Source organism: Acidiphilium rubrum, from assembly GCF_900156265.1.
GTDB classification, from domain to species: domain Bacteria; phylum Pseudomonadota; class Alphaproteobacteria; order Acetobacterales; family Acetobacteraceae; genus Acidiphilium; species Acidiphilium rubrum.
Genome location: NZ_FTNE01000018.1, coordinates 1 through 55,254 on the forward strand (window position 1 = coordinate 1; position 55,254 = coordinate 55,254).

At 65.4% G+C, this 55,254-nt stretch carries 58 protein-coding genes and 2 pseudogenes (1 of these 60 only partly in view); 32 read left to right on the top strand and 28 right to left on the bottom strand.

Translation table 11 applies throughout. The features are described 5' to 3' along the window. Positions 1 to 455 (top strand): annotated as a pseudogene (locus BW994_RS19700) (hypothetical protein); the annotation flags it as partial. Between the two features lie 190 nt (positions 456 to 645). Here BW994_RS19700 and BW994_RS13055 read toward each other — a convergent pair. From BW994_RS13055 to BW994_RS13070, 4 genes are read right to left on the bottom strand one after another with little or no spacing between them, the layout of a single operon-like run. Then, positions 646 to 945 carry a 4a-hydroxytetrahydrobiopterin dehydratase gene (locus tag BW994_RS13055; RefSeq protein WP_029314103.1) on the bottom strand — a complete coding sequence of 100 codons (300 nt, stop codon included), beginning with the start codon at positions 943 to 945 and terminating at the stop codon, positions 646 to 648. Between the two features lie 12 nt (positions 946 to 957). Further along, complete coding sequence (locus BW994_RS13060) at positions 958 to 1,416, bottom strand: copper chaperone PCu(A)C (protein ID WP_217696462.1); 459 nt, start codon at positions 1,414 to 1,416, stop codon at positions 958 to 960. A gap of 14 nt (positions 1,417 to 1,430) precedes the next feature. Then, complete coding sequence (locus tag BW994_RS13065) at positions 1,431 to 2,096, bottom strand: glutathione S-transferase family protein (protein ID WP_029314105.1); 666 nt, start codon at positions 2,094 to 2,096, stop codon at positions 1,431 to 1,433. Positions 2,097 to 2,105: 9 nt separating this feature from the next. Further along, a complete protein-coding gene (locus BW994_RS13070; RefSeq protein ID WP_051657648.1) occupies positions 2,106 to 2,975 on the bottom strand; it encodes an alpha/beta hydrolase in 870 nt (289 codons plus the stop codon). A gap of 174 nt (positions 2,976 to 3,149) precedes the next feature. On the opposite strand from BW994_RS13070, the gene BW994_RS13075 reads away from it, so the two are divergent. From BW994_RS13075 to BW994_RS13105, 7 genes are all read left to right on the top strand, one after another. Continuing rightward, positions 3,150 to 3,386, top strand: a complete 237-nt coding sequence (locus BW994_RS13075) for a hypothetical protein (protein WP_035231661.1) — start codon at positions 3,150 to 3,152, stop codon at positions 3,384 to 3,386. A 35-nt stretch (positions 3,387 to 3,421) separates the two neighbouring features. Further along, complete coding sequence (gene folP, locus BW994_RS13080) at positions 3,422 to 4,270, top strand: dihydropteroate synthase (protein WP_051657649.1); 849 nt, start codon at positions 3,422 to 3,424, stop codon at positions 4,268 to 4,270. A 31-nt stretch (positions 4,271 to 4,301) separates the two neighbouring features. Further along, positions 4,302 to 5,684, top strand: coding sequence for a phosphoglucosamine mutase (glmM, locus tag BW994_RS13085; RefSeq protein ID WP_029314108.1), 1,383 nt, complete (start codon positions 4,302 to 4,304; stop codon positions 5,682 to 5,684). Next, the gene (gene thiD / locus BW994_RS13090) at positions 5,685 to 6,494 is read left to right on the top strand and encodes a bifunctional hydroxymethylpyrimidine kinase/phosphomethylpyrimidine kinase (protein ID WP_029314109.1); all 810 of its coding nucleotides are present in this window, start codon (positions 5,685 to 5,687) and stop codon (positions 6,492 to 6,494) included. Between the two features lie 52 nt (positions 6,495 to 6,546). Further along, positions 6,547 to 6,969 carry an organic hydroperoxide resistance protein gene (locus BW994_RS13095; protein ID WP_029314110.1) on the top strand — a complete coding sequence of 141 codons (423 nt, stop codon included), beginning with the start codon at positions 6,547 to 6,549 and terminating at the stop codon, positions 6,967 to 6,969. Positions 6,970 to 7,090: 121 nt separating this feature from the next. Next, positions 7,091 to 7,615, top strand: coding sequence for an A24 family peptidase (locus BW994_RS13100; RefSeq protein ID WP_051657650.1), 525 nt, complete (start codon positions 7,091 to 7,093; stop codon positions 7,613 to 7,615). A 24-nt stretch (positions 7,616 to 7,639) separates the two neighbouring features. After that, a complete protein-coding gene (locus tag BW994_RS13105) occupies positions 7,640 to 8,854 on the top strand; it encodes an AAA family ATPase (protein ID WP_029314113.1) in 1,215 nt (404 codons plus the stop codon). Positions 8,855 to 9,122: 268 nt separating this feature from the next. Here the strand turns inward: BW994_RS13105 and BW994_RS13110 are convergent, their stop codons facing one another. From BW994_RS13110 to BW994_RS13125, 4 genes are read right to left on the bottom strand one after another with little or no spacing between them, the layout of a single operon-like run. Then, on the bottom strand, positions 9,123 to 9,716 hold the full coding sequence (locus BW994_RS13110; RefSeq protein WP_029314723.1) for a GNAT family N-acetyltransferase: 594 nt from the start codon (positions 9,714 to 9,716) through the stop codon (positions 9,123 to 9,125). Positions 9,717 to 9,723: 7 nt separating this feature from the next. Next, on the bottom strand, positions 9,724 to 11,643 hold the full coding sequence (gene rpoD, locus BW994_RS13115; RefSeq protein WP_029314721.1) for an RNA polymerase sigma factor RpoD: 1,920 nt from the start codon (positions 11,641 to 11,643) through the stop codon (positions 9,724 to 9,726). Between the two features lie 46 nt (positions 11,644 to 11,689). Next, positions 11,690 to 13,501, bottom strand: a complete 1,812-nt coding sequence (gene dnaG, locus BW994_RS13120; protein WP_029314719.1) for a DNA primase — start codon at positions 13,499 to 13,501, stop codon at positions 11,690 to 11,692. Continuing rightward, on the bottom strand, positions 13,498 to 13,962 hold the full coding sequence (locus BW994_RS13125; protein ID WP_029314718.1) for a GatB/YqeY domain-containing protein: 465 nt from the start codon (positions 13,960 to 13,962) through the stop codon (positions 13,498 to 13,500). The genes dnaG and BW994_RS13125 overlap by 4 nt, the downstream gene beginning before the upstream one ends. Positions 13,963 to 14,071: 109 nt before the next feature. On the opposite strand from BW994_RS13125, the gene carA reads away from it, so the two are divergent. The 6 genes from carA (at position 14,072) to BW994_RS13155 (ending at position 22,530) form a co-directional block, all read left to right on the top strand. Beyond that, positions 14,072 to 15,421 carry a glutamine-hydrolyzing carbamoyl-phosphate synthase small subunit gene (gene carA, locus BW994_RS13130; protein ID WP_029314716.1) on the top strand — a complete coding sequence of 450 codons (1,350 nt, stop codon included), beginning with the start codon at positions 14,072 to 14,074 and terminating at the stop codon, positions 15,419 to 15,421. 61 nt (positions 15,422 to 15,482) lie between these two features. Next, positions 15,483 to 16,664, top strand: a complete 1,182-nt coding sequence (locus tag BW994_RS13135; RefSeq protein ID WP_029314715.1) for an ATP-binding protein — start codon at positions 15,483 to 15,485, stop codon at positions 16,662 to 16,664. A gap of 81 nt (positions 16,665 to 16,745) precedes the next feature. Further along, on the top strand, positions 16,746 to 19,988 hold the full coding sequence (gene carB / locus BW994_RS13140) for a carbamoyl-phosphate synthase large subunit (RefSeq protein ID WP_029314713.1): 3,243 nt from the start codon (positions 16,746 to 16,748) through the stop codon (positions 19,986 to 19,988). Positions 19,989 to 20,072: 84 nt separating this feature from the next. Beyond that, positions 20,073 to 20,546 (top strand): transcription elongation factor GreA, encoded by a 474-nt coding sequence (gene greA, locus BW994_RS13145; protein ID WP_029314711.1) that lies wholly within the window; start codon positions 20,073 to 20,075, stop codon positions 20,544 to 20,546. A gap of 4 nt (positions 20,547 to 20,550) precedes the next feature. Next, entirely contained in the window at positions 20,551 to 21,747 is a 1,197-nt protein-coding gene (locus BW994_RS13150) for a threonine ammonia-lyase (RefSeq protein ID WP_029314709.1), read from the top strand. A gap of 129 nt (positions 21,748 to 21,876) precedes the next feature. Then, on the top strand, positions 21,877 to 22,530 hold the full coding sequence (locus tag BW994_RS13155; RefSeq protein ID WP_029314708.1) for an RluA family pseudouridine synthase: 654 nt from the start codon (positions 21,877 to 21,879) through the stop codon (positions 22,528 to 22,530). Here BW994_RS13155 and BW994_RS13160 read toward each other — a convergent pair. The 3 genes from BW994_RS13160 to BW994_RS13170 all read right to left on the bottom strand — a co-directional run bounded on the left by BW994_RS13160 (position 22,495) and on the right by BW994_RS13170 (position 26,207). Next, the gene (locus BW994_RS13160; protein WP_029314707.1) at positions 22,495 to 23,874 is read right to left on the bottom strand and encodes an alpha,alpha-trehalose-phosphate synthase (UDP-forming); all 1,380 of its coding nucleotides are present in this window, start codon (positions 23,872 to 23,874) and stop codon (positions 22,495 to 22,497) included. The two genes, BW994_RS13155 and BW994_RS13160, sit on opposite strands and share 36 nt — an antisense overlap. Continuing rightward, positions 23,871 to 24,581: a trehalose-phosphatase gene (gene otsB, locus BW994_RS13165; protein WP_029314706.1), complete on the bottom strand. Its 711-nt coding sequence runs from the start codon at positions 24,579 to 24,581 to the stop codon at positions 23,871 to 23,873. The genes BW994_RS13160 and otsB overlap by 4 nt, the downstream gene beginning before the upstream one ends. Positions 24,582 to 24,686: 105 nt before the next feature. Continuing rightward, positions 24,687 to 26,207 (bottom strand): ArnT family glycosyltransferase, encoded by a 1,521-nt coding sequence (locus BW994_RS13170; protein ID WP_029314705.1) that lies wholly within the window; start codon positions 26,205 to 26,207, stop codon positions 24,687 to 24,689. Between the two features lie 180 nt (positions 26,208 to 26,387). Between BW994_RS13170 and BW994_RS13175 the strand changes: the two genes are divergently transcribed. Genes BW994_RS13175 through BW994_RS13185 form a run of 3 tightly spaced genes read left to right on the top strand, consistent with a single transcriptional unit; the run spans position 26,388 to position 27,810 of the window. Beyond that, positions 26,388 to 27,032, top strand: a complete 645-nt coding sequence (locus BW994_RS13175) for an SCO family protein (RefSeq protein ID WP_029314703.1) — start codon at positions 26,388 to 26,390, stop codon at positions 27,030 to 27,032. Then, complete coding sequence (locus BW994_RS13180; protein ID WP_029314702.1) at positions 27,029 to 27,475, top strand: copper chaperone PCu(A)C; 447 nt, start codon at positions 27,029 to 27,031, stop codon at positions 27,473 to 27,475. The genes BW994_RS13175 and BW994_RS13180 overlap by 4 nt, the downstream gene beginning before the upstream one ends. After that, positions 27,472 to 27,810, top strand: a complete 339-nt coding sequence (locus BW994_RS13185) for a c-type cytochrome (RefSeq protein ID WP_051657702.1) — start codon at positions 27,472 to 27,474, stop codon at positions 27,808 to 27,810. Before BW994_RS13180 ends, BW994_RS13185 begins: the two co-directional genes overlap by 4 nt. Here BW994_RS13185 and BW994_RS13190 read toward each other — a convergent pair. Genes BW994_RS13190 through gatC form a run of 4 tightly spaced genes read right to left on the bottom strand, consistent with a single transcriptional unit; the run spans position 27,807 to position 31,688 of the window. Then, entirely contained in the window at positions 27,807 to 28,466 is a 660-nt protein-coding gene (locus tag BW994_RS13190) for an SCO family protein (protein WP_076454629.1), read from the bottom strand. The two genes, BW994_RS13185 and BW994_RS13190, sit on opposite strands and share 4 nt — an antisense overlap. Then, positions 28,463 to 29,926, bottom strand: a complete 1,464-nt coding sequence (gene gatB / locus BW994_RS13195; protein WP_029314696.1) for an Asp-tRNA(Asn)/Glu-tRNA(Gln) amidotransferase subunit GatB — start codon at positions 29,924 to 29,926, stop codon at positions 28,463 to 28,465. The genes BW994_RS13190 and gatB overlap by 4 nt, the downstream gene beginning before the upstream one ends. Then, entirely contained in the window at positions 29,923 to 31,398 is a 1,476-nt protein-coding gene (gatA, locus tag BW994_RS13200; RefSeq protein ID WP_029314694.1) for an Asp-tRNA(Asn)/Glu-tRNA(Gln) amidotransferase subunit GatA, read from the bottom strand. Before gatA ends, gatB begins: the two co-directional genes overlap by 4 nt. Positions 31,399 to 31,400: 2 nt before the next feature. After that, positions 31,401 to 31,688 carry an Asp-tRNA(Asn)/Glu-tRNA(Gln) amidotransferase subunit GatC gene (gatC, locus tag BW994_RS13205; RefSeq protein WP_029314692.1) on the bottom strand — a complete coding sequence of 96 codons (288 nt, stop codon included), beginning with the start codon at positions 31,686 to 31,688 and terminating at the stop codon, positions 31,401 to 31,403. 45 nt (positions 31,689 to 31,733) lie between these two features. On the opposite strand from gatC, the gene ruvX reads away from it, so the two are divergent. Continuing rightward, positions 31,734 to 32,201: a Holliday junction resolvase RuvX gene (gene ruvX, locus BW994_RS13210; RefSeq protein WP_029314691.1), complete on the top strand. Its 468-nt coding sequence runs from the start codon at positions 31,734 to 31,736 to the stop codon at positions 32,199 to 32,201. Continuing rightward, entirely contained in the window at positions 32,198 to 32,527 is a 330-nt protein-coding gene (locus tag BW994_RS13215; protein ID WP_029314690.1) for a YnfA family protein, read from the top strand. The genes ruvX and BW994_RS13215 overlap by 4 nt, the downstream gene beginning before the upstream one ends. Here BW994_RS13215 and BW994_RS13220 read toward each other — a convergent pair. Next, entirely contained in the window at positions 32,511 to 34,484 is a 1,974-nt protein-coding gene (locus BW994_RS13220) for a hypothetical protein (protein ID WP_139334109.1), read from the bottom strand. The genes BW994_RS13215 and BW994_RS13220 overlap by 17 nt on opposite strands. A gap of 82 nt (positions 34,485 to 34,566) precedes the next feature. Between BW994_RS13220 and BW994_RS13225 the strand changes: the two genes are divergently transcribed. Further along, entirely contained in the window at positions 34,567 to 35,061 is a 495-nt protein-coding gene (locus BW994_RS13225) for a lysozyme (RefSeq protein ID WP_029314688.1), read from the top strand. On the opposite strand, the gene BW994_RS13230 is transcribed toward BW994_RS13225, so the two are convergent. Together BW994_RS13230 and BW994_RS19705 are read right to left on the bottom strand one after the other, a co-directional pair. Further along, positions 35,026 to 36,111 carry a WcbI family polysaccharide biosynthesis putative acetyltransferase gene (locus tag BW994_RS13230; protein ID WP_029314686.1) on the bottom strand — a complete coding sequence of 362 codons (1,086 nt, stop codon included), beginning with the start codon at positions 36,109 to 36,111 and terminating at the stop codon, positions 35,026 to 35,028. The genes BW994_RS13225 and BW994_RS13230 overlap by 36 nt on opposite strands. A gap of 9 nt (positions 36,112 to 36,120) precedes the next feature. After that, entirely contained in the window at positions 36,121 to 36,378 is a 258-nt protein-coding gene (locus BW994_RS19705) for an acyl carrier protein (RefSeq protein ID WP_076454635.1), read from the bottom strand. A gap of 219 nt (positions 36,379 to 36,597) precedes the next feature. On the opposite strand from BW994_RS19705, the gene BW994_RS19710 reads away from it, so the two are divergent. After that, a complete protein-coding gene (locus BW994_RS19710) occupies positions 36,598 to 36,891 on the top strand; it encodes a putative periplasmic lipoprotein (RefSeq protein WP_029314682.1) in 294 nt (97 codons plus the stop codon). Between the two features lie 26 nt (positions 36,892 to 36,917). On the opposite strand, the gene topA is transcribed toward BW994_RS19710, so the two are convergent. From topA to BW994_RS13270, 6 genes are all read right to left on the bottom strand, one after another. After that, a complete protein-coding gene (topA, locus tag BW994_RS13245; protein WP_029314681.1) occupies positions 36,918 to 39,587 on the bottom strand; it encodes a type I DNA topoisomerase in 2,670 nt (889 codons plus the stop codon). Positions 39,588 to 39,626: 39 nt separating this feature from the next. Beyond that, the gene (dprA, locus tag BW994_RS13250) at positions 39,627 to 40,748 is read right to left on the bottom strand and encodes a DNA-processing protein DprA (protein ID WP_029314680.1); all 1,122 of its coding nucleotides are present in this window, start codon (positions 40,746 to 40,748) and stop codon (positions 39,627 to 39,629) included. Then, the gene (gene plsY / locus BW994_RS13255; protein ID WP_029314678.1) at positions 40,745 to 41,323 is read right to left on the bottom strand and encodes a glycerol-3-phosphate 1-O-acyltransferase PlsY; all 579 of its coding nucleotides are present in this window, start codon (positions 41,321 to 41,323) and stop codon (positions 40,745 to 40,747) included. Before plsY ends, dprA begins: the two co-directional genes overlap by 4 nt. Further along, positions 41,320 to 42,594 carry a dihydroorotase gene (locus BW994_RS13260; RefSeq protein ID WP_029314676.1) on the bottom strand — a complete coding sequence of 425 codons (1,275 nt, stop codon included), beginning with the start codon at positions 42,592 to 42,594 and terminating at the stop codon, positions 41,320 to 41,322. Before BW994_RS13260 ends, plsY begins: the two co-directional genes overlap by 4 nt. Beyond that, complete coding sequence (locus BW994_RS13265) at positions 42,587 to 43,522, bottom strand: aspartate carbamoyltransferase catalytic subunit (protein ID WP_029314675.1); 936 nt, start codon at positions 43,520 to 43,522, stop codon at positions 42,587 to 42,589. The genes BW994_RS13260 and BW994_RS13265 overlap by 8 nt, the downstream gene beginning before the upstream one ends. 65 nt (positions 43,523 to 43,587) lie before the next feature. Continuing rightward, a complete protein-coding gene (locus tag BW994_RS13270) occupies positions 43,588 to 44,244 on the bottom strand; it encodes a S24 family peptidase (protein WP_029314674.1) in 657 nt (218 codons plus the stop codon). A 125-nt stretch (positions 44,245 to 44,369) separates the two neighbouring features. Here BW994_RS13270 and BW994_RS13275 point away from each other — a divergent pair, with 125 nt between their 5' ends. The 9 genes from BW994_RS13275 to BW994_RS13315 all read left to right on the top strand — a co-directional run bounded on the left by BW994_RS13275 (position 44,370) and on the right by BW994_RS13315 (position 50,380). Then, entirely contained in the window at positions 44,370 to 44,837 is a 468-nt protein-coding gene (locus tag BW994_RS13275) for a hypothetical protein (RefSeq protein WP_175612119.1), read from the top strand. Between the two features lie 2 nt (positions 44,838 to 44,839). After that, the gene (locus BW994_RS13280; protein ID WP_029314671.1) at positions 44,840 to 45,070 is read left to right on the top strand and encodes a hypothetical protein; all 231 of its coding nucleotides are present in this window, start codon (positions 44,840 to 44,842) and stop codon (positions 45,068 to 45,070) included. 69 nt (positions 45,071 to 45,139) lie between these two features. Next, on the top strand, positions 45,140 to 45,940 hold the full coding sequence (locus BW994_RS13285; protein WP_029314669.1) for a carbon-nitrogen hydrolase family protein: 801 nt from the start codon (positions 45,140 to 45,142) through the stop codon (positions 45,938 to 45,940). Next, positions 45,937 to 47,589, top strand: coding sequence for a flavin monoamine oxidase family protein (locus BW994_RS13290; protein WP_029314667.1), 1,653 nt, complete (start codon positions 45,937 to 45,939; stop codon positions 47,587 to 47,589). Before BW994_RS13285 ends, BW994_RS13290 begins: the two co-directional genes overlap by 4 nt. A 62-nt stretch (positions 47,590 to 47,651) precedes the next feature. Then, on the top strand, positions 47,652 to 47,942 hold the full coding sequence (locus tag BW994_RS13295) for a BrnT family toxin (RefSeq protein WP_029314666.1): 291 nt from the start codon (positions 47,652 to 47,654) through the stop codon (positions 47,940 to 47,942). Next, the gene (locus BW994_RS13300) at positions 47,923 to 48,177 is read left to right on the top strand and encodes a CopG family antitoxin (protein ID WP_029314664.1); all 255 of its coding nucleotides are present in this window, start codon (positions 47,923 to 47,925) and stop codon (positions 48,175 to 48,177) included. The genes BW994_RS13295 and BW994_RS13300 overlap by 20 nt, the downstream gene beginning before the upstream one ends. 66 nt (positions 48,178 to 48,243) lie before the next feature. Continuing rightward, on the top strand, positions 48,244 to 49,191 hold the full coding sequence (locus BW994_RS13305; RefSeq protein ID WP_029314663.1) for an aldo/keto reductase: 948 nt from the start codon (positions 48,244 to 48,246) through the stop codon (positions 49,189 to 49,191). Between the two features lie 13 nt (positions 49,192 to 49,204). Next, entirely contained in the window at positions 49,205 to 49,510 is a 306-nt protein-coding gene (locus BW994_RS13310) for a putative quinol monooxygenase (protein WP_029314662.1), read from the top strand. Positions 49,511 to 49,567: 57 nt separating this feature from the next. Beyond that, entirely contained in the window at positions 49,568 to 50,380 is an 813-nt protein-coding gene (locus tag BW994_RS13315) for a TIGR00282 family metallophosphoesterase (RefSeq protein ID WP_029314660.1), read from the top strand. Here BW994_RS13315 and BW994_RS13320 read toward each other — a convergent pair. Further along, complete coding sequence (locus tag BW994_RS13320; RefSeq protein WP_029314658.1) at positions 50,372 to 50,908, bottom strand: cytochrome b; 537 nt, start codon at positions 50,906 to 50,908, stop codon at positions 50,372 to 50,374. The two genes, BW994_RS13315 and BW994_RS13320, sit on opposite strands and share 9 nt — an antisense overlap. A gap of 56 nt (positions 50,909 to 50,964) precedes the next feature. Here BW994_RS13320 and BW994_RS18905 point away from each other — a divergent pair, with 56 nt between their 5' ends. Then, positions 50,965 to 52,011: a hypothetical protein gene (locus BW994_RS18905; RefSeq protein ID WP_342667873.1), complete on the top strand. Its 1,047-nt coding sequence runs from the start codon at positions 50,965 to 50,967 to the stop codon at positions 52,009 to 52,011. A 31-nt stretch (positions 52,012 to 52,042) separates the two neighbouring features. Here the strand turns inward: BW994_RS18905 and BW994_RS13325 are convergent. After that, a pseudogene (locus BW994_RS13325) lies at positions 52,043 to 52,579 on the bottom strand (FMN-binding negative transcriptional regulator); the annotation flags it as partial. Beyond that, positions 52,539 to 54,209, bottom strand: a complete 1,671-nt coding sequence (gene aroB, locus BW994_RS13330) for a 3-dehydroquinate synthase (RefSeq protein ID WP_076454633.1) — start codon at positions 54,207 to 54,209, stop codon at positions 52,539 to 52,541. The pseudogene BW994_RS13325 and the gene aroB, both read right to left, overlap by 41 nt. Positions 54,210 to 54,237: 28 nt before the next feature. On the opposite strand from aroB, the gene BW994_RS13335 reads away from it, so the two are divergent. After that, the gene (locus BW994_RS13335; protein ID WP_029314653.1) at positions 54,238 to 55,134 is read left to right on the top strand and encodes a tyrosine recombinase; all 897 of its coding nucleotides are present in this window, start codon (positions 54,238 to 54,240) and stop codon (positions 55,132 to 55,134) included. Between the two features lie 22 nt (positions 55,135 to 55,156). Here BW994_RS13335 and BW994_RS13340 read toward each other — a convergent pair whose 3' ends face one another. Beyond that, positions 55,157 to 55,254 carry the 3' portion of a nucleotide-binding protein gene (locus tag BW994_RS13340; RefSeq protein WP_081849273.1) on the bottom strand. It continues 745 nt past the right edge of the window, so the window shows 98 of its 843 coding nt (coding positions 746–843); its start codon lies off the right edge, out of view; the stop codon is at positions 55,157 to 55,159.

Genomic DNA, 55,254 nt, shown 5'->3' on the forward strand with positions numbered 1-55,254 from the left:
GGCCCGCCGCCTATTTCCCCGGCCCGCCGCCCACCCTGCCGCGCAGCTTCGGCTGGGTCCGCCGCGTCGTGCCGCATTGCAACACCAACAGCTACATCAGCCAGATCGAGCACCTCCTCACCCTCGCGGAAACCACCGAACTCATCGCCACCCACCCCGCCACCGCCCGCGCCCTGCGCCCGCTCTGCCACATGCTCGGCATCCGCCTGCCCGACTATCTGAAACGCCCCCGAAAACACCCGAGCGCCACCAAGCCCCGGCCCAAGCGCCCCCGCAAACCCAAGCGCCAGCCCAGCTTCATGGACCAATACAAAATCAACCCGGACGGCAGCATCGACTTCACACCAGAACAACTCCGCGATATCCTCGGCCCACCCCCACCGCCCGTGCCACCCTGGCACCAGCCGTTCATCCCCTCCTTCAACGTCAAAAAACTCTGGCGGAAGGGGCCGTGATTTCGCACGTCCTATTCATTGCGATAGCGTAACAAAAAGCACAAAAAGGGAAGGCAAGGTCTTCTTTTTTGTGAACAAAAAAGAAGCAAAAAAAACTTTGTTAATTTGGGCCCGTGCCGATTCAAACGCCCGTGCCCCAGGGTCAGAAAGTTTTTTGCTTCTTTTTTCCAAAAAAGAAGCCTTCCTTCCGCTACCCAATCATATCAATCGCCTCAGCCAACTTGATATCCCGCTCCGACAACCCGCCCACCTCATGCGTCGACAGCCGGATCGACACCCGGTTATACACATTCGACCAATCCGGATGATGGTCATGCGCCTCCGCCAACAGCGCCACCCGCGTCATGAACGCAAACGCCGCCGCGAAATCCTTGAACACGAATTTCCGCTCGATCGCATCCAGCCCGCCCTCGGCCTGCTGCGCAAAACTCCACGCCGGCAGCAAATCCACCAGCGCCGCCCGCGCCGCATCCGTCAGTTTTTCGACCATGCTGGCTTCCCCTCAGTTCTTCACAATCGGCCGGCGCGCCTGCTCATACCCCTTGGCACCGTCCGGCTCGACATGCAGATACAAAATCACCTTGCCCGCATCGAGAAAATCGACGCTGCACGGAATCATCGCATGGGCATAAAACCGAAACCGGTTCTGCTGCAGCATCAAATGCGTCTGATCCGGCGCCAGCGTCAGCGTCTCACCCGGCTTGATCACCAACCCCCCCACTGGCTGCCCCGACCGATCGAGCAGCAGCGTATGATGCGCAATCGGGCAACTGGTCGAAACCAAAGTATCCGGCGCCGTCCCGGCATTATGGATCGTGAAATACGCCGGCGTCGTCTTGCCCGCCTCGGTCGTCTGCCGCGTCCAGCCGTGCTTGACCGTAATGCCCAGCGGCACCGTATCGTCACCCTGCGCCAAGGCCGGCATCACCGCCGCCCCGCACAACACCAGGCCCGCGGTCATCACACCACGAAATTTCATGTCACCGCCTCATATTTGTCGATCATCCAGGACGCCGGCTCACCCGCCGCACCATCATACCACGCAACCACCAGCGGATGCATCCGCACCGCCGCCATATAATCCACCGCCACCGCAGGCAGCACCGGCTCATACGTCAAAAACCGCGAAACCACCGGCGCGAACATGATATCCGCCCCGGTCAACGCCTCGCCGAACAAATACCGCCCCGCCCCACCAAACCGCGCCCGCGCCTCAGCCCAGATCGCGACGATCCGCTCGATATCCGCCGCACTCCCCGGCGTAATACCCAGGCCAGGATAACGCCGGCAGCAATTCATCGGCATCGCCATCCGCAATTCGCGAAACCCGCTGTGCATCTCCGCACTGATCGCCCGCGCATGGGCCCGCGCCACGCGCTCGCCCGGCCACAGCCCGGGCGCAATCTCCGCGCAATATTCCAATATCGCCAGACTGTCCCAAACCCGCGCGCCATCATGCTCCAGATACGGCACGAACCCGGACGGCGAAGCCGCCCGCACCGCCGCGGTATGCCCGCCGGACAGCGGAATCACCCGCTCCTCCACCGCAATCCCCGCACAGCGCACCGCAAGCCACCCCCGCAGCGACCACGAGGAATACCGCCGGCTCCCGATATATAAAACAGCGTTCGACTGACCCATGCGCAAATGTTAGCCCGGATTCGCCGGCCCGGCCATATCGCGCGGCCGCGCCACCGCCGCCGCGAGCCGCGCCCGCACCGTCTGCGCCACGAACGCGCGGATATCCGCAAGCACCGGTGTCGCCAGGTTCAGCGGCGGCAAGGTCGAAAGCAGCAACCGGATATGCCCGATCCCCGGATAGATCCTGGTATCCACGCTCGCCCCCGCCGCCCGTAGCTTCGCCGCCAGCGAGGCCGTATTGGCCGGCGCCACCAGCCGGTCCTGCGCCCCGGTCACCAACAGGCACGGCGGCGCCTCGGCATCGACATGCGCGATCGGCTGGGTATCCACCAGATCAGCCGCGTGCCCGAAAATCTTGCGATACACCGGCCCGGTGATCGGCAGAAAATCATACGGCCCCGCCAGCCCAATCGCCCCGGCCAGCAACCGCCGGTCCGATTTCGCCCCCGCCAGATACTCCGGCGCCAGTGCGAGCATCATCGCCAGATACGCCCCCGCCGAATGCCCCGCGACGAACACCGCCTCCGGATTGCCGCCATAGGCGCCAATCTCGCCAAACACCCACGCCGTCGCCTTGGCGGCATCATGAATGAAATCGGGATACCGCACATCCGGATACAGCCGATAGTCCGGCACCACCACGATCAACCCGAGCCGCGCCAGCGCCGCACCGACAAACCGATACTCCGCCCGCGCGCCGCTCTGCCACGACCCGCCATAAAAAAACACCACCACCGGCAGCGGCGCGCGCTGCCGCGCCGGCCGATAGATATCAAGCCGGTGATACGGGTTCGGCCCATATACCACATCGCGCGTCAGCGCCGTGCCGTAGCGCGGCGCAAGAGCGTTCAAAAGATCGATCTGACTCGGCAGTTTCATCCGGCTGTTTCAATGACTAGGCAGTTGCTGCCCGGCACATCATGCCGGGTGGGTCGTTTCGGCCGGGTGGCATCCAAGGCGAACCAAGGCGCACGGCCGCACCGACGCTGGCACGTTATCTGCAAAGCCCGTCCTTGCCTACCGAATTATCATTCATCTTAAGGAGAGCCCGCCATGATGCTTCCCGTCACCGCCGTCGCCGCGCAGCCGATCGCCTATGCCGGCGGCCAGGCTTCCACCGCCAAACCCGGCTTCGCCGCTGCCCTGCAGGCAACCCTCGCGCAACTCCAGGCCACCAATCACGGCCTGACCGCCAATTCATCGGCCAACCATCACCACCACGACACCTCGTTGTTCGGCACCTCCGCCAACAGCGGATCGGCCAGCAGCCTCACCATGCCGCCCCTCTGATTGGCGCGCCCGAAAAATCCGGTTATGCCCGCCCCATGCCGGATCATCCCACCCAATCTCCAATCCCGCACTGGGCCGGACTGCCGCTGACCGCCCCGCTCGTGATGGGCATCCTCAACCTCACGCCGGACAGTTTTTCGGATGGCGGTGCCCACCCCGATCCCGCCGCCGCCATCGCCCACGGCCTCGCCATGCGCGCGTCCGGCGCCGCCATCATCGACATCGGCGGTGAATCGACCCGCCCCGGCGCCACCCCGGTGCCGCCCGACATCGAAGCCGCGCGCATCATCCCGATCATCCGCGCGCTCGCCGAAGCCGGCGTGGTGGTCTCGGTCGATACCCGCAACGCCCCCACCATGGCCGCCGCCCTCGATGCCGGGGCCGCCATCATCAACGACGTCTCAGCCCTCCGCCACGACGAACGTTCCGCCAAGCTGCTCGCCGAGCGCGGCGGCCCGGTCATCCTGATGCACATGCGCGGCACCCCCGCGACCATGAACTGCCAGGCCCACTACGCCGATCTCCTGACCGAAGTGACCGACGAACTCGCCGCCCGCCGCGACGCCGCCATCGCCGCCGGCATCGCACCCGCCGCCATCGCGCTCGACCCCGGCTTCGGCTTCGCCAAAATCGCCCACCAGAACATCACCCTGCTGCGCGGGCTCGATCGGCTGTGTGCGCTCGGTCACCCCATCCTGGTCGGCGTCTCGCGTAAACGCTTCATCGGCGACATCGCCCAGGTGGCCGAACCCGCCGCGCGCGACCCTGCCTCGCTCGCGGCTGCCCTGTTCGCCGCCCGCCACGGTGCTGCCATTCTCCGCGTGCACGACGTCGCCGGTACAGTGCAGGCGCTGCGGGTATCCCAGGCGCTCGAACCGGCTTGATTATCGAACCGAAAAGGACTTCGCTCCGGCCATGAACCAGATCGCCCCCCAAACCCGCCCCCGCCGCCTGTTCGGCACCGATGGGATTCGCGGCCGCGCCAACGTCGCCCCGATGACCGCGGAAATCGCCCTCAAGCTCGGCCAGGCCGCCGGTCTGCTGTTCACCCGCGGCACCTATCGCCACCAGGTCATCATCGGCAAGGACACCCGCCTGTCCGGCTACATGCTGGAGCCGGCACTCACCGCCGGCTTCATCGGCGCGGGCATGGATGTCACGCTCGCCGGCCCGCTGCCCACCCCGGCCATCGCCATGCTCACCCGCAGCCTGCGCGCCGATCTCGGCGTGGTGATCTCCGCCTCGCACAACCCGTTCGAAGACAACGGCATCAAACTGTTCGGCCCGGACGGCGCGAAACTCTCCGATGAAACCGAGTCCGAAATCGAAGACCTGATGGCGCAGGACCTCAGCGACCGTCTGGCCCATGCCTCCTCGCTCGGCCGCGCCATCCGTCTGGTCGATGCCGGCGGCCGCTACATCGAATCCGCGAAATCCAGCCTGCCGCGCGGCCTGCGGCTCGATGGGCTGCGCGTCGTGCTCGATTGCGCCAACGGCGCCGCCTACAAGGTCGCCCCCGCCGCGCTGTGGGAACTCGGCGCCGAGGTAATCCCCCTCGGCATCAATCCGGATGGGTTCAACATCAACAAGGATTGCGGCTCGACCGTGCCGGGCTTCCTCTCGGCCGCGGTGATCGAGCACGGCGCCCATCTCGGCGTCGCCCTCGATGGCGATGCCGATCGCGTCATCCTGGTCGATGAACGCGGCACCGTCATCGATGGCGATCAGGTCCTCGCCCTGATCGCGCGCGCCTTCCAGGCCGATGGCCGGCTCGCCGGCACCGAAGTCGTCGCCACCGTGATGTCCAACCTCGGGCTCGAACGCTACCTCGCCGGCCTCGGCCTCGGCCTGCACCGCACCGCGGTCGGCGATCGCTACGTCGCCGAAGCCATGCGCGCCCGTGGCCTCAATCTCGGCGGCGAACAATCGGGCCATGTCATCCTGTCCGATTTCGCCACCACCGGCGATGGTCTGATCGCCGCGCTGCAAGTGCTCGCGGTGCTGGTGCGCGACGGCAGGCCGGCCAGCGCGGTCTGCCGCCTGTTCGATCCACTGCCGCAACGCCTGCGCAACGTGCGCTACCAGGGGGCTTCGCCGCTGCGTAGCGCCGCCGTGCTCGCCGCCCAGGCGGAAGCGGAAAAACGCCTCGAAGGCACCGGCCGCCTGCTGATCCGCGCCTCAGGCACCGAACCGCTGATCCGCGTGATGGCCGAGGGTGAGGACGAAGCGCTGATCGTCGCCATCGTCGATGAACTCTGCGCCGTGATCGAGGCGGCTTCGGCCCCAGCCGTGGCCTGATTGAACCCGCCGCGCATCCTCGCGATCGGCGGCTCTGACAGCGGCGGCGGCGCCGGCATCGAAGCCGACATCAAGACCATCACCGCGCTGGGCGGCTATGCCATGACCGCGATCACCGCCGTCACCGCGCAGGATACCGTCGCGATCCACGCGATCACGCCGATCCCGCCCGCCATGGTCGGCCGCGCGATCGCCATGGTGCTGGCCGATATCGGCGTCGATGCCATCAAGATCGGCATGCTCGGCAGTGCGGCGATGGTCGAAACCATCGCCGCCGCCCTGGTGCCGTTGCCGCGATCCCTGCCGATCGTGCTCGACACGATCCTCGCCGCCACCAGCGGCACGGACCTGCTCGACCCCGATGCGGCGGAAATCCTGCTGCGCGACCTGATGCCGCTGGCGACCCTGATCACCCCCAACCGCCACGAAGCCGCCAAACTCTCCGGCCGCACGATCGACACGCCCGCCGATGCCATCACGGCGGCGCGCCTCCTGTGCGATCGCGGGGCTCGCGCGGTCCTGTTGAAAGGCGGGCATTTCGATGCCAGCGTGCTGATCGACCGGCTGATCACGCCCGATGATGTCCAATCCTTTCCCCAACCGCGCATCGACACAAGCCACACCCATGGGACCGGCTGCACCCTGGCCAGCGCCATCGCGCTCGGCTTGGCCGAGGGGCTCGATCTGCCGGCGGCGATCATCCGCGCGCAGGCTTTCCTGCAAGCCGCCCTGCGCGCCGCGCCGGGGTTTGGTGCCGGCCACGGCCCGATGGGCCATGCCGCCGCGGCACCCGGTCGCCCCCTTGCATGACAGGCGCATCGTCCTGATCTCTCGCGGGCCATAAACCAAGGAGGTCATCGCAATGAAAACACTGTATCACGCCCACGGCCACGCCACCGGCGGGCGCACCGGCCATGGCTCGACCGATGACGGCAAGCTCGATCTCGATCTGAGCACGCCGAAGGAACTCGGCGGCGACAACGGCCCCGGTACCAACCCCGAGCAATTATTCGCGGTCGGGTTTTCCGCCTGCTTCCTCGGCGCGCTGAAATTCGTCGCGGGCCAGGAAAAGGTGAAGGTGCCGCCCGAAACCAAGGTTACCGCGGACATCGGCATCGGCCCGCGCGACGATGGCGCCGGCTTCGGCATCACCGCCCATCTGACCGTCTCGATCCCCGGTATGGACAAGGCGCAGGCCGAAGATCTGGTGAAAAAGGCCGAAATCGTCTGCCCCTACGCCCACGCCACGCGCGGCAATATCGACAGCCGGTTTACCGTCGCCTGATCATCGTTTGTTAATGTCTATCGGTTAAACCCGATGCCATGGTCATTATCCCGCCCATGGCATCGGCCCCGTCTCCGCATCACGGCCCGATGCGCAACCACCTAATGCACGCCGTACGACCGTGAGCGACCTGACCCAGGCATGGACCGGGCTGATCGCCGCGTGCCTGCTCTATGCGGCGGCCTGCGACATCTCGGTCCGGCTGATCCCGAACCGCCTCAGCGCCGCCGTCATCGCGCTGGCTTTGCCGTTTCGGCTCCTCGATCACGATCTGCTGCCCGGCATCGCGGTCACGCTCCTGATGTTCACGGTGCTGACCGGTGCCTGGCTGTTGCGCCTGATCGGCGGGGGCGACGTCAAATTCTGGACCGCCTGCTCCCTGCTGATCCCGCCCAGCGCCGCGGCGCAGGGATTGTTTTCGCTCCGCGTCATCCTGTGCGGCGGCGGTGTGGCGCTCGCCTATCTGGTGTTGCGCCTGTTGGTCCGCAGCACGCTTCCGATCGCCGCTTTGCCGCGCTCGCGCCGTTGGATCGCGCGGGTCTGGCGCGCCGAGCAATGGCGCGCACGGCGTAACGGATCGATCCCCTATGGCGTCGCCATCGCGCTCTCAGCCTGGGTGACCTTCGTGCCATCGGTGCCGCACTGATGAGCGGGCAGGGGAGCAAGATCCATGAGTGAAGCCCTTGCCGTCCGTAGCGGACAACCTGCCAAGCCGGTCCGTCGGCGCCCGGACCAACTCACGGTGCTCGGCTTCGTCACGGATGCGAACAGCGAAACCGTGCTGCGCGATGGGTTGAACGACCTGGCCCAGAACGGCATCGCCAACACCGCCGATATCCGGCGCGGCACCATCAAGACCGCGATCACCGCAATGATGCGCCTGGCCGCACCGCAGATCCTGGTGATCGACATCGCCGGTGACGATCAGCCGCTGCAATCGCTCGCCGCCCTCTGCGATGTCATCGAACCCTCGATCAGCGTGCTGGTGCTCGGCGAGATCGACGATGTCGAATTATACCGCTCGATCAGCCGCCAGATCGGCGCGGTCGATTACATCTTCAAGCCGATCACCCGCGAAATGGTCGCGCGCTACTTTGCCTCGCTGATCACCAATGACTCCCACATCGTCGATGCGACGCGCGGCGGCCGCGTCGTCGCAATCACCGGCGCACGCGGCGGCGTCGGTGCCAGCACGGTCGCCTGTGCGCTGGCATGGTTCCTTGGCGTCGAGTCCAACCGCCACACGTTACTGCTCGATGCCAATCCGTTCATCGGCGTGGCGCTCGATCGGTTCGGCGTCGAACCCCACCGATCGTTCGGTGACCTCCTGACCGAAACGGAAGGGACCCCGACCGAAGTATTCCTCGATGCCGCGGTACCCGTGCAGAATCGGCTCGCGGTGCTCGGCGCCCGGCCCCATCTGGCGTCCGAGCCCGATGCACCGGTCGGTGCCGCGCGGCGCATCATCGATGCGGTTCGATTCCGCTACAATTTCGTCGTGGTCGACCTGCCGGCCCTGCCACTCCAGTCGCAGCGGGAGTTGCTCGAACTCACCCATCACCGGGTCATCGTGCTCGATCCAAGTGTGGCCGGGCTGCGCGATACACTCCGGCTGCTGGCAATTCCGAACAACCCCGGCCAGCCGCAACGCCCCACGATCCTCCTCAATCACGAGGGCAGGGCAGGGGGGTTGAAACGCAAACATATCGAGGAAGCACTCAAACGCCGGGTCGATGTTGCCGTCCCCACCCAGCCAAAATTATGGGGCACCACCACCCCGATCGGCAAACTGATCGCCGGCACCAAAGCGCCCCTCGCCCGCATGGTCCACGACCTCTCGCGCGAAATCGGCTTCGAATCCGGCCGCAAGATCGATCGGGCGTAATCTGATGCCGGCCGGCTTGAGGGTGTGGGGCGCCGGCAAGCAAGGCCAGGGGCTCTGCCCCTGGACCCCGTTAAAGGCGGAGCCTTTAAAATCCATTAGTTTTAGGCAAGGGGAGGGCGACCCAGGCCAGATCGACTGAACCACCGAGGCAGCGCCCTCCCCTTGCCTAAAACTAGCGGGTTCTAAGGGCTAAGCCCTTAGTGGGGGTCGAGGGGGCAAAGCCCCTCGTCTTGCTTGCTGGCGCCCCACACCCTGTAGCCGGCCGGCATCACGTCGTGCCGGGGCGGAGGTGATCTGGGATGGTGAAGCCGAGTCTTTGGGGGATGTCCCAGACTTCGTTGACTTGGCGGGTGATGCGAAATCCGGCGCGGCGATAGTTTGGCAGGGCGCGTGGGTGATCGGCGGTGCATGTATTCACGGTCATGCCGCGCACTGGGCCTGCGAACACGCGGTCGATTGCGGCGCCGAGCAGGGAGAAGCCGAGGCCTTGGCCGATCGCCTGGGGCAGCAGGCCGAAGTAGCTCAGGTTGATGTCGGGCCAGTAGGTTGCGTCGAGCTCGAAGAAACCGGCGGGTTCGCCGTTATAGGTCAGGACGTGCACCGCGATTGCCGGGTCAGCGAGCAGGTGGGCCAGCATGTCATCGGGCATCATCCGGCGGAGCCACCACAGCCATGGCTGGCCGACGCGGTCGTACAGGGCGCGGTAGGTGCTGACATCGAGCCGTCGCGCCGGTTCGATCACGGCGCCGGCCGGCAGAGGGAGCCACACGACCGGCGGTTTGCGGTCGAGCCGCATGAACGTCACCGTGACGATCACCCGATCGATCGCTTCGCCGGGCCGGGCGCGGGCGTAATCCAGCATATTCGCCTCAGTCTTCGAGGAAGCTCCGCAATTTCCGGCTGCGTGACGGGTGTTTGAGCTTGCGCAGTGCTTTCGCCTCGATCTGGCGGATGCGTTCGCGGGTCACGTTGAACTGTTGGCCGACTTCTTCGAGCGTGTGATCGGTATTCATGCCGATGCCGAACCGCATGCGGAGTACGCGTTCCTCGCGCGGGGTGAGCGAGGAGAGCACGCGCGTCGCGGCTTCGCGGAGGTTGGCATGAACCGCGGCATCAAGGGGTATGATCGCGTTCTTGTCCTCGATGAAATCGCCGAGGTGGCTGTCTTCCTCATCGCCGATCGGGGTTTCGAGGCTGATCGGCTCCTTGGCGATTTTCAGCACTTTGCGGACTTTTTCGAGCGGCATGCCGAGTTTTTCGGCGAGTTCTTCCGGTGTTGGTTCGCGGCCGATTTCATGCAGCATCTGGCGTGAGGTGCGCACCAGCTTGTTGATCGTTTCGATCATGTGCACCGGAATTCGGATGGTACGGGCCTGATCGGCGATGCTGCGGGTGATCGCCTGGCGGATCCACCAGGTGGCGTAGGTGCTGAATTTGTAGCCGCGGCGGTATTCGAATTTATCGACCGCCTTCATCAGGCCGATATTGCCTTCCTGGATCAGGTCGAGGAATTGCAGGCCGCGGTTGGTGTATTTTTTGGCGATCGAGATGACGAGGCGGAGATTGGCCTCGATCATTTCCTTTTTGGCGCGCGTCGAATCGCGTTCGCCGCGCGACACGGTTGCGTAGACCCGGCGGAATTCCTCGATCGGCAGTTGCGCCTCGGCGGCGATGCGGCCGACCTGGGCGCGCAATTCGGTGATCTGTGTGCCATAGCGCGGCACGAACAGTTTCCAGCCCTTGCCGGGCAGTTTGGCCACTTCGTCGAGCCAGGCCGGGTCCATTTCGCGGCCGCGATAGGCTTTCAGAAACTCGTCGCGCGGCACTTTGCAGCTTTCGGCGAGCCGCATCATCTGGCCTTCCAGCCCGTTCATGCGCTGGTTGAGCTCCTTCAACTGGATCACCAATTCCTCGATCCGGTTGGTGTGCAGCCGCACCTGCTCGACCTTTGCGACCAGTTCGTCGCGCAGTTTTTCGTAGGTTTTTTCCGAGCGGGTGCTGGCTTCCTCGCCGGCGTTCAGCGCGTCCAGCCGTTTGTGCTGGAGCTTCATGAATTTCTCGTAGAGCTTCTCGATTTCGGTGAAGGTCTCGAACACTTCGGGCTTTAGTTTTTCCTCGACCGCGGAGAGCGACATGCCGCTGCCTTCGGATTCTTCCTCGTCGTCGATTTCCTCGACCACGGGTGCCGACGGGTTGAACCCGGCATCGCCGCCGCCCTGGGTCGCTTCGAGGTCGATCACATCGCGGAGCAGCATTTTGCCGTCTTTGAGGGCCTCGTGCCACGAAATGATCGCGCGGAAGGTCAGCGGGCTTTCGCACAGGCCGCCGATCATCATGTCGCGCCCGGCCTCGATCCGCTTGGCGATCGCGATTTCGCCCTCGCGCGAGAGCAGTTCGACCGTGCCCATCTCGCGCAGATACATCCGCACCGGGTCATCGGTCCGGCTGCCGCTGCTCTCGCTGATGTTGCCGGCCGGCGCTTCTTCGTCGGCCTCGACCGCTTCCTCTTCCTTTTCGGCGGCGGGGGCGGCTTCGGTATCTTCGGCTTCCTCGCCCTCCACCACCTGGATGCCCATTTCACTGAGCATCGACATCACGTCTTCGATCTGCTCGGAGCTGTTCTGGTCGGACGGCAGGACGGCGTTCAGCTCATCGAAGGTGATGTAGCCGCGCTCCTTGCCCTTCGCGATCAGTCGCTTGACCGAGGCGGATTGGATGTCGAGCGTGACCGTATCGGCCTCGGCCTCGGGTGCGGTGGTTTCGGTCTGGGTCGCCTGTTTCGTCGCCATCAGTCGTTAGTCTCCAAGGCAAGAGAGAGATCGCACATCATTCCGGTCAAAATACGGCATCGCTGTCGGATTCGCCGCGCTCGACTCGCTTGAGGGCAATCACGCATATGCGGTGCCGCTCGAAATTTTCAGGTGTCGGATCAGATTCGAAACGGAGTCTTTGCTCTTCGCATTGCACTTGCAGATGCTTCAAATTCATGAGCCCGTAGATCCCGTACCAAGATGCCTCCAACTCAGCCATCGCGGCTGCGTCATTGTCGGGAGCGCGTTGCGGCATGAGCGCGAGCAAGGGCTCGGCCACATCCCGCAGACCCGATTGGGTCAAATGGTTGAGCAGATCGTCCGAGTCAAGGGCCTTTGCCGCATGAAACCATTTTGCCATCGAATCGCGCAGCCGGGCGCAATCATCGGGCAGGGCCAGCAGGCCGAACGCTTCCTCCAGATCGGGCAAAAGTGTCGGATGGCAAAGCAGAATTGCGGTCAGCAGCCGTGCGCGGCGCGCAGAGGTCGTTTCGGCATCGATCGCGGGGCGGGGCAGGACGATGTGCGGCGATGCGGGCCGTCCGCCGCCGTTGCGCCGGGCCTGCGTGCCGGCGGTGAAGGACTGGCGGCGTTCGGCATAGAGGCGGTCGATCAGGGATGCGCGATATTCGCCGGCCAGGGAACGATCCTCGATGCTGCGCGCCGCCGCTTCGAGGCGTTTGCGAAATGCGGCGCGGCCTTCCGGCGTGGTGCGCTGGGCACCCTCGGCCAGCATGTCGTATAGGGTTTCGGCGAGATTAGGGGCGGCGGCGATCAGGGCTGCGAGGGCTGGTGCGCCTTCGCGGCGGACGAAACTGTCCGGATCGTCACCCTCCTTGAGCCTCAGGATGGCGAGCCCGCGATCCGGTGCGAGGGCTTTCAGGGCAAGCTCGGTCGAGCGCAGTGCGGCGCGCCGGCCAGCGGCATCGCCATCGAAGCACAGCAGCGGGCGCGGCGAGATGCGCCATAATTCAGCGAGATGCGCCTCGGTCAGAGCGGTGCCGAGCGGGGCGACCGCGCCAGTGAAGCCGGCTTCGTGCAGGGCGATGACGTCCATATAGCCTTCGACAACGATGAGTGCGGCGCCGTTGCGGACGGCGGCGCGGGCGATGTCGAGCCCGTACAGGGTCTGGCGCTTGGAGAATAAATCGGTCTCCGGGCCGTTGAGATATTTCGGCTGGCCATCGCCCAGCAGGCGGCCGCCGAAGCTGATGATGCGGCCGCGACGGTCGCGGATGGGGAACATCACGCGGGCGAAGAAATAATCGACGGGGCCGCGCTCGCCCGCCTTCATCAACCCCGCCTCGATCAGTCTGGCGGGCGTGATGTCCTGGCGGGCGAGCGCTTCGCGCAACGTGCCGCGCCCTTCGCCGGACCAGCCGAGGCCGAACCGCTCGATGATGGAATCGCTCAGGCCGCGTCCGCGCAGATAGGCCAGGGCCGCCGCACCCTGTGGGGTGCGCAGCAGGCGGCGATATTCCGCACCGGCCGCCTCCAGCACATCGGACAGGTCGGCTTCGCGCCGCGCGGCTTCGGCGGCCTGGGGGGTGGGTTTCGGCACGGCGAGGCCGGCCTCGGCCGCGAGGCGTTCGACCGCTTCCATGAAGGTCGCCCCTTCGTTCTGCATGACGAAGCTGATGGCATCGCCATGCGCGCCGCAGCCGAAGCAATGGTAGTGATCGTCATAGACGTAGAACGACGGCGATTTTTCGTTGTGGAACGGGCAGCAGCCCTTCTGGTCGCGCCCGGCGCGCTCGAGCCGCACCTTGCGCGCGACCAGCGTTGCCAGCGGGGTGCGGGCGCGCAATTCGTCCAGAAAATTGGGCGGCAGGCTCATGGTGCGGCGAGTTTCGCCTTCACTGCGGCCGAGGCGGCGGCCATGTCGAGCGCAGGACCATGGGCCGCCTTCAGCGCGGCAATGACCTTGCCCATGTCTTTCGGGCCGGTGGCGCCGCTGGTGGCGATGGCCTGGGCGATCGCGGCATCGAGCGCCTCGCCCTGCAGGGTACGGGGCAGGTAGGCTTCGAGGATGACGATTTCCGCGGCCTCCTGATCGGCGAGGTCGGGGCGGTTGCCCTGGCGGTACTGCGCTTCGGACTCGCGGCGGGTTTTCACCATGCCGCGCAGCAAGGCCACGATGTCTTCATCAGAGATCGCATCGATGCCTTTGGGGCGGGCCGCGATATCCGCATCCTTCAGTTTGGCGGCGGCCATGCGCAGGGTGGAGACGGCGAGCGGCTGGCGGGCGAGCATCGCCGCTTTCAGGTCGGCCTGGATCTGGGTTCGTAAGGCGCTCATGCTATTCACTCCATTATCACCCTGGCGTTGCGGAAACTATTTCCGCAATGACCTTGGGCAGTCTGTTTTTGGTTGATCCCGGATTTAATTTCCGGCATACCGCATCATCATGCCAAAAACCATCGCTGAACTGATCGATCGTCTGGGTGGTGCCGAAGCGGCCGCCCGGCTTACCATGGTTTCAACCGAAGCGGTTCGCAAATGGCGCAGTGCCGGTGCGATTCCGGCCCGGCACTGGCCGGCGGTGCTCGCCGCGACCGGGTTTTCGTTGCAGGACCTGCCGGGTGGCAGCGCGCCGGATGGGGTGACGGCGCGGCCGGATGCCGCGACGGCGGCGCTGGTGCTGGGCGATGGACAGGTGTTCTGGGGCAAGGGGTTCGGCGCGTTCAGCGCCGGGATGCCGGCCGAGCTGTGTTTTTCGACCGGGATGACCGGGTATCAGGAAACGCTGACCGATCCTTCGTTCGCCGGGCAGATCATTACGTTCACGTTTCCGCATATCGGCAATGTCGGGGCGAACGGTGAGGATATCGAGGCGGCGACGAGTTTTGCCCGTGGCCTGGTGATCAACCGGGATATCACGGCGCCGTCGAGCTGGCGTGCGGCGGAGGGGCTGGATCGCTGGTGCCGGCGGATGGGTCTGGCGGGGATTGCCGGGGTCGATACCCGCGCGCTGACCCGCACGATCCGCGATGATGGACCGCCGAATGCGCTGATCGCGTTTCCACAGGATGGTCAGTTCGACCTCGATGCGCTGGTTGCGCGTGCGCGGGACTGGCCGGGTCTGGCCGGGATGGACCTGGCACGCGAGGTTTCGTGCACCCAGACCCATGAGTGGACCGAGACGCTGTGGGACCGGGTGAGCGGGTTCGGCCGGCAGACGGCGCCGCGCCATACCGTGGTCGCGGTCGATTTCGGCGCCAAGCGCAATATTTTCCGCAGTCTGGCGAGTGCGGGGTGCCGGGTGATCGTGGTGCCGGCGACGGCTTCGGCGGAGGATATTCTGCGCCACCGGCCGGACGGGGTGTTTCTGTCGAACGGGCCGGGTGATCCGGCGGCGACGGCGGTGTATGCGGTGCCGGCGATCCGCAGTGTGCTCGATGCCGGGGTGCCGCTGTTCGGAATTTGCCTCGGGCATCAGTTGCTCGCCCATGCGCTGGGGGGGACGACGTACAAGCTGGCGCGCGGGCATCGGGGGGCCAATCAGCCGGTGCAGGAGATTGCGACCGGCAAGGTTGAGATCACCAGCCAGAACCACGGGTTTGCGGTGGACGAGGCCTCCTTGCCGGCGGATGTTGTGGTGACGCATCGCAGCCTGTTCGATGGGTCGAACGAGGGGATTGCCTGCGCCGCGAAGCGTTGTTTTTCGGTGCAATATCATCCTGAGGCGAGCCCGGGGCCATCCGATGCGCATCATTTGTTCGGGCGGTTCACGGCGATGCTGGCGAAGGGCGTATAGGGAGTTTACGGGGTTATATGGTGTTTGGTGTATAACCGGGTAAACTTTGTATAACTGAGCGATGAACCCTGTTCGCAACCCTTTTGCGCCCGGCGCCGGCACCAGGCCTCCCGAGTTGAGCGGGCGGGTCGGGCTGCTGGAAGAAACATCCGTTGCGATCGGGCGGGCGAAGCTGCGGCGGCCCGCTAAATCGATGATCGTGGTCGGATTGCGTGGGGTGGGCAAGACCGTGCTGCTCAACGAATTCGATCACATGGCAAGAGATGCGGGGTGTCGAACGATTCTGATCGAGGCGCACGAGATCAAGCCGTTGCCCGATCTGCTGGTACCGCCGTTACGGCATTTGTTGCTGGAGCTCGACCGCCTGGGAACGCTCTCGGAGGCGGTGAAGCGCGGGTTGCGCGTGTTGAAGAGTTTCATGGGTTCGGTGCGGTTGAAATACGGTGAAGCTGAGATCGCGCTGGAGATCGATCCGGAGGTTGGGGCGGCGGACAGTGGCGATCTTGAGATCGATCTGCCTGCGGTGTTTCAGGCGGTCGGCCAGGCTGCGATCGACCGGGGGCAGACCGTGGTGCTGCTGATCGATGAACTGCAGTATTTGAAGCAACGCGAGATGAGCGCGCTGATCATGGCGTTGCACCGGATCAATCAGGACCGGTTGCCGATTCTGATGTTTGGCGCCGGGTTGCCGCAGGTGTTGGCTCTGGCCGGGAAATCAAAATCCTACGCGGAACGGCTGTTCGATTTTCCGCGGGTGGGGTCGCTGTCGGGTGCGGATGCGGCGGACGCAATTCGTAAACCGATCGAGGCCGAGGGTGAGCGGATCACCGCGGCGGCGCTGGCCGCGCTGATCGCGCAGACGCAGGGGTATCCGTTCTACCTCCAGGAATGGGGCTATCAGGCCTGGCAAGTGGCGCGGCAGTCGCCGATCGATGTCGCCGATATCGAAGCGGCGACGGTGGTTTCGATCCGCCGGCTTGATGAGAGTTTTTTCCGGGTGCGGTTCGATCGTCTGACGCCGCGCGAGAAGGATTATGTGCGGGCGATGGCGAGCCTGCCGGGATCGGGGCCGTATCGGTCGGGGGATGTGGCAGACGCATTGGGGTTGCCGGTGCGGACGGTGGGACCGGTGCGGAACAATCTGATCGCCAAGGGCATGATCTATGCGCCGGCGTATGGGGATACGGCTTTTACTGTGCCGTTGTTTGAACTTTTTCTGAGACGGATCATGCCGCCTGACTAACGGGGTCTGGGGCCCAAGGCCCCAGCGGGTGCAGGGCGGAGCCCTGCTGCTTATCTTCATCGTCTAACTCAAGGACTGACCATGCCCAAGCGGACCGACCTCAAATCAATCCTCATCATCGGTGCTGGTCCGATCGTGATCGGCCAGGCCTGCGAGTTCGATTATTCCGGGGCGCAGGCGTGCAAGGCGTTGCGCGAGGAGGGGTATCGGGTTGTGCTGGTCAACTCCAATCCGGCGACGATCATGACCGATCCTGAGCTCGCGGATGCGACGTATATCGAGCCGATCACCCCGGAGATGGTGGAGAAGATCATCATCAAGGAGCGGCCGGATGCGTTGTTGCCGACCATGGGCGGGCAGACGGCGCTGAATACCGCGATGGCGCTGGCGAAATCGGGCGTGCTGGACAAGCATGGGGTCGAGCTGATCGGGGCCAAGGCGGATGTGATCGATCGGGCGGAGGATCGGTTGAAGTTTCGCGATGCGATGGCCGAGATCGGGATTGAAAGCCCCAAGAGTGCGATTGCTCATTCGCTGGATGAGGCGCGGGCGGCGCTGGAGCTGGTGGGGTTGCCGGCGGTGATCCGGCCTTCGTTCACGCTGGGCGGCACGGGGGGCGGGATTGCGTTCAACCGCGAGGAGTTTCTGGAGATTGTCACCAGCGGGCTCGATGCGTCGCCGACCACGGAGGTGTTGATCGAGGAGAGCGTGCTCGGCTGGAAAGAGTACGAGATGGAGGTGGTGCGCGACGCGGCGGATAATTGCATCATTGTGTGTTCGATCGAGAATATCGATCCGATGGGCGTGCATACGGGTGATTCCGTGACGGTGGCGCCGGCGCTGACGCTGACGGACCGGGAATTCCAGATCATGCGGGATGCCTCGATTGCGTGTCTGCGCAAGATCGGCGTGGATACCGGCGGGTCGAACGTGCAGTTCGGCGTCAATCCGGCGGATGGGCGGATGGTGGTGATCGAGATGAATCCACGGGTGTCGCGTTCATCGGCGCTGGCTTCGAAGGCGACGGGATTTCCGATCGCGAAGATCGCGGCGAAGCTGGCGGTGGGGTATACGCTGGATGAGTTGCGCAACGATATCACGCAGGTGACGCCGGCGAGTTTCGAGCCGACGATCGATTACGTGGTGATCAAGATTCCGCGTTTCACCTTCGAGAAGTTTCCGGGCACGCCGGCGTTGCTGACCACGGCGATGAAGTCGGTCGGTGAGGCGATGGCGATCGGGCGGAATTTCGCCGAGGCGTTGCAGAAGGGGTTGCGCAGTCTGGAAACCGGGCTGTCCGGGCTCGATGAGGTCGAGGCGCCGGGCGATGGCACGCATGATGCGTTCCGCGCCGCATTGTCGACGCCGCGGCCGGATCGGTTGCTGATTGCGGCGCAGGCGTTGCGGGCCGGGCTGTCGGTTGCGGATATTCATGCGACGTCGAAATTTGATCCGTGGTTTCTCGAGCAGATGGCGGAGATTGTCGCGGTGGAGCGGCGGATTGCGCGCGAGGGGTTGCCGGAGGATGCGATCGGGCTGCGCGCGATCAAGGCGCTGGGGTTTTCCGACAAGCGCCTGGCGCAGTTGAGCGGGCGTGCCGAGGCATCGATCGCGGCGGAACGCGCGGCGCTTGGCGTGGTGCCGGTGTATCGGCGGATCGACAGTACGGCGGGCGAGTTCGCATCGGCCACATCGTATATGTATGCGACGTATGAGGGCGGATTTGGCGTGCCGCATTGCGAGGCGGCGCCGACCGACCGGCGGAAGGTCGTTATTCTGGGCGGCGGGCCGAACCGGATCGGGCAGGGGATCGAGTTCGATTATTGCTGCGTCCATGCCGCCTACGCGCTGCGTGAGGCGGGGTTTGAGACCATCATGGTCAATTGCAATCCCGAAACGGTTTCGACCGATTACGATACGTCGGACCGGCTGTATTTCGAGCCGCTGTTCGCCGAGGACGTGATTGCGCTGATCCGGCGCGAGCAGCAGGACGGCACGGTGCTCGGCTGCATCGTGCAATATGGCGGCCAGACGCCATTGAAGCTGAGCCGGGCGCTGGAGGATGCGGGGATTGCGATTTTGGGCACCTCGGCCGATGCGATCGATATTGCCGAAGATCGTGAGCGGTTCCAGGTTTTGTTGAAATCGCTCGGGTTGCGCCAGCCGGAAAACGGTACTGCGCGGTCGGCGGCGCAGGCTGAGGCGATCGTCGAGAAAATCGGGTTTCCGGTGGTGATCCGGCCGAGTTACGTGCTGGGCGGTCGGGCGATGGAGATTGTGTATGATCTGCCCAATCTGCGGCGCTACATGCGCGAGGCGGTGATCGTTTCGGGGAGCAATCCCGTGTTGATCGACCGGTATCTGAACGATGCGATCGAGGTGGATGTCGATTGCATCGCCGACGGCCAGACGGTCTATGTCGCGGGTGTGATGGAACATATCGAAGAGGCCGGCATTCATTCGGGAGACAGTGCGTGCTCGCTGCCGCCCTATTCGCTCTCACCCGCCGTGGTGGCCGAATTGCGTTCGGAGACCGAGGCGATGGCGAAGGCGTTGAACGTGATCGGGCTGATGAACGTGCAGTTCGCCATCCAGGGTGACAATGTCTATGTGCTCGAGGTGAACCCGCGGGCGTCACGCACGGTGCCGTTCGTCGCCAAGGCGACCGGCGTATCGGTGGCGAAAATCGGTGCGCGGGTGATGGCGGGGGAAACGCTCGCCTCGTTCGGCCTCGATGACAGCGTGATGCGCAGCCATGTCGCGGTGAAGGAGGCGGTATTTCCGTTCGCGCGGTTTTCCGGCGTCGATGTGCTGCTCGGCCCGGAGATGAAATCGACCGGCGAGGTGATGGGGCTGGATGCGAGTTTCGCGCGCGCCTTCGCCAAGGCGCAGCTGGGCGCGGGGGTGAAGCTGCCGCGCGGCGGCACCGTGCTGCTGTCGGTGCGCGATGGCGACAAGGCGGCGATCGTTTCGATTGCGCGGCGCTTCGTCGATCTCGGGTTCACCATCATGGCGACGCGGGGGACGGCGGCGCATCTCTCCGATGCGGGGATCACCGCGCGGGCGGTGAACAAGGTGCTGGAGGGCCGGCCGCATTGCGTCGATGCGATTCGTTCGGGCGAGGTGCAATTGGTGATCAACACCGCCTCCGGCGCGCAGACGGTGGCGGATAGTTTCGATATCCGCCGTTCCGCGCTGACGCACGGGGTGCCGCATTTCACCACCATCGCCGGGGCGCGCGCGGCCTCGCACGCCATAGCAGCCCTGGCTGCGGGCAGTCTTGAAGTTGCGCCGCTTCAGTCGTATTTTCCCCAATCGTTTTAATCGGTGCCGTGGCCGGAAACCTCCGGTCACGGTGCGCGCACTCATGCCAACCGCCTGCTGACGTCTCTGACGTAAGGAATCGCCGTGCAAAAATTCCCGATGACCGGGCCCGGATTGACCAGTCTCGAAACCGAATTGCGCCACCTCAAGGTGGAGGAGCGACCTGCGATCATTCGCGCGATCGCCGAGGCGCGCAGCCATGGCGATTTGTCGGAGAACGCGGAATATCATTCCGCGCGGGAGCGCCAATCGTTTATCGAGGGGCGTATTGCGGAGTTGGAGGAAATTATTTCCGCCGCCGAAGTGATCGACCCGGCGACGTTGTCGGGCGATACGATCAAATTCGGTGCGCAGGTCGAACTGATCGACGAGGAGACCGAAAAGCAGGTGCGCTATCAGATCGTCGGTCTGCATGAGGCGGATATCAAGCTCGGCCGGCTTTCGGTGACCTCGCCGCTCGCGAAATCACTGATCGGCAAAAAGCCGGGCGATACGGTTTCGGTGCCGGCACCCGGTGGCGATCGCAGCTACGAGATTTTGACCGTCCGGTTCGGCTGAGCCGTTGGTCACGATCGAGGATATCGAGGCGGCGGTTCCGCGCATCGCCGGCGCGGTGCAGCGCACACCGCTGGTCTATTCGGATGCGCTGTCGCGTGCGACCGGTGCGCGCGTACTGCTGAAGCTCGAAAATCTGCAGGCGACCGGCGCGTTCAAGGAACGCGGGGCGGCCAACCGGATCGCGCTGCTGAGTGCGGCCGAGCGTGCGCGCGGCGTGATCGCGATGTCCGCCGGTAATCACGCCCAGGCGGTGGCGCGCCATGCGCAGCTGGCCGGCATTGCCGCGACCATCGTGATGCCGCGCTTCACGCCGACCACCAAGGTGATGCGCACCCGCGCCTGGGGTGCCCGCGTCTTGCTGCACGGCGAAACCCTGGCCGAAGCGGCGAGCCATGCGCATGAACTGGCGCGGGCGGAATCGCTGGTGTTCGTGCACCCGTATGACGATCCCGCGGTGATCGCGGGGCAGGGCACCATGGCGCTCGAAATCATCGAGGATGCGGCCGATCTGGATATCATGGTGGTGCCGACCGGCGGCGGCGGATTTTTGTCGGGCTGCGCCATCGCGGCGCGCGCACGGCGCCCGGCGCTGACGGTGCTGGGCGTCGAGGTGGAGTCTTATGCCGGGTTCGCCCAGGCGCTGGCCGGCAAGCCGATCGAGGTGGGGGGTGCGACCATCGCTGAAGGCATCGCGGTGCGCGATATCGGGCGCCTGCCGCTGTCGATCCTGCGCGATCTCGGCACCGAGGTGCTGGTGGTGCCGGAAGCGGCGGTGGAACAGGCGATCGCGCTGCTGATCGAAGGCAGCAAACTGGTGGCCGAAGGCGCCGGCGCGGCCGGGCTCGCGGCGGTGCTGAGCTTTCCCGATCGTTTCGCCGGCAAGACCGTGGCGCTGCCGATCTGCGGTGGCAATATCGATACCCGCACCCTCGCCAATACCCTGCTGCGCAATCTGCTGCGCGACGGCCGCATCCTGAAAATTCTGATGGAAATCCCCGATCGCCCGGGCGTGCTGGCCGATATCGCCGCGCGGATCGGCAATGGCGGCGGCAATATCATCGAAGTCGTGCACCAGCGGCTGTTCGCCTCGCCGACCGTGCAGGCGGCGCATCTGGAAATCATGATCGAGGCGCGGGATGCGGCGCATGGGAACGCGATCGTGGCGGCGCTCGAGGAGGTTTATACGGTTCGGCGGATGTGATTGCGGGTGTGAGGGAACCATTTCTTTTTCTGCAAAAAAAGAAGCAAAAAAACTTTGTTATGCTGGGTTGGTGCGTGTGGAGCGGGTCACGCGCAGGGTTGGGCTCACGGTGGGTGTTGAGGTGATGTCGTGCTGCCGGCGATTTTGTATCAATCCAATCATCTGCTGATCATCGATAAGCCTTCCGGTCTGGCCTGCCACGCCGGTCCGCGCGGGGGCGCGAGTGTCGAGGATTTTTTTCCGCAGTGGCGGCGCGGGCATGACGGGCCGTGGCTCGCGCATCGGCTGGATGCCGATACCGCCGGCTGTCTCGCGATCGCGCGGCGCAAGACCACGCTGGTCGCGCTGCAGGCCGCCTTCGCGGCCCATACCGTGCGGAAAACCTACTGGGCGGTGGTGCAGGGTGTGCCCCGCGAACCGCACGGCACGATTTCGGCACCGCTGCGCAAGCAGACCACGCCATCCGGCTGGCGCATGGTGGTCGATCCCAAGGGGCAGCCCGCCATCAGCGACTGGCGCGTGCTCGCGGCATCGAACGGGCGCGCGGTGCTTGAGCTCTCACCGCGCACCGGGCGGACCCATCAGCTTCGGGTCCATTGCGCTGATATGGGGTATCCGATCGTCGGTGATCCGCTGTACGGCAAGGCGGCCAAGGGGTTGTGCCTGCTCGCGCGCCGGTTGGTTCTGCCGCTCGACCCGATGGTCAGCGCGGTCGCCGCGGTGCCGGATACGCTGCGGGCGGCGCTGTCAGGCGTCGATTTCGATCGCCTTGAGCCGGGCTAAAAAATCCCGGCAGAACGAGGCGGCGGTGGTGCGCCGCACCTTGGCCAGCAGGGCGGCGTGGCGCGCCTTGCGTTCCTCGAGCGGCATGATCAGGGCGGCGTGCATCGCATCGGCCACCGCATCGGCGTCGTAGGGGTTGACGATCAGCGCCTCGGTCATTTCCTCCGCTGCACCGGCGAAGCGCGACAGCACCAGCACGCCGGGATCGCTGGAATCCTGCGCGGCGATGAACTCCTTGGCGACCAGGTTCATGCCATCGCGCAGCGGCGTCACCAGCGCGATGCGGGCGAGGCGATAGAACCCGGCGATGGTGTTGCGGTTGACCGTGCGGGTCATGTAACGCAGCGGCGTCCAGTCGAAATCGGAATAGGCGCCGTTGATGTCGCCGGCCTTGCGGTCGAGTTCGCGGCGCAGCGACTGATAGCGGTCGACGTCCTCGCGCGAGCGGGCGGCGATTTGCAGTAGGCTGATGCGGCGCAGATGTTCGGGGTGGCGGTGCAGCAGCTGGCCGAACGCATCGAAGCGCTGCGGCAGCCCCTTGGTGTAGTCGAGCCGGTCGACGCCGATGGCCAGGGCGCGGCCGACCAGGCTTTCGATCAGGCGTTTGGTCTCCGCCATGCCGGCGGCGCGGCGGGCGGTGCGGGCGAAGCCATCGGCATCGATGCCGATTGGCGCGACGATGGTTTCTGTCCGATGGCCGTTATGGGTGAAGCTGTGGTTGTCATCGGGGTGGACATCCATGCAGGATGCGACCGATTCCAGGAAATTCATCCGATCGCCATGGGTCTGAAACCCGACCAGATCGGCGGCCGCGAGCGCGCGCACCAGCACCGCGGCCGAGGGCAGCACGTGCAGCACGGCGGGCGGCACGAAGGGGATGTGCAGGAAGAACCCAATGCGGTTTTTCACACCCCTGCGGCGCAACGCATCGGCCATGGTGAGGAGCTGGTAGTCGTGAATCCAGATCGTGTCGTCCGGCCGAAGCAGGGGGACCAGGCGATCGGCGAACAGATCGTTGACGGTGAGGTAGCCCTCGTAATCATCGCGTTTGAAATCGAGCAGGCCGGTCCGGTAATGAAGCAGCGGCCAGAGCGAGCCGTTGGAAAATCCGACATAGAAGCGCCGGTAATCGGATTCGCTCAGATCGACCGTGGCGTAGGTGAGGCCGCCGTGATCGATGACCGTCGCCTGATCGGAGGAGGTCGCGCCGCGCTTGCCGGACCAGCCGAACCAGAGCGAGCCCGGGGTCATCGCTTCGGCCAGCGCCACCGCGAGGCCGCCGGCCTTGGCGCCGCGCTCGGTCGGCATCGATACCCGGTTGGAAACGACGACGAGGCGGCTCATGGCTGCGGCTCCGCGACGGCGCGTGCCAACCAGGCGCGGACGGCGTTGGTTGTGCCATCGAAATCGCGATGCACGTTCAGACCGATGCCGCCCTGCGCCTTGGCCGCCGCGATCGCCGCTTCATCGGTGGTGTCATCGCCGACGAACACCGGCACGCGGCCGGCAAAGGGTGTTTGTTGCATGAACCAGTCGAGCGCGCGGCCTTTGTCCGCGCCGGCCGGGCGGATTTCCCAGGCCATGTTGGCGGGCAGAACCTCGATATCGGGCACGCCTGCGATCAACCGGTCGATCAGCGCGCGCAGCGCCGGGCCATGGTCCGGCGCACGGCGGAAATGTGCGACCAGCGTGTAGCGTTTCTGCTCGATCGCGACGCCCGGCATGGTCGCCGCCGCATCATCCAACGCCTGGCGCCAGGCGGGGCGGTTTGCGGTGGTGGTGATCGGCTGATGGATCACACCGGCGCTGTCGCGGCAGACAAAGCCGTGTTCCGCGCCGGCGGGGAAGGGCGCGCCGGTGACGCCATCGATATCGTCCATGGTGCGGCCGGACAGGATTGCGAGGGCGCCGTTGCGCGCGGAAGCCAGGGCAGCCAGCAGCGCCGGCAGGCCATCGGGCACCACGACCTCGGCCGGGGTCGGCGCGAAATCGAGCAAGGTGCCGTCCAGGTCGAGGAACAGCGCATGGGTGGGCATGAGGTCAGGTAACATTGTGTAATAGATGGGCAGTCACCATGCCCCGATCAAGCGAACGCCCGATCAAGCAAACGTTTAGCCAAGGTCAGTTCACGGATGCGCTAGCCGCGCCCGTGGCGATCAGGGGCCCGGTGTCGGCCAGGATTGCAGATCATGCCCCAGCAGCATCGGTATCCGCAGCAGCACGCGGCCGTGATGGGTGATGTCGATTGGCTTTTCGATGCTGATCGAGGCGAAGCGCTGCGCATAGCGCTGCATGACCGCGGGGACGTCACCCGGCATCGCGGCGATCAGAATATCATCGCCGATCAATGATTGTGGCGGCGTGGTGATGCCGAACTCATGCGGATCGCCCTCGAATACCGCGACTTTCATGGTCGGGCCGACCGCATAGGCGATTTTTCCAGCGTCGTACCAGCGCAGCGCGGCGAGTGCCAGGTTCGGGCGGGACAGCTCGCCGCGTGCCGCCAGCGCCGCGCGAAAACTGCGCCAGTCGATCGCCTGCAATTCGGGGGATTTGCCGGGTGCGAAGCGGGCGTTGAACCCCGGCACGATGCCGAACTGCAATTGTGCGCCGATGAACAGTACGGCCAGCGTCAGCACGGCGGCGGTGCCCCAGGCGACGCCCGCGGCCCAGCGGCGCGCGGCGGTGCCGAGGCGGGCGAGCCAGTCGCCGAGCAGGGGAAACAACATCAGATAGCCGGGGGCGGCCCAGTGAAACAGGATTTTGCGCGACGACCAGAACGATATCGCTGAAAACAGCACGATCGGGATAATGCCGAGCAGTGCGAGGAACCGCGCCCGCCGATCCGCCCCGGTGCGCAGGCCGCCGATCAGCAGACATGCCATGGGGATGAAAATCCACGGCGCGATGAACACCGCCTCGCCGGCCCAGACGATGAACGGGCGCAGCGGATGAATGCCGAATCCGGTCGCCCGCGCGCCCTGGTAGCCGAACGAGGCCCAATGGTTCAGCGCGTTCCACAACAGCACCGGCGAGAACGCCAGCAGCGCGATCAGGCAGGCGAGCCACGGCCCGGCGCTGGCGAGCGCGCGGCGGCCGCGCGGATCGAGGATCAGGAAGGCCAGCGCGCCCAGCAAATTCAGGGCGGCATTGTATTTCGAGGTCATGGCGAGGCCGGCGCACAGCCCGGCCAGCGGCCAGAACGCCGGTTCGGGCTCCGCCGCCCGTTCAGGCTGTGCGACGCCGCCCGCCCGCGCGAGCGCCCAGGCCGCCGCGAGCAGAAAAAAGTCGAGCGGGCCATCCGGGAGCACCCAGGTGCCGAAGGCGAGCGCAAACACCGGCGATACGTTCAGCGCCACGACCGCCCAGACCGCCGCGCGCGGCCCGAACAGGCGCCGGGTGAAGCCGAACATCAATGCCCCGGTGCCAGCGAACAGCGCAATGAACGGCAGGCGCACGATCAACGGCGTGTGCAGCCCGGTGAGGTGCTGGATGGTCAGTTCCATCCACCAGGAGATCGGCGGATGATCGAAATAGGAGAGTTGATAGGTATGCACGGCCGATACCATGTAGCTCTCGTCGATGCCGAGACCCATGCCGGCGGCGAATGCGAGGCGGATGGCGGTGGCCAGCAGAATGACCAGGGTAGCCTGGGCGGCGGGGGATCGATGTCTCATCGCCGTGCGGCATGGGCGAGGCGGCGGCGGCGGTCAAGCCGCTGTGGCGTGAGGTCGCGCGATCATGATTTGCGGTGCGGGAGGTGGCGCGGTAGCAAGGCGGCGTCTGATGGTTTGGGAACGAACCAGGCGTTCTTCCTTCAACCTCCCTTCCTGCCAGCCCTAGAACGGAGCCCTCGCATGACCAGTCTGACAATCGGCCGCCGGCAATGGCTTGGCGGCGCTTCCGCGGCGATCGGCGCATCGCTGCTCGTGCGGCGGGCGGCGGCTGATCCGGCCTTGCCGGCGTTCGTGCCGGTCGGCGGGCATATGAAGTCGTTGAAGTTCCGGATGGACGATGTCGAGACCGGCAACACCATCACCGAGGCGGCGTTTCGCGGCCATCCGACCATTTTGTATTTCGGCTTCACGCGCTGCCCGGATTCCTGCCCGCTGACCATGCAAAACGCGGCGCATCTGGTGTCGCTGCTTGGCAACGACGGGCAGCGCCTGCGGATTGCGTTCGTCACGGTGGATCTCGACTACGATACGCCGGCGCGGCTGAAACAATTCATGGCGCAGTTCGGGCCGCCACCGGTATTCACCGGTCTGCGTGGCACGCCAGGCGAACTCAAGACGGCGGCCGCGCGGTTCGGCGTGTTCTACAAGGCACCGAGCGGGGCCGATTCGCCTGATCCGGTTTCCGGCATCGGCCATAGTGACGCGACCTATCTGTTCGCGCCGGATGGCCATGCCGTCGCGGTGCTACCGGCGCTGCCGACCGGCACGCCGCAATTGCCGCAGGTGGCTTCCCTGGTGCGCAAGACCCTGTCCGGCGCGGCATGACGCGCTGGCTGCTCGCGGCCATCGCGATGCTCGCGATCGGCACGCGGGGGGCGATGGCGGGGGCACCCTCGCCGATCACGGCGCGGGATGCGTGGTTTCGCTATCTGCTGCCTGAAATCCCCGCCGGTGGTTTCGTCACGCTGCATAACGCGGGTGCGTCACCGGCCGTGCTCACGGGCGTGCGATCGGCCGCGTGCGGCATGGCGATGCTGCATCGGAGCGTCAATCGAAGCGGTGTGGACCGGATGAGCATGGTGCCGTCGGTCACGGTGCCGGCGCATGGCGATTTCCGGTTCGCGCCCGGCGGCTATCATATCATGTGTATGCAGCCGCACATGAAACCCGGCGATGCCGCTGCCGTGACCCTGCTGTTTGCCGGCCTGCCGCCGATGGTCGTGAAATTTGCGGTCTACGGCGCGGACGGTAAGCCTGCGACGCCATGAGGCATCCGATCCTCTTGGGCCTGCTGGCCCTCGTGCTCGGCGCGGCTGGGCAGGCGGGTGATGTGACGGCGGGTGCACGGATCGTCGTGCATGGCACAGCAACCGGCGCGCTGCCGTGCATGGCGTGTCACGGCGTCGGCTTGCGGGGCAATGCCGCCATCGGGGCATCGGCGCTTGCGGGCTTGCCGGTCGCGACCACGCTGGCAGCGTTGGACGCGATCGCGACGGGCCGGGTCGGTCATAATTACGTGATGAAGAACAATGCGGCCGCGCTGACGCCGGCCGAGCGGCGCGCGGTCGCCGATTATTTGGCGACGCTCAAACCCGGCGGTTAACCGAGGCGGGCGAGCCAGGTCAGCAGACCGCGCGGCTGGGTTTTCGATTGCAGCGATTCGATATCGGTGATGAGTGCGGGATAGTCGGGGTGCTGGTTCGAGCCGAGGTCGGGGATGATGAACCGCGCGTTGCCGTGCGGACCGAAGCCATAGATCAGCGCCGAATGCACCACCTGATACGCCTGCGGATTGGGCGAGGGATGCACCGAGGCGACGACGCGGTAGCGCCGCGTCAGCCGATAGATCTGATTGGCCGAGCCGCGCAGCCCGACGAAATGCGGGTCGAACAGGGCGAGGTATCGGCGCAAAACCGGGGTCGTGTCGCGTGCCGGGTCGACCGTGACGAACAAAAACACCGTGTTGGCCGCCGCGGCACCGAGCTTGAGGTAAAGCTGATGCACCTTGTAGAGCGTGTCGGGGCAGACATCCGGGCAGTTGGTGTAGCCGAAATACAGCAGGATGGTCTTGCCGCGAAACGCGGCGGCGGTGACGCTTTTGCCGGTGCTCGCATCGGTCATGGTAAAGGCGAGCGGCGGCACCAGCCCGGTGACCGGCACGACCGGGTCGGCCCAGGCCGCGACCGGTGCGATGACGGCGCCGAGCATCAGTGCGAGGATCGGGGCAGCCAGCCACCAACGCCCCGGCCTGCGCTTCATGCTGCGGGTGCGCCGATCTTTTGTTTGAGCGCCTCGTTCACGAGGGCGGGATTGCCCTTGCCGGCCATCGCCTTCATCACCTGACCCACGAAGAACCCGAACAATTTATCCTTGCCCGATTTGTACTCGGCGAGCTTGTCCGGATTGGCGGCGATCACCTGATCGATCGCGGCATCGATCGCGCCGGTGTCGGTCACCTGGCGCAGGCCGCGCGCCTCGACGATGGCACCCGGCGCCTCGCCGGTTTCGACCATCAGTTCCAGGACTTCCTTGGCGATCTTGCCGTTGATCGTGCCATCCTTGATCAGATCGAGCAGCGCGCCGAGATCGGCCGCGCTGACCGGGCTGTTCTCGATGCTGCGGCCGGTGCGGTTGAGTGCGGCAAAAAAATCGCCGAGCATCCAGTTCGCGACCTGCTTGGCGTCGCGGCCCGTGGCGACGGTTTCGAAGAAATCGGCGGTGACCTGCTCCATCACGAAAATCGCTGATTCGTAGCGCGAAATTCCGTAATCCTGCATCAACCGCGCTCGCTTGGCATCCGGCAGTTCGGGCAGTTCGGTCTTCAGCGTGGCAACCCAGGCTTCATCGAGCACCAGCGGCAGCAGGTCGGGCTCGGGGAAGTATCGATAGTCATGGGCGTCTTCCTTGCTGCGCATCGAGCGGGTTTCGCCGCGCGCGGGGTCGAACAGGCGGGTTTCCTGTGTCACCTCGCCGCCGGATTCCCAGATCTCGACCTGGCGTCGTGCTTCCGCCTCGATCGCCTGCATCACGAAGCGGATCGAATTGACGTTCTTGATTTCGCAACGCGTGCGAAACGCCTCGCCCGCCTTGCGGACGGAAACATTGACGTCGGCGCGCATCGAGCCTTCGTCCATATTGCCATCGCAGGTGCCGAGATAGCGCAGGATGGTGCGCAGCTTGCGGATGTAGGCGCCGGCCTCCTCGGGCGTGCGCATGTCGGGTTCGCTCACGATTTCCATCAGCGCGACACCGGACCGGTTGAGATCGATCAGCGATTTGCTGGCGTGCTGATCGTGCATGCTCTTGCCGGCATCCTGTTCGAGGTGCAGCCGCGTGATGCCGATCGAGCGGGTTTCGCCCGATTCAAGCTCGATATCGATGGTGCCCATGCCGACGATCGGGTGTTCGTACTGGCTGATCTGATAGCCCTGCGGCAGATCGGCGTAGAAGTAGTTTTTCCGGTCGAATCGCGAAACCAGGTTGATCTGCGCGTTCAGCCCCAGCCCGGTGCGGACCGCCTGGGCGACGCATTCGCGGTTGATCACCGGCAACATGCCGGGGAAACCAGCATCGACGAAGCTGACCTGGGTGTTCGGCTCGCTGCCGAAATCGGTCGCCGCACCGCTGAACAGCTTGGATTTTGATATCACCTGGGCGTGCACTTCCAGCCCGATCACCAATTCCCAGGGGCCGGTGGTGCCGTCGATCGTGTAGCTCATGAGCTGGCTCCCGCGCGCACCGCCGGCATGGCGGTGAACCCAGCGGCGCGTTCGAGCGTGGCGGAGACGGCAAACACCGTTTCCTCGTCGAAATGCCGGCCGATCACCTGCAGGCCGAGCGGCAGGCCGCGCGCATCGAGCCCCGCCGGTACCGACATCGCGGGAACGCCGGCGAGGTTGGAGGGGACGGTGAACACGTCGTTCAAATACATCGTCACCGGATCATCCATCTTTTCGCCGATCGCGAACGCCGCCGAGGGTGCCGTCGGTGTCAGGATCGCATCGACCGTGGCGAACGCCTCGTTGAAATCGCGCAGCATCAGGGCGCGCACCTTCTGGGCGCGCAGGTAATACGCATCGTAATACCCGGCCGAGAGAACATAGGTGCCGATCATGATCCGCCGTTTCACCTCCGCACCGAACCCGGCCGCGCGGGTGCGCTCGTACAGATCGATCAGATCCGCGCCGTCCACCCGCGCGCCGAACCGCACGCCATCGTAGCGCGCGAGGTTCGAGGAGGCTTCGGCCGGGGCCACGATGTAATACACCGGCAAACCGTATTTGGTGTGCGGCAGGCTGACATCGATGATCTCGGCGCCGGCCCGTTTCAGCCAGTCGATGCCCGATTGCCAGAGGGTCTCGATCTCGGGCGCCATGCCATCGACGCGGTATTCGCGCGGGATGCCGATTCGCAGCCCCTGGACGCCGCGCGCGCAGGCGGCCCGGAAATCGGGCACCGGGCGGTCGGCGGAGGTGCTGTCGCGTTCATCGAACCCGCTCATCGCGCCGAGCAGGATCGCGCAATCCTCGACCGTGCGCGCCATCGGCCCCGCCTGATCGAGCGAGGAGGCGAACGCCACGATGCCGAAGCGCGAGCAGCGCCCGTAGGTCGGTTTGATGCCGGCGATGCCGGTGAACGATGCCGGCTGACGGATCGAGCCGCCGGTATCCGTGCCGGTCGCCCCCATCGCCATGCGCGCGGCGACCGCTGCGGCCGAGCCACCGGAGGAGCCGCCGGGGACGAGTTTCGCCCCATCATCACGCTGCCACGGGTTTTCGACCGCGCCATAGGCCGAGGTGATGTTCGATGAGCCCATGGCGAATTCATCGAGATTGGCCTTGCCGAGCATCACCGCGCCGGCCGCCTTCAGCCGGGCGGACACCGTGCTCTCGTAGGGCGGGATGAAGGGTTCGAGAATCTTCGACCCCGCGGTGGTGCGCACCCCTTCGGTGCAGAACAGATCCTTCATGGCGATCGGAATGCCGGACAGGGCAGGGGCGTTGCCCACAGCCCGCGCCGCATCGGCCGCGCGTGCCTGCGCGCGGGCCTGATCGGCGGTGATGGTGATGAACGCATTGAGCCGCGGGTTCAGCGCCTCGACCGCGCTGATATGCGCGTCGGTCAGTTCGACCGCGGAGATTTTTTTCGCCGCCAGCGCCGCGAGCGCTTCGGCGATGCTCATGTCCAGCATGGTCACTCCACCACCTTCGGCACGGCAAAGAAATTGCCGATCCGGTCTGGTGCGTTGGCCAGGATTTTGTCGGGATAATTGCCGTCGGTCACCGCATCCTCGCGCAGCCGCATGGCCATCTGCGCGCCGCCGGACAGGGGTTGCACGCCATCGACGTTAACTTCAGACAATTGTTCGACGTAACCGAGAATCGCATTCAGTTCGCCTTCAAGGCGCGGCACCTCGTCGTCAGCGAGGCGGATACGGGCGAGTTTCGCGATACGGCGAACCGTCGCGGGGTCGAGCGACATGGGCATCCCTTGGGTTTCTGTGCGGTCTGGATCATAAACGCGACCATGACACTGTTCAACCTGACCGATCTGGTGGCTGCAATGCCCCGCAACGCCCGCTTGATCGGGCTCGATCCCGGATCACGCATCGTCGGCATCGCGTTGTCGGATGTCAGCCGGCGGCTCGCTTCGCCCTATGGTGCGATGAAGCGGGGCAAACTGGCCGACATGGCGCAGACGCTCCGCGACATTGCCGCCAAGGAGGGTGCGACGGCGCTGGTGATCGGGCTGCCGCTGTCGATGGATGGCACGTACGGCCCGGCGGCGCAGGCGGCGCGCGACTGGGCGCACGCGATCACCTTCGCGACCAATCTACCCGCCGCGATGATGGATGAGCGCCTGTCTTCGGCCGCGGTGAACCGGGCGATGATCGAGGCCGATGTCTCGCGCTCGAGGCGGGCCGCACGGGTCGATGCCGCGGCGGCTTCGTACATGCTGCAAGCGGCGCTCGATATCATCACCGGCGCCGGGTGAAGGGTTTCGCCATCCTGCTGCTGCTGGGGGTTGCCGCAGCGCTGGAGGTGGGCGGCGATGCGCTGATGCGCAATGGGCTGCACGCGAGCGGGGCGGGGCGGATTTACTGGCTGATCGGCGGCGCTGCGGTGCTCGCGGCCTATGGTATTTTCGTCAATCTCGGGCCGTGGGATTTCGGCCGGGTGCTCGGCATTTATGTGGTGCTGTTTTTCATCGTGGCGCAGTTGGTCAACTGGCTCGGCTACGGAGTTCGCCCGGATGGGCCGGTGCTGGTGGGTGGCGCGCTGATCTGTGCGGGCGGGCTGGTGCTCACGCTGGCGCGGTGATGCGGCGGTGCAGGCTATTGATCGCGCGCACGGCAAAGCGTGAGCCGGGATCGAGCCGGGCGAGAAATCCGGCCGGCCAGAAGGCGGTGCGGGCGGCGCTGGCGGCGGTGAACGGCGATCGGCCGGAGGGTGGTACGATCGGCCGGTAGGACGAAGCGGCGAAGCCTTCGGCGTGGGGGATTTCCGCGAAATGCGCGGCATCGGTGCGGTCGGGTGCGGCGAGCAATGCGGTCAGGCGGGTGCACGCCAGGTCGCGCAGCATCGTGATGTGCTCGGGCCGCAGATAGGGGCGCATGGCCTGCGCCACCTCGGTCACGGCATCGTGGATCAGCGCGGCGATGGCGAGGCGCGGGGCTTCCTCGGTCTGTGCCAGGCGCACCGGATAGGGCACGCCATCACGGCAGGCGACATGGCTGATCCCGGATTCCGGTGCCGAGAACAGCAACTCCAGCACCTCGTACGATCGCCCGACGGTTGCGGCGACGACCGCTTGCGGCGCCCCATCGCTGAACAGAAATCCCTCGGCCGGAATGTCGCGCTGGCGCCTGGCGCTGGTGCCGAGATAGACGCCTGTGATGTCCGGGGCGACCCCCCGCGCAATCGTGCCCAACCGGATCAGCGAGCGTTGCAGCGAGCCATGCCAGCCCAGATCGACCACCAGCGCCTTGCCATCGAACAGCCCGATCTGGTCGAGATGCGCCAGCAGATCGCGCCGCTCGATTCTGGCGCGCGCGATGATCGGCCCCGCGAGGTCGGTGAAGATCGCCCGCAAGGACGCGCGGGATGCGGCGTCGTTCACGGCAGTTTGCCCGTTCACGCCGTGTTGATGCATCGCCGCCGCGACCGCGCCGGCCGTTGGATCGAGATCGGCGCGGTGCAGGTAATCGGCGATGGTGAGGTCGCTGACCCCTGAACACAGGAAGTCGAGGTCGGTGGCATCCAGTGTGGTGATGGCGGCGAGGTTGAGGCACCGGCGTGACGACCAGACATAATGCGATGGGGGCGTGGCCTCGGTCCGCCAGGCGGCCTCATAGGCTTTCTGAAAGATCAGCCCGTCACGGGCCAGAAAGAACGGGTGGCGGTGTTCGGCGCGCACGCGGTTGTGGATCAATCCGGCCATGCCGATCGCCGCGGGGGCGACCACCAGATAAGCAAGGGTCAGCCAGTACGGGTCGCCGGCTTGTGCCCCGAGTGCGCGGCGCAGCAGCGCATGCGGCAGGTCGGCGAGCGCGTTGCTCGTGGGTTGATAGCGGTTCGCCGGCAACCGGCGCTCGGGCGGCGAGAGCAGGAACGGCGTGATCCCGCAGCGGCGGGCAACCGCGCAATCGGCCGCCGGGTGGTCGCCGAGATGAACGATGCGCGCATCGGCCGCCAGCCCGAAATCGGCGCGAATCACATCCCACACCGCACCGCTGGCCTTGGTGTGCCCGGTTTCGCTCGACAGATAGAGCCGCTCATGTCCCGCAAGACCGGCGCGCTCGATCATGGTTTCGATCGCGCGGCGTGGCAAATACATGTCCGACACGATGATGACCCGGCGGCCCGCTGCAACCAGAGCGTGAAACGCAGCGGCGATTTTGGGATCTGCGGCGATGGCCTCGATTTCCAGGGCGATTTCCTGATCCATGATCGGCATCAGGTCGAGCCCTGCCGGTGCGGTGCGGCGCAATTCGGCATAGATCGCGGCGAGCGTGATCTCGGTTGTGCCGGATGCGCGGCGCACCGCCGCCTCGGCGCGGCCGCGTTCGGCGGCAAACCAGGCACTGACCTGGTCGGGCAGGTTTGCGGCGAGCAGCGTGAACACATCGTCGGGCCGCCAGACCGCGCGCTGCACCAGCGTGTCGAACAGGTCGAAACTGGCGATCTCCGCCGTCATCGCCGCTGCCATGAATTCCGCCACGCGCGCGCCGTCGTCCAATATGGGTCTCTGCTCTCGATCGATGGTGAACCGGTTCATGCACTTACAGGTTGTATTAATGGTTTCTCACCCCCCCGGCCTCATGGCAAGTCTTTGGTTCATTGTCAGGAGACGATTACCGATGGATGCCGCAGTAACGCCCGACCCGCTTCAGATCGCCGCAACCCAATTGGTGGAACCGTTCGAGGGTTTCAGCGCCGAACCCTACCGCGATCCCGGTGGCGTCTGGTCAATCGGCTATGGTTCGACGACCGATGCCTGGGGCAATCCGGTCACCGCCGATACGCCGGCGATCAGCCAGGCCGATGCGCTGGCGCTGGTCGAACGCGATCTGGCCGCCGCACAGAACGTGGTTTCTGCGGCCGTGTTCGTGCCGCTTGATGCCAATCAACAGGCTGCATTGATCGATTTCATCTACAACGTCGGCGCGGGCAATTTCTACCGCTCGACCTTGCTCGCCCTGCTCAACCAGGGTGATTATCAGGGCGCGGCGGCGCAATTCGTGCGCTGGGATTACGCCGCCGGCGTTGTGCTGCCCGGTCTGTTGCGGCGGCGGGAGGCCGAGGCGGCGCTGTTCAGTCTAGACCAGGCGAGCCTGGCGAAGCAGGATGCATAGGAACCGCACCCATTCGGTCTGGGTCGGATCGAGCTCGAGCGCTGCCGTGGTCGCCTCGATCGCGGGGTTCAACTGTCCGAGCTTCCAAAAGCCGATCGCGAGGTTGATCAGCACGTCGCCATTATCCGGCGATCGCGCACGGGCAGCTTCCAGTACCTTTACCGCTGCGTCGACACCGACGTGGCGGTGCACGTCGAACACCGCCTGGCGCAAAGGCGCATCATGCGCGAAGGTTATGAAACGTATTGCAAACTCAGCCGCGGTGAACCGGCCGTCCGGCATCAGCCGATAGCGATAGGCAGGACCTGCCCACTCGATGCCGAAATGGCGCACGATGCTGGGATGGAGAGGCATGTGCGAAAACCCAAGCGGCTCCTTGATCTCGCCGATCGCAACTTCGATGGTCGCCGGTGTCAGCCCCAGGTTCAACTGGTTCAGGGCGTGCCGGGCGATCGGGCGCAACAGGTCGCCGCTCGGGTGCAGATAGGTCCAGAATAGCGGGATGTCGCGAAACCGGCGCTCGACCAGCGGCCACACATCGAGGCCGGCGGCTTCGCCAATCCGGCGCATTTTCAGCCGGTTAATCTCGAAGAGACGGTCCAGATCGAGCGTTGCGGCGTAGTCGTGCGCAAGATAGCGCTCGACGATCGCCTCGGGCGGTTCATCGGCATGGGCTTGCATCAGATCGATCAGCAGACGCTCGCTCAGTTGGCCTTCATAATACCCGCTCGGACAGAAAAAGCTGCGGCTTGCCGCAGCTTTCGGATGGGGCTTGCCGGCGCCGGGATATAGAAAACTTGCGGCGATTAGCGGAAACCGCCCGATCATGTCGGATTTTCGCGCGATCAGCGCTGATATAGCCTGATCGGGTTTGAAATCCGTGATCTGGATCAGGATTCGATCGGCCGCCTCGACAAACGCGCGATCCGTGTCGGAGATCGTTTTATAGCTGATGATATGACGGCAATCCGCTGTCTGATCGCGTATGGCCGCCCGCACCGATTGTGCGACGATATCGGCATGGCAGTTTCCAATCACGGCGATCCGCATCGGGCCCGTTCAGCCCGCGGTGGAGGGCGTGGGGTGAACCGTCGCCGTTACGATATCGATCAGGCCGCCGACATCGTCTACATCAAAGATCTGCTCAAGATTGAGCCTGATCGCGAATTCATGCTCGACCGTGACTAACAGCACGGCGTGCGAGAGCGAATCCCAGCCGGCGACATCGCTCGCGGTGGTGGCGCGGGAAATGCCGGCAGGATCGCAGCCGAAATTATGTGCAATCAGCTGAAAAATACGCGTGGCAATGGAGTCCATGATCAAGCCCGAATATCCCCTTCCAATTTCATACCCCCTATGATGAAAAAAGAGATTTGTCATCAATTCAAGATTGAGAGGATTGTGCTCCCTGACTGACGATCCGACACAATTTGAATCGAGCCTGCGTGGCCCTTTTTCACCAATCCGTGAATGACTATGTGACCGATCCGATGCGGATTGACCGTTGATCGGATAAAACTGAAAGAAATTTGCGCAATGAAGAAGGTTATTCTGCCCGTCATTCTGCTTCTGACTCTGGCTGCGTGCGGCAAACATCTGAACGGCACCTATGTTGCGCAGAGCTCGAGCCCGATCGTCGGTGCCACGCTTGACTTTATCTCAGCGACTGCGGTGCAGGTACAGGTCAGCGGCAACACGACCCAGGGTACCTACAAGCTCGAAAATCAACAGGTCGTCATCCTGAACAACAACCAGACGCAGGTGTTCTCGATCGACTCGAGCGGCTGCTTGAACGGAGGCCCGAATATCGGCACGTTCTGCAAGCGATGACGCCACGATAGAGCCCCCAGCGGGCTCTATTTCGCTTTCGGCTTCACCTTCGCTCGCGGCCTAGTGCCCGCTTGCTGCTTGGCGGCAGCCTTGGCTGGCAATTTCACTGCCGCTTTTGTAGGTGGCTTTTTGGCACCCGCCGGTCTGGGCTCTGCCGCGGGTTTTTTTGCGCTCGGTTTGCCGCCTTTTTTGCCTTTCGGCGCCAGCGTCTTGCCCTTTTCGGTCAGCAATGTCACCGCCTCATCGAGGGTGATGGTGTCGAGTTCGGTGCCGCGCGGCAGGTTGGCGACCGTCTTGCCGTGCTGCGCGTAGGGCCCGAATCGGCCCTTGCGGACCATGACCGGATCGCCGCCCTTCGGGTGCGGGCCGAGCTCGCGGATGCCCTCCTGCTTCTTCGCCAGCACCATCACGGCGCGATTCAGCCCGACCGCCAGAACATCGTCATCGCGGTCGAGCGAGGCGAAGATCGGGCCCATTTTCACATAGGGCCCGAACCGGCCGATGCCGGCCTGAATTTCCGCCTTGGTCTCGGGGTGCACGCCGACGATGCGCGGCAGCGACAGCAGCCCGAGCGCCTGCTCCAGCGTCAGATCATCGCCGGTCACACCTTTCGGCAGCGCGGCGCGGCGCGGCTTGGCCTTTTTGTCTTCCGGATCGGGTTCGCCCAGCTGAATATACAGGCCATAGGGTCCGCGCCGCAGCGTGACGGGAATCCCATCGGGGTTGGCACCCAGCACCTTCATGCCATCGCGCAGCGTATCGCCGCCATCTTCCGCGCCATCGATCGCGAGTTTGCGGGTGTACTGGCACTCGGGATAGTTGGAGCAGCCGATGAACGAACCGTAACGGCCGAGTTTCAGGCCGAGACGCCCGGTGCCGCAAGCCTGGCAGACGCGCGGATCGGAACCGTCCTCCCGCGCGGGGAAGAAATGCGGGCCGAGTTCCTCATCGAGCGCGTCGATCACGTCCGATATCTTGAGGTCCTTGGTCTGGTCGATCGCGTTGGAAAAATCGGTCCAGAAATCGCGCATCACCTTGCGCCAGTCGAGCTTGCCGTCTGACACTTCGTCGAGTTTTTCCTCGAGTGCGGCGGTAAACCCGGTCTCGACGTAGCGGGCGAAAAAACTGACCAGAAACGCGGTCACCAACCGGCCGCGATCCTCGGGAATGAACCGCCGCGCGTCCATCCGCACATAATTGCGCTCGCGCAGCACGGTCAGGATCGAGGCATAGGTGGACGGCCGGCCGATGCCGAGCTCCTCCATTTTCTTGACCAGCGTCGCTTCGGAAAAGCGCGGCGGCGGCTGGGTGAAATGCTGATCGGCGGTGACCTTGCCGCGATTGAGCGGGTCGGCCTTGGCCATGGGCGGCAGCAGGCGGGAGTCTTCGTCCTCGGCGTGGTCGTCGAGTTCTTCGCGATACAGTTTCAAAAACCCGTCGAACGCCAGGATCGAGCCGGTCGCGCGCAGCGTGGTGCCGGCCTTGTCCGCGATGTCGACGCTGGTCTGATCAAGCTCGGCCGATTGCATCTGCGAGGCGAGGGCGCGCTTGTAGATCAGCTCATAAAGCCGTGCCTGCTCCTGGCTCAGGTGGCGGGACGCGCGCTCAGGCGTGAGCGTGAAATCGGTCGGCCGGATCGCCTCATGCGCTTCCTGGGCGTTCTTGGCCTTGGTCTGATATTCGCGCGGCGCTGCGGGCAGGTAGTCGGGGCCGAAGGCCGAGCCGATCTGGCTGCGCACGGCGCCGATCGCCTCGCGCGCCATCTGCACGCCATCGGTTCGCATATAGGTGATCAGCCCGACGGTTTCGCCGCCGATTTCGACACCTTCATACAGTTGCTGGGCGGTGCGCATGATCTGCTGCGCCGTCATGCTCAGCTTGCGCGAGGCGTCCTGTTGCAGGGTCGATGTCGTGAACGGTGGCGGCGGGTTGCGCCGCGTGCGCTTTTTCTCGACCGAGACGACCGAAAATTCGCCGCGCTCGACCGCGGCTTTCGCGCGCTCGGCGGCTTCGGCGTTGGGGAGGTCGAACTGGTCGAGTTTCTTGCCGTCCAGATGGGTCAACCTGGCATGGAACGGCGCGCCCGCCGGCGTCGTGAAGATCGCCTCGATCGTCCAGTATTCCCGGTTGCGGAAGACTTCGATCTCGGCTTCGCGTTCGCAGATCAGCCGCAGCGCGACCGATTGCACGCGCCCGGCCGATTTGCTGCCCGGCAGTTTGCGCCAGAGCACCGGCGAGAGCGTGAAGCCGACCAGGTAATCGAGCGCGCGGCGCGCCAGATACGCCTCGATCAACGGCGTATCGAGCTCGCGGGGCGCGCGCATTGCCGCCTGGACGGCGGATTTGGTGATTTCGTTGAAGGTGATGCGCCGGACGATCTTGCCCTTCAGCATGTTGCGGGATTCGAGCATCGCGCGGACGTGCCAGGAAATCGCCTCGCCCTCGCGATCCGGATCGGTCGCCAGGTATAAGGTGTCGGCTCCTTTGAGCGCCTTGGCGATGGCCGCCACCTGCTTGTCGCCCCGCGCGTCCTCTTCCCAGGACATCGCGAAATCCTCGTCGGGGCGCACGCTGCCGTCACGTGCCGGCAGATCGCGCACATGGCCGAACGACGCCAGCACGGTGAACCCGTCACCGAGGTATTTGTTGATCGTCTTGGCTTTGGCCGGTGATTCGACGACGACGATAGCGTTCATCTGGGCGATTTTTCCAGTTCGGGGCGCATTCAGAGCAAGTCACGGGTCCAGCAGCAACCCGATTCTGTTGCCAGGCAAAGTCTCGATCCGCCCGGCTAATTCCAGTTCCATGAGCACGGCAATTATGACGGAGGCGGAGAACTGGCAGTGCAGCGCCAGTTCGTCAACCGCAATCGGGCTGGCGGACAGCAACCTGGGGATGTCGCGCCGCGCCATATCGATGTCCGAACCGCCCGAGTCAAGGGCTGCGACCGGTTCGGCCAAGCCGGGCTGAACCGGGGTGATCCGCGCATCGGCGAACAAGGCGCCCGGCTGATCGGGCAGGTTCATCAACACATCGCCGGCCGATTCAGTCAGATGCGCGCCCTGGCGGATCAGGTCGTTGGTGCCGCGCGCCCGTGCATCGAGCGGCGAACCGGGCACCGCGAACACCTCCCGCCCGTAGTCGAGCGCGTAGCGCGCGGTGATCAGGCTACCCGAGCGCAAGGCCGCCTCGATGACGACGACGCCGAGCGACAGGCCGGCGATGATGCGATTGCGCTTGGGAAAATGCCGCGCGAGCGGCGCGGTGCCGGGCGGTGCTTCGGCGATCAGGACGCCGCGCGCGGCAATCTCGGCCTGGAGCGCCTTGTGTTCAGGCGGATAGACCACATCGAGCCCGCCGGGGATCGCGGCAATCGTGGTGCCGGTGCGCAAGGCGGCGGTATGCGCCGCGGCATCGATGCCGCGCGCCAACCCCGAGGCGATCGGCCGGCCGGATGCCGCGAGTTCGGCCGCGATATCCGCGGCGATCCGCGCCCCGTTGACCGAGGCGTTGCGCGCGCCGACCACCGCCACGATCGGCCGGTGCAGGATCGAGACATCGCCCAGCACCGCGATCACCGGCGGCGCATCCGGCAGCAAGGCGAGCAATTTGGGATAGTCGGGTTCACCCATGAACAGCAGCGTCGCGCCGAGTTTATCGTGCCGGTCAAGCTCACGCCGCACATCGCCCGGGCTGGGTACGAAGGGCGGCTTGGCGCGGCCGCCGGCGCGGGCGAGGGCGGGGATCGCGGCCAGGGCTTCTTCCGGCGTGTCGAACCGGGCGCGCAGCCGCCGATAGGTCTGCGGCCCGACACCTTCGGTGCGGATCAACCGCAGCAGGGCCACCCGGTCGATCACGCGCCGAGCTTGATCCGCGGTTCGGTGCCGGCGCGCAGCCGCTCGATGTTGGCGCGATGCTTGTGAAACACCAGGGCCGCGATCACCACGGCCCCGATCGCGACCCGCCAGTCCCCCAGCAGCAGCGCAACCAGCGGGGCGGTCGCAAACGCCGTCAGCGCGGCGAGCGAGGAATATTTCCGCCAGAACGCCATCCCCAGCCACACCAGGCACGCGATCAGCCCGACCGGGAACGCCTGCGCCAGCAAAACGCCCAGACCGACCGCGACACCCTTGCCACCCTTGAAGCGCAGCCACACCGGATAGAGATGCCCGATGACGGCGAACAAACCGGCGATGACGACGATCCAGCGCCCTTCATTGTGCATCAGCAGCACCGCAATCACGCCCTTCACCGCGTCGAGCAGCAGAGTGAGCGCGGCCAGCCCCTTGCGCCCGGTGCGCAACACATTGGTGGCACCGATGTTGCCAGAGCCGATCTTGCGCACATCGCCCAGCCCGGCCGCGCGCGTCAGGATCAGACCGAACGGCACCGAGCCGAGCAGATAGCCGATCAATGCCGCGAGACCGATCATCCGAATACCCTCACGCCGGCCTTCCAGGTGCCGATCACCACGCCTTCAACCGCGCGGCCGTCGAACGGCGTGTTCTGCGCCTTGCCGGGCAGCTTGCCGGCCTCGATCCGCCAGGATCGTTCGGGCGCGAACAGGCATAGATCGGCGGTCCCGCCCTTGACGATCCGCCCGGCATCGAGCCCGAACCGGCGCGCCGGCCGATCGGTCAGCAGCGAGAGTGCGGTGTGCAGGGTCAGCGTGCCGGATTGCACCTGCGCGAGCGTGATGGCCAGCAATGTCGCCAACCCGGCGCCGCCGGGGGCGGCCTCGGCGAAGGGGAGGCGCTTGTCATCGGCATCGCGCGGCTGATGGTCCGATACGATCGCATCGATCGTACCGTCCGCCAGGGCTGCGACCACCGCGAGGCGATCATTCTCGCTGCGCAGCGGCGGCGAGAGTTTGGCATAGGTGCGGAAATCGCCGATCGCGGTCTCGTTCAGGTCGAAATAGGGCGGCGCGGTGTCGCAACTCACGGCCAGGCCGCGCGCCTTGGCCGCCCGGATCAGGTCGAGCGCCGCACCGGTCGAGACATGCGCGAAATGCACAGCACCACCGGTCAGTTCGACCAAAGTGATATCACGCGCCACCATCATCGCCTCCGCGCAAACCGGAATGCCGGGCAGGCCCATCAGAGTGGCCCGCGCACCCGAGGTCGCAGCGCCGCCCGCCGCGAGGCTCGGTTCCTCGGGATGCTGCACGATCATCGCACCGAACCCGCGCGCATAGGATAGCGCGCGGCGCATCAGCCCCGCCGGGCCGATCGCGCGCGCGCCATCCGAAAACGCGATCGCGCCCGCCGCACGCAGCAACCCGTATTCCGCGATGCTCTCGCCCCTGCAACCGCGCGTCGCGGCACCGTAGGGCGCGATGGTGATGCGCCCGCTCGCCTCGCCGGCGCTCGCCAGGGCGCGCACCAGGGCGGGGTCATCGGTCGGGGGCGCATTGTCGGGCAGCACCGCGATCGTCGTGATACCGCCCGCGCTCGCGGCCAGCGCGGCCGAGGCGATGGTTTCACGATATTCGAAACCGGGCTCCCCGAGCGATGCCCGGCCATCGACCAGGCCGGGGCAGAGGATGCACTCGGTGCCATCAACCACCATTGCATCTGCCGGTCGGCCCAGTGCGCCGGCGAAATCGGCGATCATGCCGCCCCGGATCAGGCAATCGCCGATCGCGTCATGCCCCGAGGCAGGGTCGATGATCCGGGCGCCGGTGATCAGCGTGTCACGCATTGCGCAGCGCCGTCCGGGCCAGCACGTCCAGCACCGCCATACGCACCGCAACGCCCATCTCGACCTGTTCGCGGATGACCGAGCGTGTCATGTCATCGGCCACCTGGCTATCGATTTCGACGCCGCGGTTCATCGGGCCGGGGTGCATCACCAGCGCATCCGGCTTGGCGACGGCCAGTTTCGCCGCGTCCAGCCCGTAAAAGGTGAAGAACTCGCGCGCGCTCGGGATCATGCCGCCGCTCATCCGTTCGGTCTGCAGGCGCAGGGCCATCACGATGTCCGCATCGCGCAAACCCTCCCGCATGTCGTGGAACACGCTCACCCCGAATTGTTCGATGCCGGAGGGGATCAGTGTCGGCGGTCCGACCACGCGCACCTGGCTGCCCATGGCGATCAGCAGCAAAATATTCGACCGGGCGACCCTGGAATGCGCGATATCGCCGCAGATCGCGATGGTCAGCCCTTCGAGCGTGCCCTTGTGCCGGCGGATCGTCAGCGCATCGAGCAGCGCCTGGGTCGGATGTTCGTGCATGCCATCGCCGGCATTGATCACCGCGGCATCGACCTTCTGCGCCAGCAGGGCCGGCGCGCCGGATGCCTTATGGCGCACCACCAGCAGATCGCAGTTCATCGCGTTCAGCGTGGCGGCGGTATCCAGCAGCGTCTCGCCCTTCGAGACCGAGGAGGTCGAGACCGACATGTTGATGACATCCGCCCCAAGACGCTTGCCGGCCAGTTCGAAGCTGGTGCGGGTGCGGGTGCTGTCCTCGAAAAACAGGTTGATCAGCGTCCGCCCGCGCAGCACGTCGCGCCGGGTCTTGCCGGAGCGGTTGAGCAGCGCGTAGCTCTCCGCGAGGTCCAACAGCGCCGAAATATCGCGGGGATGGAGGTTTTCGATTCCCAGAAGGTGGCGTGTCGGCAATCGCATGGGTGACTGCATACAGAAACGCGGTGCCAGCGCAAAGTGCCGGCTTGCCGGGTCGTGACGTCGCGCTACTGGGTGGCCCAGACGATGCGGTGGATCGCCGCGATCTGGTCGGCCGGAAAAACCAGCAATTTGTGATCGGGGTTGAAACTCGCCAGTTCCACCCGCTGCGCGTTGCGCCGCTGCAGCAGTTTTGCCATGACCTCGCCCGCGCCGGTGCGCACCACCACCCGGTCGCCGGCCCGGACCGGTGCGGCGGGCGACACCACAATGATGTCACCCTCGCGGTAGACCGGTTCCATCGAATTCCCGTGAATCGTCAGGCCGAACGCGTGCGGATCATCGGCAAGCGCCGCCTCCGTGCGCGGCAGCGCCACATGATCCCAACCGCCGCCGGCCGGGTAGCCGGCATCGTCGAAAAAACCGTCCTGGCCGGCTTGCGCCAGGCCGATCACCGGTACGCGGCGCGCGGCGGCACGCGCCGGCGGCAAGGTGCGCGCGCCCAGCACCAGACCGGCAAAGGCATCGAGTCCCGAGCCGGTCGCCATCAGGATTTTGGCGATGCTTTCGGTGGATGGCCAGCGCAGTTTGCCATCGGAACCGCGCCGTTTCGAGGGGTTGAAGCTGGTCGGGTCGAGCCCTGCGCTGCGCGCCAGACCCGAGGTCGACAGTCCGCGCTCGGCTGCCAGCGTATCGATCGCGCGCCAGATATCTTCGTGTCGCATCATCTTGTTCTTAACGGATTTTAGCGGGTTGGAAAGAGATAAATAGGAAAAAACTCCGTTTTTCTCTTGCGGGCAATACAACCTCCGGTTAGTATGTTCTTGTTATGTTCACACCGGAGGCCACGATGACGACCACAGAAGCAGACCCAGGCCTTGCCAGACCGATCCACCAGATCAAGCCCTTCGCCTCCGCCGAGCGCGCCTGGCTCTGGACCGCCGGATGTCTCGCGGCACGTCGCGCCGGCACGCCGCTGCCGCATGACCGCTCGCGGCCCTGCACGCCGGAGACGATCCTGACCTGTCTCGATCGTCTGTATCGCGCCCGCCGGATCGACCTGGTGCACGCCCGTGTGCTGCGCGTGTGGGGCGACCGTGGCCGCGCGCCGGACCGGCGCAGCGGGTCGGATCGCAGCGACTGGCGACAATGGCGCTACGCCCTCGCCGAACTGGAACAGGCGCTGCGCGCGCGCGGCATCGTTGCCGGGTTCGATCTTGGTATGCCGATCGTTCCCGAAAAAAATTTTCCGAACGATAGGATTACTTTCTTATTTTCGACCCAACCATCATCAATCGTCGACCCAAAGGAGATCTGACCATGGCCTTCACCCTGCGCAACCTGTCCGTCCTCGCTTATGCAAATGGCTTCACCCTGTGGCACTATCGCACCGGCGACGATGCGCTGTCCGCGCTCGATCGCGATGATTTCTTTCATGAAGCCGGCGACCTGATTGCGCCGGGCGACATCGTCATGGCCTCCGGCAGCCAGGGTGCCCGGATGGGTGCGATCGCCCAGAAAGGCGCGCATCTGGTGCTCAACGCGTTGTAACGGCCGCGATCCGATCACGTCTCCGGCGTGGGCGTTGCCTCCGCCGGAGACGCCGCCTATTCCCAAGCCATGACCCTGACCATCGCGATCTGCCAGACCGAGGGATGTTTCGCCGACCCGGATGCGGCGATTGCCCTGCTCGATGCCACCGCGCGCGCGGCCCGCCAACGCCACGCGGACCTTCTGGTGCTGCCGGAATTATTCTGCACCGGCTATAATCTCGGCCCGGATCGGGCGCGCACCCTCGCCATGAGCCTCAAGGACCCACGCTTGGCCAAAATCCGTGCGATCGCCCGCGCGCACGGCATCGCGCTCTGCCTCGGTTTTCCGGAGATCGTCGATAGTGGCGTGGCCAACAGCGCCGCGCTGATCGATGCGGCGGGTGAAATCCTGCTGACCTATCGGAAAATCCATCTGTTCGGCGAGCTCGACCGGGCGATGTTCGCGGTTCGGGGTGCCGGGTTTCCCGTGGTCGCCTGGCGCGGCCTCACGCTGGGGCTCGCCATTTGCTACGACATCGAATTCCCCGAAACCGCCCGTGCCCTCGCGCTCGCTGGGGCCGATCTGATCCTGGTGCCAACCGCGCTGATGCCGCCCTACGACGTCGTGGCGGATCATGTCATCCCGACCCGCGCCTATGAAAATCAGGTCTTCATCGCCTACGCCAATCATTGCGGCAGCGAGGACGGCCTCGCCTATCTCGGTAAATCCTCGATCTGCGGGCCGGATGGCCGGGTCCTCGCCAAAGCGGCGGCCGGGCCGGCATTGATCATGGCGACGCTCGATCCCGCGCATCAGGCGCTGGTCCGTGCCCGCGACCCGCTGCTGGCCGACCGCCGCCCCCAGCTTTATCGGAGCCTGACCGCATGACCGCCCCGATTACTATGTTCGGCCCTGATTTCCCGTTCGCCTATGATGATTTCCTTTCCCATCGGGCGGGGCTTGGCGCGGTGCCTGCCGCCGCGCATGGCACTGAAATCGCGATCATCGGTGCTGGTATCGCCGGCATCGTCGCCGGCCATGAACTCATGAAACTCGGGCTCAAACCGGTCCTGTTCGAAAGCGACCGGATCGGCGGGCGGCTGCGCTCCGAGCCGTTCAAGGACGGGGCAGGGGCCTATGCCGAACTCGGCGCGATGCGGTTTCCGCCCTCCTCGCGCGCGCTGTTTCATTATTTCGACAAGGTCGGCATCGAGACGATCGGTTTCCCAAATCCGCTGGCGCCTGATACGCCCTCCACGGTGATCGAACTGGGCGGCGTGAAACATTATGCCCGCACCAAGGATGATCTGCCGAAACGGTTTGCCGAGGTCGAACGCGCCTGGGCCGAGGCGCTGGAAGAAGGCGCGCATTACGGCGAGCTCACCGCTGCGATCCGGGCGCGCGATGTGGCGACCATCAAACGGCTCTGGCATCATCTGGTCGAAAGCCTCGATGAGGAGAGTTTTTCAGGCTTCATCGCGAATTCCAAGGCGTTCCGCGAACTCGGCTTTCGGGCACGCGAGATGTTCGGCCAGGTCGGCTTCGGCACCGGCGGCTGGGATACCGATTTTCCGAATTCGATCCTCGAAATTCTCCGCGTCGTCGCGACCGGCGCGGATGACGAGCATCGCCTCGTGGTCGGCGGGGTCGAACAATTGCCGCGCCGCCTCTGGGCGCTGGTGCCGGAGGTGATGGCGCATTGGCCTTCCGGCACGTCGCTGGCGTCGCTGCACAATCATGTGCCGAAACCCGGTGTCGCGAAAATCGCGCCCGGCACCACGAAAAAATTCGCGATCACCGATCGCTACGGCACCACCACCGAATACGATGCCGTCATCGTCACCTGCCAGGTCTGGCTGCTCTCGGCGCGGATCGATTGCAGCGAATCCCTGTTCCATCACGATCTCTGGATGGCGATGGAACGCACCCATTACATGCAATCCTCCAAAACCTTCGTGATGGTCGACCGCCCGTTCTGGCGCGATGTCGATCCCGCCACTGGCGAACACGCGCTGAGCATGACCTTGTCCGACCGGCTGACCCGCGGCACCTACCTGCTCGACAATGGCGAGGACAAGCCCGGTGTGATCTGCCTGTCCTACACCTGGAGCGACGATGCGCTGAAATGGCTCGCCCTGCCGCTCGACGACCGGGTCCGCCTGATGCTGCACAGCCTGCGCCAGATCTATCCCACGCTCGATATCGCGCAACACATCATCGGCGCGCCGATCACGGTGTCCTGGGAGTCCGACCCCAATTTCATGGGCGCGTTCAAGGCCAATCTGCCCGGGCATTACCGCTACCAGCGCCGTCTGTTCAGCCATTTCGTCCAGGACGACCTGCCCGAACCCCATCGCGGCATCTTCCTCGCCGGTGATGATATTTCCTGGACCGCCGGGTGGGCCGAAGGTGCCGTCACCACCGCGCTCAATGCCGTGGCCGGCATCATCCGCCATCTCGGCGGCACCGCCCATCCCGAAAACCCCGACCCGATCGATCGCTGGTCCGACCTCGCGCCGGTCAGGCTGGTGGAATAGACTTTGCATTTGGTCTTGCGTTTGTATATACAAACCTCTATACTTTGTAGCGTCAACAATCGATGATAACGCGGTTCGACTGGGACGCAGGCAACCACGAAAAATGTCAGAAACACGGTGTATCGATCGCCGAAATCGAAGCCGCTTTCGCCGCAACGCCTCGGATCGCGCCCGCGATCGATCCTGCCGCCGCCGAACAGCGCTTCATCGCCATCGGGTATGGTGCCGACAACCGGCCCTTGTTCATCGTCTTCACACTGCGCCGGTCGGGCGATCATCAAACGATCCGCCCGATCAGCGCCCGATACATGCACGCCAAGGAAATTGCCCGCTATGAGCAGACCAATCCCTGACCTCCGTACCGATCAGGCGGCCGAAACATTCCTCGACCAGGATTTGTCGGACCTCGATTTCAGCCAGTTCAAACCGGCCCATTTCGAATTCGAGCCCAAAGCCGCGCAGATCAACATGCGCCTGCCGCAAGCCCTGCTTGACGCGGTCAAGGCGCGCTCCTCGGCGCGCGGCATCCCCTACACGCGGTTCATCCGCGAGGTGCTGGAACGGGCGGTTGCGGAGACCCCCCGCTGAGCGGCGGCTTGCCCTCCGCCGCCGGTCTGACCATGTTGCGTGCAACCACAACCATGGAATCGCAGCATGAACCACAAACAACTCGGCCGTTCCGGCCTCTCCCTGCCGCCCATCATGTTCGGCGGCAACGTGTTCGGCTGGACCGCCGATGAAGCCACCTCGTTCGCCCTGCTCGACCGGTTGCGTGACGCCGGCCTGACCGCGATCGACACGGCCGATATGTATTCGGTTTGGGCACCGGGCCATAAAGGTGGTGAGTCTGAAACCGTGATCGGCAACTGGCTGGCCCGGACCGGTGCCCGCAGCGAGATGCTGATCGCCACCAAGGTCGGCATGATGACCGGCGCGGATGGCAGGAAACTCTCCAAACCCACCATTCTCGCCGCCGCCGATGCCTCGTTGCAACGCCTGAAGACCGATGTGATCGATCTCTATCAGGCGCACGCCGACGAGACCGATACCCCCCTGCAGGAGACGCTGGAGGCCTTCGCCATGTTGATCGAGCAAGGCAAGGTGCGCGCGATCGGCGCTTCGAATTATACCGCGCCGCGTCTGAAGGAGGCTTTGGAGACGAGCGAGCGCCTCGGGCTGCCGCGCTACCAATCGCTCCAGCCGCATTACAATCTGGTCGAGCGCCCGGGCTACGAGGCCGAGCTCGAACCGCTGTGCGTCGCCGAGCACCTCGGCGTGATCAATTACTTCGCGCTCGCGGCCGGCTTCCTCACCGGCAAATATCGCAACGAGGGCGATTTTGCCACGAGCCCGCGCGGCGCGGGCGTCAAGAAATATCTCAACCCGCAGGGCAAGCAGATTCTCGCAGCCCTCGATGATATCGCGGCGCGCCATCACGCCACCCCGGGTCAGGTCGCGATCGCCTGGTTGATCGCTCGCCCCAGCATCACCGCGCCGATCGCGAGTGCGACCAGCACGGCGCAGCTTGACGATCTGATCAAGGCCGCGTCACTGACCCTGTCGCCAGCCGATATCGACTCCCTCAACCACGCCAGCGCCTAAACCGGAGAGTTTCATGATCCATGTCCTTGCCATTCTCACCGCCAAGCCCGGCAAGCGCGCCGAACTGCTCGAAGCGTTCCACGCGGTGATGCCAATGGTCCATGCCGAAGACGGCTGCATCGAATACGCGCCGGCGATCGATACCGATCACGCCATCGCCTCGGCCGATTTCGGGCCGGACAGCTATGTCGTGATCGAAAAATGGGCCACCAAGGAGGCGCTGTCCGCCCATGTCAAAACGCCGCACATGGCGGCGTATGCCGCCAAATCGAAGGATCTGATCGCCAACCGCATCCTGCACGTGCTCGAATCCGCCTGATCCGCGCTTGCCCAAACCGGTCGCACGCCTTACCGCCATTGCGGATAAGGAGTGACGATGAGAATTCTGTTTCTGGGCGATGTGATGGGCCGCACCGGCCGCGATGCGGTGGTTGCGGCCCTGCCGGGGCTGCGGCGCGATTTGAAAATCGACGTCGCGGTGGTCAATGCCGAAAACGCCTCGCACGGGTTCGGCCTGGCACCCGATATGGCGGAGGCGATTTTCGCCGCAGGCGCCGATGCCATCACCCTCGGCAACCATTCGTGGGACCGCAAGGAAATCATTCCCTACATCGCCCAGCAGAAACGCCTGATCCGCCCGATGAACTACCCGCCCGGCACGCCCGGTGAGGGTGCGGTCGATATCACGCTGGCGGATGGCCGGCGCGTGCTGATCCTGCAGGCGATGGGCCGATTGTTCATGGACGCGATGGATTGCCCGTTTCGCGCGACCGAAACGATCCTCGCGCGCGCCCGCCTCGGCGTGACCCATGCCGCCATACTGGTCGATTTCCACGGCGAGGCGACCAGCGAAAAAATGGCCTTCGCCCATGCGTTCGATGGTGCGGTCAGTGCCGTGCTCGGCACCCATACCCATTGCCCGACCGCCGACCACCAGGTGCTGCCCGGCGGCACCGCGTTTATGGCGGACGTCGGCATGTGCGGCGATTACGACAGCGTGATCGGCATGGGCAAAGCCCCGGCGATCGCCCGCTTCACCCGCAAAATGCCGGGCGAACGCCTGCACCCGGCAGATGGCGAGGCGACCATCTGCGGTGCGGTGATCGAAACCGGCGCCGATGGCAAGGCGCTGCGGATCGATCCGTTGCGCCTCGGCGGCCGGCTATCACCGATGATGCCGTCAGTGTGACCGGCGCGGCATCATCCGGATCAAAATCCGCTGGCCGCGCCGTTCATGCGCGATCACCGCGCCAACATGCACGACCAGCAGCACGATCAGCGCGATGCCGCCCCAGAAGTGCAGAAACGCGAAATCATGGTGGATCGCGCGGCTTTTGCCGACGAATTGCGGCAGGCTGAACAGACCGAACCATTTGACCGGCCGGCCCGCGCCCTCGACGAACAGCACCCCGAAAATCGGCATGGCCACGATGAGCGCGTAGAAACTCCAATGTCCGGCGGCGGCCAGCGCCCGCTCATGCGGCGCAATGGTTTCCGGCAACTGCGGCGGCGTCCGACCCAACCGATAGGCGAGGCGTACGAGCATCAGCACCAGGATCGTGAGCCCGACGCTGATGTGCAGCAGCGCCAGCGTGAGCCGCCCCGGTTTTGGAATCCAGTTATAATGCACGATCAATCCGGCAATGATCAGCCCGATCACTGAAATCGCGATCAGCCAGTGCAACGCCTGGGCGATCGGTCGGTAGCGTGGTTCCATTCTGCAATCCTATCCTTATGTCCGCCGCGACATAACAACCGATAAATGGCAGGTCGATGGCAGCTTTGTTACAATTTCCGGTCATGCTGGCCGCCCACGCCGATTGGAGTGTCGATCCCCGTAAGCGCTGGATCTGCAAGGCGCGCTACGACGGTGACTGGCGTATCGCCGCGCCGGAACCGGTTGCGGACTCCGCAACCCTGCTCGCGCGACTGGCGGGCGAAGCGAAACACGCGCCGATCGCTCTGGGGGTGGATTTTCCGCTGGGGCTGCCGCGGGCCTATGCCGCACGCGCGGGTATCCCGAACTTCGCTGCCTGGCTGCGTCGGCTCAGCCCGGATGCGGCGCTGTTCCAACCCTGCGCCTCACTCGATGAGGTCAGCCTTGCGCGGCCGTTCTATCCCAAATCGAGCGTTGCCGGTGCCGGGCAGATGGCGCGGCTCGCGGCCGCGCTCGGGCTGAGCGATGCCAGCGCGTTGCGCCGCGCGGCGGACCGCCAGACCCGACACCGTCCGGCGGGTGCCGCGATGTTCTGGACCATGGGTGCCAATCAATGCGGCAAGGCGGCCCTGGCGGCTTGGCGGGATTGCCTGATCCCGGGCTTCGCACAGGCGGTCCCGATCGCCATCTGGCCCTATGAGGGCAGGTTCACCGATCTGCTCCGCCCCGGCGGCATCGCGCTGGCCGAAACCTACCCGGCGGAGGCCTTGGTCCAACTCGGTTTGAAACTGCCCGGCAGCAAGCGCCGCCAGTCCGACCGCGCCGCGCTCGCCGCGCCGATCGGCGCCGTGATGACCCGGCTGGGTGCGACCCCGACCGGTGAACTGGCCGCCATGATGGACGATGGGTTCGGTGCCAAGCCCGACGGCGAAGATCGGTTCGATTGCCTGCTCGGCGTGCTCGCGATCATCCGCGTGATCGGCGGTGCATCGGATGGTATTCCGGACGATCCGGTTATCCGCGCGGTGGAGGGTTGGGTCCTGGGCCAGGTCGATCCGCCGCTGGTTCCACCGAACGCAGCAACGCCGCCGAGGGCGCATCGCCCGCCGCGTCGAGCCCGGCGATCACGCCCAACCGATCCGCCACCGGGCGATTCTGGCTGAGCTTGCGCTTGCCGATCAGCCGGTCGATCACCATCACGATCCCGACGATGCCCTTGAGTTGCGATGCCACGTAATCATCCGGCGCATCATCCACCCGCCATGGTTTCGGCTGACGCGCCTCATGCAGATCGGTCAGGGCCGTGACGATGTCGTGCAGACCCTGCGCATTCTCGATGATCTCGACCGCGCCATAGGCGTGCACCGCCTCGTAATTCCAGGTCGGCACCACCTTGCCGGTCTCGCGCTTGGTTTCGTACCAATTGGGCGAGACATAGAAATCATGCGCCTGAAACAGCGCCATCGCCTGGGCACCCTGGCGGAGGGATTTCCATTGCGGATTGCCCCGGGCCAGATGGCCGATCAGCCGGCCGTGCGGCGCCGGTAACTCCTGCCAGGTCAGCGGCAGATGCGTCGCCTCGATCCCGTCAGCCCCGGCCGAGACCAGAATTGGCAGGCGCGCCGCCCGCATGATGCCGGCGATGATCGCGGGATCGTCTTCGCGAAACGCCGGCGGGGTGTACATGTTTCTACACCGCCCCGCAGGCCAGCAGGGTTTCGCGCACCGCATCCGCCGGCACCGCGCGGCTGGTGAACGCCGCCCCGATGCCGCGCGCCAGCACGAACGAGAGCCGGCCGTCCCGCATTTTCTTGTCGCGCTGCATGTGCTCGATCAGCGCGGCGGCGGCCCAGCCATCGATCCGGTGCGGCAAGCCGACCCTTGCGAGATGCGCGGATACCCGCCGCGCAATTTCCGGATGGCAATGCCCCAGCCGTGCCGACAGATCGAACGCGCAGACCAGCCCGATCGCCACCGCCTCGCCATGCAGCAGGGCAGAGCCGTAGCCGGTTTCCGCCTCGAACGTGTGAGCGAAACTATGCCCCAGGTTCAGCAGCGCGCGGCCATCGTTCGGCGCCGTCTCATGCGGGTCGGCAACCACGACCGCCGCCTTGAAGGCGACGGCGCGGCCGATCGCCTGTTCCTGCAAGGCCTGATCGCCATCGAGCAGCGCCGCACCGTTCGCCTCGCACCATTCGTAAAGATCGGCATCCGCGATCAGCCCGGCCTTGACGATCTCGGCATAGCCCGCCGCGGCCTCGCGGCGCGGCAGTGTCGCCAGCGTATCGCTGTCGATAATCACCAGCCGCGGCTGATGGAACGCGCCAATCAGGTTCTTGCCATGGCGCGAATTCACCCCGGTCTTGCCGCCCACGCTGGAATCCACCTGCGCCAGCAGCGAGGTCGGGATCTGCGCGAACGGCAGGCCGCGCAGCGTCGCCGCGGCGGCAAACCCCGCCAGATCCCCGATGACGCCACCGCCGAGGGCAACGATCGCGGTCTGCCGCTCGGGTTTCAACGCCAGAATATCCTCGATCAGTGCGGCAAATCGCGCGAGGCTCTTGGAGCTTTCGCCGGGCGGCACCACCAGCGTGTCATGCGTGAACCCGGCATCATCGAGCGATGCCGCGAGTATGGGCAGATGTGCGGCCGCGACATGCTCATCGGTCACCACGATCACCCGAAGCTGCGGCAGGGCGGACGCCAGCCGCGCGCCGGCGCCTTTGAGAAGCCCGCGCCCGATCACCACCTCATACGGCGCATCCGGCAACGCGACCGGAATCGATCGGGGGGGCGCGAAACGATCAAGCGCGGCCAGGACGGTATCGGTGGTCATATCGGGCGGGTCCTCGGAACTGTCGATGATGATGTGGGCTTGGGCATAAACCGGGGCGCGGAGCCCGGAAAGCCGGGTGAGGATCTCGGCCGGATCGCCGGCGTTCAACAGCGGCCGATGCGTGCGGCCCGCCACGCGGCGCAGCAGCACCGGCACCGGTGCCCGCAACCACACTGAAATGCCGCAGGATGCGATCAAGGCGCGGGTCGCCTCATCCATGAAGGCGCCGCCGCCGGTCGCCAGCACGATCGGGCCATCGGCCAGCAGCCGCGCAATCACGCGCCGTTCACCGGTCCGGAAATGCGCCTCGCCATGCTGGGCGAAAATATCGGCAATGCTGAGGCCCGCAGCTGCCTCGATTTCGATGTCGGAATCGTGGAATGTCAGGCCAAGTCGCGCCGCCAGCCGCCGGCCGATCGCCGATTTGCCCGCCCCCATGAGCCCGACCAGCACGATACTGCGCGGCTCCCGCGCAATCGGGCCGGATTGATTGTCGGATGTCTGGGTATTGGACTTGTCGAGCATGGTCCGCGCGGCTTACCACACTCGGCGTATGACGGTAGAGCGACATATCGAGGCGTTTCTGGAATCGATGGCGGCCGAGCGTGGCGCCGCAAGCAACACCATCATGGCCTATCAGGCCGATCTGGCTGGCTTCGCCGCATTCTGTGCCGCACGCGGCATTGGTCCGGCGGCGGCCGATACGGCAATCGTCACCGCCTACCTCGCCGAACTCGCAGGGCTTGGCCTGTCCGCCCGGACGCAGGCGCGGCGCCTGTCGTCGCTGCGGCAATTCCAGCGCTTTCTGCTGCGCGATGGTCAACGCGCCGATGACCCGACCGCCCTGTCACCCGCACCACGGCTGCCCGCAACCATCCCCCGCTTTTTGAGCGAGGCGGAGGTCGATGCGCTGCTGGCCGCTGCCGCCAGCCTGCCGGCAGCCCAGGCCCGCGTCGCACGGGCCGGTCTTGAAATGCTCTACGCGTCGGGCATGCGCATCTCCGAATTATTGGCCCTGCCGGCGACCGCCCTGTCGACCGATGCGGTGTTGCTGCTGATCAAGGGCAAAGGCGGCCGCGAGCGGATCGTGCCGCTCTCAGCCGCCGCGCGCACCGCCGCCGCCGAGCTGCGCGCCGCCCATCCGAAAGGCGCGCGTTTCCTGTTTCCGGGTCGCACCGCCGGCACCGCGATGACCCGCCAGGGCTTCGCCCTGCTGCTCAAACGCATCGCCCTGCAGGCGCGTATCGACCCTGCGCGCCTCTCACCGCATGTGCTACGCCATTCCTTCGCCTCGCATTTGTTGGCGCGCGGGGCGGATTTGCGCAGTCTGCAAACCCTGCTGGGCCATGCCGATATCTCGACCACGCAAATCTACACCCATGTTCTTGCCGAACGCCTGCAACGGCTGATCGATGCGCACCACCCGCTGGCCCGCCACCCCGACGACTGACTCGGTTCAGCCGACACACCCCTCATCGTGCCAGCAACCGCCGGGCAATCGCCATCACGCTGCCCGCCGCGGCGGATTGGGGAAATTGCGACAACAGCAGGCGCTGCGAGCGGATCGCTT

Excerpts from the sequence above, each read along its gene's own strand:
- gatA (WP_029314694.1), bottom strand. The coding sequence starts at position 31,398 with ATGCTGGACATGAGCATCGCCGAAGCGCTCGCGGCGCTGGCGGCGAAA.
- BW994_RS13310 (WP_029314662.1), top strand. The coding sequence starts at position 49,205 with ATGATCCATGTCCTTGCCATTCTCACCGCCAAGCCCGGCAAGCGCGCC.
- BW994_RS13135 (WP_029314715.1), top strand. The coding sequence starts at position 15,483 with ATGAACCCTGTTCGCAACCCTTTTGCGCCCGGCGCCGGCACCAGGCCT.
- BW994_RS13185 (WP_051657702.1), top strand. The coding sequence starts at position 27,472 with ATGAGGCATCCGATCCTCTTGGGCCTGCTGGCCCTCGTGCTCGGCGCG.
- BW994_RS13105 (WP_029314113.1), top strand. The coding sequence starts at position 7,640 with ATGAGTGAAGCCCTTGCCGTCCGTAGCGGACAACCTGCCAAGCCGGTC.
- gatB (WP_029314696.1), bottom strand. The coding sequence starts at position 29,926 with ATGAGCTACACGATCGACGGCACCACCGGCCCCTGGGAATTGGTGATC.
- BW994_RS18905 (WP_342667873.1), top strand. The coding sequence starts at position 50,965 with ATGGCAGCTTTGTTACAATTTCCGGTCATGCTGGCCGCCCACGCCGAT.
- BW994_RS13075 (WP_035231661.1), top strand. The coding sequence starts at position 3,150 with ATGATGCTTCCCGTCACCGCCGTCGCCGCGCAGCCGATCGCCTATGCC.
- BW994_RS13060 (WP_217696462.1), bottom strand. The coding sequence starts at position 1,416 with ATGACCGCGGGCCTGGTGTTGTGCGGGGCGGCGGTGATGCCGGCCTTG.
- BW994_RS19710 (WP_029314682.1), top strand. The coding sequence starts at position 36,598 with ATGAAGAAGGTTATTCTGCCCGTCATTCTGCTTCTGACTCTGGCTGCG.
- BW994_RS13290 (WP_029314667.1), top strand. The coding sequence starts at position 45,937 with ATGACCGCCCCGATTACTATGTTCGGCCCTGATTTCCCGTTCGCCTAT.
- BW994_RS13180 (WP_029314702.1), top strand. The coding sequence starts at position 27,029 with ATGACGCGCTGGCTGCTCGCGGCCATCGCGATGCTCGCGATCGGCACG.
- BW994_RS13275 (WP_175612119.1), top strand. The coding sequence starts at position 44,370 with ATGACGACCACAGAAGCAGACCCAGGCCTTGCCAGACCGATCCACCAG.
- dnaG (WP_029314719.1), bottom strand. The coding sequence starts at position 13,501 with ATGAGCCTGCCGCCCAATTTTCTGGACGAATTGCGCGCCCGCACCCCG.
- BW994_RS13270 (WP_029314674.1), bottom strand. The coding sequence starts at position 44,244 with ATGCGACACGAAGATATCTGGCGCGCGATCGATACGCTGGCAGCCGAG.
- BW994_RS13230 (WP_029314686.1), bottom strand. The coding sequence starts at position 36,111 with ATGCGGATCGCCGTGATTGGAAACTGCCATGCCGATATCGTCGCACAA.
- BW994_RS13070 (WP_051657648.1), bottom strand. The coding sequence starts at position 2,975 with ATGAAACTGCCGAGTCAGATCGATCTTTTGAACGCTCTTGCGCCGCGC.
- BW994_RS13285 (WP_029314669.1), top strand. The coding sequence starts at position 45,140 with ATGACCCTGACCATCGCGATCTGCCAGACCGAGGGATGTTTCGCCGAC.
- gatC (WP_029314692.1), bottom strand. The coding sequence starts at position 31,688 with ATGTCGCTCGACCCCGCGACGGTTCGCCGTATCGCGAAACTCGCCCGT.
- BW994_RS13265 (WP_029314675.1), bottom strand. The coding sequence starts at position 43,522 with ATGCGATTGCCGACACGCCACCTTCTGGGAATCGAAAACCTCCATCCC.
- BW994_RS13335 (WP_029314653.1), top strand. The coding sequence starts at position 54,238 with ATGACGGTAGAGCGACATATCGAGGCGTTTCTGGAATCGATGGCGGCC.
- BW994_RS13300 (WP_029314664.1), top strand. The coding sequence starts at position 47,923 with ATGAGCAGACCAATCCCTGACCTCCGTACCGATCAGGCGGCCGAAACA.
- BW994_RS19705 (WP_076454635.1), bottom strand. The coding sequence starts at position 36,378 with ATGGACTCCATTGCCACGCGTATTTTTCAGCTGATTGCACATAATTTC.
- BW994_RS13305 (WP_029314663.1), top strand. The coding sequence starts at position 48,244 with ATGAACCACAAACAACTCGGCCGTTCCGGCCTCTCCCTGCCGCCCATC.
- plsY (WP_029314678.1), bottom strand. The coding sequence starts at position 41,323 with ATGATCGGTCTCGCGGCATTGATCGGCTATCTGCTCGGCTCGGTGCCG.
- ruvX (WP_029314691.1), top strand. The coding sequence starts at position 31,734 with ATGACACTGTTCAACCTGACCGATCTGGTGGCTGCAATGCCCCGCAAC.
- BW994_RS13320 (WP_029314658.1), bottom strand. The coding sequence starts at position 50,908 with ATGGAACCACGCTACCGACCGATCGCCCAGGCGTTGCACTGGCTGATC.
- BW994_RS13125 (WP_029314718.1), bottom strand. The coding sequence starts at position 13,962 with ATGAGCGCCTTACGAACCCAGATCCAGGCCGACCTGAAAGCGGCGATG.
- BW994_RS13190 (WP_076454629.1), bottom strand. The coding sequence starts at position 28,466 with ATGAAGCGCAGGCCGGGGCGTTGGTGGCTGGCTGCCCCGATCCTCGCA.
- BW994_RS13095 (WP_029314110.1), top strand. The coding sequence starts at position 6,547 with ATGAAAACACTGTATCACGCCCACGGCCACGCCACCGGCGGGCGCACC.
- rpoD (WP_029314721.1), bottom strand. The coding sequence starts at position 11,643 with ATGGCGACGAAACAGGCGACCCAGACCGAAACCACCGCACCCGAGGCC.
- BW994_RS13225 (WP_029314688.1), top strand. The coding sequence starts at position 34,567 with ATGGATGCCGCAGTAACGCCCGACCCGCTTCAGATCGCCGCAACCCAA.
- BW994_RS13065 (WP_029314105.1), bottom strand. The coding sequence starts at position 2,096 with ATGGGTCAGTCGAACGCTGTTTTATATATCGGGAGCCGGCGGTATTCC.
- BW994_RS13280 (WP_029314671.1), top strand. The coding sequence starts at position 44,840 with ATGGCCTTCACCCTGCGCAACCTGTCCGTCCTCGCTTATGCAAATGGC.
- BW994_RS13315 (WP_029314660.1), top strand. The coding sequence starts at position 49,568 with ATGAGAATTCTGTTTCTGGGCGATGTGATGGGCCGCACCGGCCGCGAT.
- BW994_RS13295 (WP_029314666.1), top strand. The coding sequence starts at position 47,652 with ATGATAACGCGGTTCGACTGGGACGCAGGCAACCACGAAAAATGTCAG.
- folP (WP_051657649.1), top strand. The coding sequence starts at position 3,422 with ATGCCGGATCATCCCACCCAATCTCCAATCCCGCACTGGGCCGGACTG.
- glmM (WP_029314108.1), top strand. The coding sequence starts at position 4,302 with ATGAACCAGATCGCCCCCCAAACCCGCCCCCGCCGCCTGTTCGGCACC.
- topA (WP_029314681.1), bottom strand. The coding sequence starts at position 39,587 with ATGAACGCTATCGTCGTCGTCGAATCACCGGCCAAAGCCAAGACGATC.
- aroB (WP_076454633.1), bottom strand. The coding sequence starts at position 54,209 with ATGCTCGACAAGTCCAATACCCAGACATCCGACAATCAATCCGGCCCG.
- BW994_RS13175 (WP_029314703.1), top strand. The coding sequence starts at position 26,388 with ATGACCAGTCTGACAATCGGCCGCCGGCAATGGCTTGGCGGCGCTTCC.
- carB (WP_029314713.1), top strand. The coding sequence starts at position 16,746 with ATGCCCAAGCGGACCGACCTCAAATCAATCCTCATCATCGGTGCTGGT.
- BW994_RS13110 (WP_029314723.1), bottom strand. The coding sequence starts at position 9,716 with ATGCTGGATTACGCCCGCGCCCGGCCCGGCGAAGCGATCGATCGGGTG.
- BW994_RS13055 (WP_029314103.1), bottom strand. The coding sequence starts at position 945 with ATGGTCGAAAAACTGACGGATGCGGCGCGGGCGGCGCTGGTGGATTTG.
- BW994_RS13220 (WP_139334109.1), bottom strand. The coding sequence starts at position 34,484 with ATGAACCGGTTCACCATCGATCGAGAGCAGAGACCCATATTGGACGAC.
- carA (WP_029314716.1), top strand. The coding sequence starts at position 14,072 with ATGCCAAAAACCATCGCTGAACTGATCGATCGTCTGGGTGGTGCCGAA.
- BW994_RS13260 (WP_029314676.1), bottom strand. The coding sequence starts at position 42,594 with ATGCGTGACACGCTGATCACCGGCGCCCGGATCATCGACCCTGCCTCG.
- BW994_RS13160 (WP_029314707.1), bottom strand. The coding sequence starts at position 23,874 with ATGAGCCGCCTCGTCGTCGTTTCCAACCGGGTATCGATGCCGACCGAG.
- BW994_RS13170 (WP_029314705.1), bottom strand. The coding sequence starts at position 26,207 with ATGAGACATCGATCCCCCGCCGCCCAGGCTACCCTGGTCATTCTGCTG.
- otsB (WP_029314706.1), bottom strand. The coding sequence starts at position 24,581 with ATGTTACCTGACCTCATGCCCACCCATGCGCTGTTCCTCGACCTGGAC.